The organism is Calothrix sp. FACHB-168 (assembly GCF_963889195.1).
GTDB lineage: Bacteria > Cyanobacteriota > Cyanobacteriia > Cyanobacteriales > Nostocaceae > Aulosira > Aulosira anomala_A.
Window position 1 is genome coordinate 115,343 of record NZ_CAWPNJ010000030.1, and the last position, 57,671, is coordinate 173,013.

General features: G+C 41.7%; 47 protein-coding genes and 1 other RNA gene (2 of these 48 running past the window's edge). 15 read left to right on the top strand and 33 right to left on the bottom strand.

All coding sequences use genetic code 11. The features are described from left to right. Positions 1–610: the start of an ATP-binding sensor histidine kinase gene (locus AACW45_RS18645; protein WP_190628361.1), read on the bottom strand. It extends 4,787 nt beyond the left edge of the window; only the first 610 of its 5,397 coding nucleotides appear in the window; it begins with the start codon at positions 608–610; the stop codon falls past the left edge of the window. Between the two features lie 469 nt (positions 611–1,079). On the opposite strand from AACW45_RS18645, the gene AACW45_RS18650 reads away from it, so the two are divergent. Continuing rightward, the gene (locus AACW45_RS18650; protein WP_190628363.1) at positions 1,080–2,627 is read left to right on the top strand and encodes a hydantoinase B/oxoprolinase family protein; all 1,548 of its coding nucleotides are present in this window, start codon (positions 1,080–1,082) and stop codon (positions 2,625–2,627) included. A gap of 415 nt (positions 2,628–3,042) precedes the next feature. Here AACW45_RS18650 and AACW45_RS18655 read toward each other — a convergent pair whose 3' ends face one another. Continuing rightward, the gene (locus AACW45_RS18655) at positions 3,043–3,600 is read right to left on the bottom strand and encodes a transposase (RefSeq protein ID WP_190628366.1); all 558 of its coding nucleotides are present in this window, start codon (positions 3,598–3,600) and stop codon (positions 3,043–3,045) included. 525 nt (positions 3,601–4,125) lie between these two features. Between AACW45_RS18655 and AACW45_RS18660 the strand changes: the two genes are divergently transcribed. Next, positions 4,126–5,208: a M4 family metallopeptidase gene (locus tag AACW45_RS18660; protein ID WP_190628368.1), complete on the top strand. Its 1,083-nt coding sequence runs from the start codon at positions 4,126–4,128 to the stop codon at positions 5,206–5,208. Between the two features lie 297 nt (positions 5,209–5,505). After that, on the top strand, positions 5,506–5,808 hold the full coding sequence (locus AACW45_RS18665; protein ID WP_190628370.1) for a protealysin inhibitor emfourin: 303 nt from the start codon (positions 5,506–5,508) through the stop codon (positions 5,806–5,808). A gap of 5 nt (positions 5,809–5,813) precedes the next feature. On the opposite strand, the gene AACW45_RS18670 is transcribed toward AACW45_RS18665, so the two are convergent. From AACW45_RS18670 to AACW45_RS18685, 4 genes are all read right to left on the bottom strand, one after another. Further along, positions 5,814–6,218 carry a response regulator gene (locus AACW45_RS18670; RefSeq protein ID WP_190628372.1) on the bottom strand — a complete coding sequence of 135 codons (405 nt, stop codon included), beginning with the start codon at positions 6,216–6,218 and terminating at the stop codon, positions 5,814–5,816. Between the two features lie 308 nt (positions 6,219–6,526). Beyond that, positions 6,527–10,147 carry a PAS domain S-box protein gene (locus AACW45_RS18675; RefSeq protein WP_190628374.1) on the bottom strand — a complete coding sequence of 1,207 codons (3,621 nt, stop codon included), beginning with the start codon at positions 10,145–10,147 and terminating at the stop codon, positions 6,527–6,529. Between the two features lie 430 nt (positions 10,148–10,577). Further along, positions 10,578–11,048, bottom strand: a complete 471-nt coding sequence (locus tag AACW45_RS18680; RefSeq protein ID WP_190628376.1) for a DUF1499 domain-containing protein — start codon at positions 11,046–11,048, stop codon at positions 10,578–10,580. Between the two features lie 111 nt (positions 11,049–11,159). After that, complete coding sequence (locus AACW45_RS18685; RefSeq protein ID WP_190628378.1) at positions 11,160–11,900, bottom strand: dienelactone hydrolase family protein; 741 nt, start codon at positions 11,898–11,900, stop codon at positions 11,160–11,162. 195 nt (positions 11,901–12,095) lie between these two features. Between AACW45_RS18685 and AACW45_RS18690 the strand changes: the two genes are divergently transcribed. Continuing rightward, on the top strand, positions 12,096–12,446 hold the full coding sequence (locus AACW45_RS18690; protein ID WP_190628379.1) for an ArsR/SmtB family transcription factor: 351 nt from the start codon (positions 12,096–12,098) through the stop codon (positions 12,444–12,446). On the opposite strand, the gene AACW45_RS18695 is transcribed toward AACW45_RS18690, so the two are convergent. Together AACW45_RS18695 and AACW45_RS18700 are read right to left on the bottom strand one after the other, a co-directional pair. Continuing rightward, positions 12,434–13,867: an AGE family epimerase/isomerase gene (locus AACW45_RS18695; RefSeq protein ID WP_190628381.1), complete on the bottom strand. Its 1,434-nt coding sequence runs from the start codon at positions 13,865–13,867 to the stop codon at positions 12,434–12,436. The genes AACW45_RS18690 and AACW45_RS18695 overlap by 13 nt on opposite strands. A 159-nt stretch (positions 13,868–14,026) precedes the next feature. Further along, a complete protein-coding gene (locus tag AACW45_RS18700; protein WP_190628383.1) occupies positions 14,027–19,303 on the bottom strand; it encodes an nSTAND1 domain-containing NTPase in 5,277 nt (1,758 codons plus the stop codon). Between the two features lie 197 nt (positions 19,304–19,500). Here AACW45_RS18700 and AACW45_RS18705 point away from each other — a divergent pair, with 197 nt between their 5' ends. Beyond that, a complete protein-coding gene (locus AACW45_RS18705) occupies positions 19,501–20,502 on the top strand; it encodes a 2-hydroxyacid dehydrogenase (RefSeq protein ID WP_190628744.1) in 1,002 nt (333 codons plus the stop codon). Positions 20,503–20,547: 45 nt separating this feature from the next. Here AACW45_RS18705 and AACW45_RS18710 read toward each other — a convergent pair whose 3' ends face one another. After that, positions 20,548–20,811: a Txe/YoeB family addiction module toxin gene (locus tag AACW45_RS18710; RefSeq protein WP_190628385.1), complete on the bottom strand. Its 264-nt coding sequence runs from the start codon at positions 20,809–20,811 to the stop codon at positions 20,548–20,550. Beyond that, positions 20,808–21,053, bottom strand: a complete 246-nt coding sequence (locus AACW45_RS18715; protein WP_242045511.1) for a type II toxin-antitoxin system Phd/YefM family antitoxin — start codon at positions 21,051–21,053, stop codon at positions 20,808–20,810. The genes AACW45_RS18710 and AACW45_RS18715 overlap by 4 nt, the downstream gene beginning before the upstream one ends. 298 nt (positions 21,054–21,351) lie before the next feature. Here AACW45_RS18715 and AACW45_RS18720 point away from each other — a divergent pair, with 298 nt between their 5' ends. Beyond that, positions 21,352–21,744 (top strand): hypothetical protein, encoded by a 393-nt coding sequence (locus AACW45_RS18720; RefSeq protein ID WP_190628386.1) that lies wholly within the window; start codon positions 21,352–21,354, stop codon positions 21,742–21,744. A gap of 60 nt (positions 21,745–21,804) precedes the next feature. Here AACW45_RS18720 and AACW45_RS18725 read toward each other — a convergent pair whose 3' ends face one another. Next, positions 21,805–23,625: a tetratricopeptide repeat protein gene (locus AACW45_RS18725; RefSeq protein WP_190628387.1), complete on the bottom strand. Its 1,821-nt coding sequence runs from the start codon at positions 23,623–23,625 to the stop codon at positions 21,805–21,807. A gap of 309 nt (positions 23,626–23,934) precedes the next feature. Between AACW45_RS18725 and AACW45_RS18730 the strand changes: the two genes are divergently transcribed. Continuing rightward, positions 23,935–24,159 carry a hypothetical protein gene (locus tag AACW45_RS18730; RefSeq protein ID WP_242045512.1) on the top strand — a complete coding sequence of 75 codons (225 nt, stop codon included), beginning with the start codon at positions 23,935–23,937 and terminating at the stop codon, positions 24,157–24,159. A 429-nt stretch (positions 24,160–24,588) separates the two neighbouring features. On the opposite strand, the gene AACW45_RS18735 is transcribed toward AACW45_RS18730, so the two are convergent. Further along, on the bottom strand, positions 24,589–25,593 hold the full coding sequence (locus tag AACW45_RS18735; protein ID WP_190628389.1) for a glycerophosphodiester phosphodiesterase: 1,005 nt from the start codon (positions 25,591–25,593) through the stop codon (positions 24,589–24,591). 131 nt (positions 25,594–25,724) lie between these two features. Between AACW45_RS18735 and ligA the strand changes: the two genes are divergently transcribed. The 3 genes from ligA (at position 25,725) to AACW45_RS18750 (ending at position 29,012) form a co-directional block, all read left to right on the top strand. Then, a complete protein-coding gene (ligA, locus tag AACW45_RS18740; protein ID WP_190628391.1) occupies positions 25,725–27,758 on the top strand; it encodes an NAD-dependent DNA ligase LigA in 2,034 nt (677 codons plus the stop codon). Between the two features lie 197 nt (positions 27,759–27,955). After that, positions 27,956–28,444: a hypothetical protein gene (locus AACW45_RS18745; protein WP_190628393.1), complete on the top strand. Its 489-nt coding sequence runs from the start codon at positions 27,956–27,958 to the stop codon at positions 28,442–28,444. A 187-nt stretch (positions 28,445–28,631) separates the two neighbouring features. Further along, positions 28,632–29,012, top strand: a complete 381-nt coding sequence (locus AACW45_RS18750) for a DUF423 domain-containing protein (RefSeq protein ID WP_190628395.1) — start codon at positions 28,632–28,634, stop codon at positions 29,010–29,012. Between the two features lie 313 nt (positions 29,013–29,325). Here AACW45_RS18750 and AACW45_RS18755 read toward each other — a convergent pair whose 3' ends face one another. Together AACW45_RS18755 and AACW45_RS18760 are read right to left on the bottom strand one after the other, a co-directional pair. Beyond that, positions 29,326–29,730 (bottom strand): ExbD/TolR family protein, encoded by a 405-nt coding sequence (locus tag AACW45_RS18755; RefSeq protein ID WP_190628397.1) that lies wholly within the window; start codon positions 29,728–29,730, stop codon positions 29,326–29,328. Continuing rightward, positions 29,714–30,370 (bottom strand): MotA/TolQ/ExbB proton channel family protein, encoded by a 657-nt coding sequence (locus AACW45_RS18760; RefSeq protein WP_190628399.1) that lies wholly within the window; start codon positions 30,368–30,370, stop codon positions 29,714–29,716. Before AACW45_RS18760 ends, AACW45_RS18755 begins: the two co-directional genes overlap by 17 nt. Before the next feature lie 306 nt (positions 30,371–30,676). Here AACW45_RS18760 and AACW45_RS18765 point away from each other — a divergent pair, with 306 nt between their 5' ends. Further along, positions 30,677–32,428, top strand: a complete 1,752-nt coding sequence (locus AACW45_RS18765; RefSeq protein WP_190628401.1) for an energy transducer TonB — start codon at positions 30,677–30,679, stop codon at positions 32,426–32,428. Positions 32,429–32,593: 165 nt separating this feature from the next. Here AACW45_RS18765 and AACW45_RS18770 read toward each other — a convergent pair whose 3' ends face one another. The 3 genes from AACW45_RS18770 to AACW45_RS18780 form a co-directional block, all read right to left on the bottom strand. Further along, entirely contained in the window at positions 32,594–33,532 is a 939-nt protein-coding gene (locus AACW45_RS18770; protein WP_190539053.1) for a phosphoribulokinase, read from the bottom strand. Positions 33,533–34,017: 485 nt separating this feature from the next. Next, a complete protein-coding gene (locus AACW45_RS18775) occupies positions 34,018–36,018 on the bottom strand; it encodes an alpha-amylase family glycosyl hydrolase (RefSeq protein ID WP_190628403.1) in 2,001 nt (666 codons plus the stop codon). 467 nt (positions 36,019–36,485) lie between these two features. Further along, positions 36,486–36,923, bottom strand: a complete 438-nt coding sequence (locus AACW45_RS18780; protein ID WP_190628405.1) for a CoA-binding protein — start codon at positions 36,921–36,923, stop codon at positions 36,486–36,488. A 47-nt stretch (positions 36,924–36,970) separates the two neighbouring features. Between AACW45_RS18780 and AACW45_RS18785 the strand changes: the two genes are divergently transcribed. From AACW45_RS18785 to AACW45_RS18795, 3 genes are all read left to right on the top strand, one after another. Continuing rightward, positions 36,971–37,183, top strand: a complete 213-nt coding sequence (locus tag AACW45_RS18785) for a hypothetical protein (protein WP_190628407.1) — start codon at positions 36,971–36,973, stop codon at positions 37,181–37,183. Between the two features lie 168 nt (positions 37,184–37,351). Continuing rightward, a complete protein-coding gene (locus tag AACW45_RS18790; protein ID WP_190628410.1) occupies positions 37,352–38,014 on the top strand; it encodes a class I SAM-dependent methyltransferase in 663 nt (220 codons plus the stop codon). Between the two features lie 709 nt (positions 38,015–38,723). Then, complete coding sequence (locus AACW45_RS18795; RefSeq protein ID WP_313933723.1) at positions 38,724–39,281, top strand: cobalamin biosynthesis protein; 558 nt, start codon at positions 38,724–38,726, stop codon at positions 39,279–39,281. Positions 39,282–39,302: 21 nt separating this feature from the next. On the opposite strand, the gene AACW45_RS18800 is transcribed toward AACW45_RS18795, so the two are convergent. From AACW45_RS18800 to ssrS, 5 genes are all read right to left on the bottom strand, one after another. Continuing rightward, positions 39,303–39,656, bottom strand: a complete 354-nt coding sequence (locus AACW45_RS18800; RefSeq protein ID WP_190628412.1) for a phage holin family protein — start codon at positions 39,654–39,656, stop codon at positions 39,303–39,305. 265 nt (positions 39,657–39,921) lie between these two features. Further along, positions 39,922–40,818, bottom strand: a complete 897-nt coding sequence (locus AACW45_RS18805) for a peptidoglycan-binding domain-containing protein (RefSeq protein ID WP_190628751.1) — start codon at positions 40,816–40,818, stop codon at positions 39,922–39,924. An 87-nt stretch (positions 40,819–40,905) separates the two neighbouring features. After that, positions 40,906–42,189: a M16 family metallopeptidase gene (locus AACW45_RS18810; RefSeq protein ID WP_190628414.1), complete on the bottom strand. Its 1,284-nt coding sequence runs from the start codon at positions 42,187–42,189 to the stop codon at positions 40,906–40,908. Between the two features lie 513 nt (positions 42,190–42,702). Continuing rightward, a complete protein-coding gene (locus AACW45_RS18815; protein WP_190628753.1) occupies positions 42,703–43,944 on the bottom strand; it encodes a M16 family metallopeptidase in 1,242 nt (413 codons plus the stop codon). Between the two features lie 398 nt (positions 43,945–44,342). After that, positions 44,343–44,524: non-coding RNA, 6S RNA (gene ssrS, locus AACW45_RS18820), on the bottom strand. Positions 44,525–44,668: 144 nt separating this feature from the next. Between ssrS and AACW45_RS18825 the strand changes: the two genes are divergently transcribed. Next, on the top strand, positions 44,669–45,880 hold the full coding sequence (locus AACW45_RS18825; protein ID WP_190628416.1) for an RNA-guided endonuclease InsQ/TnpB family protein: 1,212 nt from the start codon (positions 44,669–44,671) through the stop codon (positions 45,878–45,880). 11 nt (positions 45,881–45,891) lie between these two features. Here the strand turns inward: AACW45_RS18825 and AACW45_RS18830 are convergent, their stop codons facing one another. The 11 genes from AACW45_RS18830 to AACW45_RS18880 all read right to left on the bottom strand — a co-directional run. Continuing rightward, positions 45,892–47,052, bottom strand: coding sequence for a 5-(carboxyamino)imidazole ribonucleotide synthase (locus AACW45_RS18830; RefSeq protein ID WP_190628418.1), 1,161 nt, complete (start codon positions 47,050–47,052; stop codon positions 45,892–45,894). Beyond that, the gene (locus AACW45_RS18835) at positions 47,049–47,537 is read right to left on the bottom strand and encodes a pentapeptide repeat-containing protein (protein WP_190628421.1); all 489 of its coding nucleotides are present in this window, start codon (positions 47,535–47,537) and stop codon (positions 47,049–47,051) included. Before AACW45_RS18835 ends, AACW45_RS18830 begins: the two co-directional genes overlap by 4 nt. A gap of 610 nt (positions 47,538–48,147) precedes the next feature. Further along, entirely contained in the window at positions 48,148–48,687 is a 540-nt protein-coding gene (locus tag AACW45_RS18840; RefSeq protein ID WP_190538931.1) for a DUF3172 domain-containing protein, read from the bottom strand. Between the two features lie 283 nt (positions 48,688–48,970). Next, positions 48,971–49,984 carry a cytochrome d ubiquinol oxidase subunit II gene (gene cydB / locus AACW45_RS18845; RefSeq protein WP_190628423.1) on the bottom strand — a complete coding sequence of 338 codons (1,014 nt, stop codon included), beginning with the start codon at positions 49,982–49,984 and terminating at the stop codon, positions 48,971–48,973. 8 nt (positions 49,985–49,992) lie between these two features. Beyond that, positions 49,993–51,435: a cytochrome ubiquinol oxidase subunit I gene (locus AACW45_RS18850; protein WP_190628425.1), complete on the bottom strand. Its 1,443-nt coding sequence runs from the start codon at positions 51,433–51,435 to the stop codon at positions 49,993–49,995. 174 nt (positions 51,436–51,609) lie between these two features. Next, entirely contained in the window at positions 51,610–53,160 is a 1,551-nt protein-coding gene (locus AACW45_RS18855; protein WP_190628427.1) for a GMC oxidoreductase, read from the bottom strand. Positions 53,161–53,230: 70 nt separating this feature from the next. Beyond that, entirely contained in the window at positions 53,231–53,851 is a 621-nt protein-coding gene (locus tag AACW45_RS18860; protein WP_190628429.1) for a cytochrome c oxidase subunit 3, read from the bottom strand. A gap of 110 nt (positions 53,852–53,961) precedes the next feature. Beyond that, complete coding sequence (gene ctaD / locus AACW45_RS18865; protein ID WP_190628432.1) at positions 53,962–55,641, bottom strand: cytochrome c oxidase subunit I; 1,680 nt, start codon at positions 55,639–55,641, stop codon at positions 53,962–53,964. A gap of 40 nt (positions 55,642–55,681) precedes the next feature. Next, positions 55,682–56,578: a cytochrome c oxidase subunit II gene (locus AACW45_RS18870; RefSeq protein ID WP_190628434.1), complete on the bottom strand. Its 897-nt coding sequence runs from the start codon at positions 56,576–56,578 to the stop codon at positions 55,682–55,684. Continuing rightward, positions 56,575–57,180 (bottom strand): DUF2231 domain-containing protein, encoded by a 606-nt coding sequence (locus AACW45_RS18875; RefSeq protein ID WP_190628435.1) that lies wholly within the window; start codon positions 57,178–57,180, stop codon positions 56,575–56,577. The genes AACW45_RS18870 and AACW45_RS18875 overlap by 4 nt, the downstream gene beginning before the upstream one ends. Beyond that, positions 57,177–57,671: the 3' portion of a DUF2231 domain-containing protein gene (locus tag AACW45_RS18880; protein WP_190628437.1), read on the bottom strand. 6 nt of this gene lie beyond the right edge of the window; only the last 495 of its 501 coding nucleotides appear in the window; the start codon falls outside the window, past its right edge — the gene reads right to left on this strand; its stop codon occupies positions 57,177–57,179. The genes AACW45_RS18875 and AACW45_RS18880 overlap by 4 nt, the downstream gene beginning before the upstream one ends.

A 57,671-nucleotide genomic window follows, 5' to 3' on the forward strand; every position in this document is an offset into this window, starting at 1 on the left:
AAAAGTCTGTACGGTAGTCAACGCCGCGATTCATCCGCCCGGTTTGCTCTGGTGCAATATAGCCTAATGTGCCTTCCAATACATTGGGGTGTTTGATTTCTTCGTTTTCTTTCGGTAATAGGGAAGCGATACTAAAATCAATGAGTTTGACTTGTTGCGATTCTGGATGAATTAGGATATTAGCGGGTTTAATGTCCTTATGAATTACCCGATGCTGATAAAGCTCATGAAGAATATCGGCTAGTTGCAGCGCGATCGCTAGTATATCTAATAGTGTTAACTGATGGCTGTGGCTATATGTTGATAGCGCCACACCACCAAAATCTTCCATTACTAGGGCATAGCTATTGCGATATGCTATCAGGCGATCGGGACGAATCACACCAGAAATATGCAAATTTTTGGCAATAGTATATTGATTACGAAAACGTAACAATTCGCTGAAACTAGGATAATCTTGTTGCAATAATTTGATGACAACCTGACGCTGGCTTAATTCTTCCACTGCTTGATAAACAATCGTCCGAGAACCCACATATAATTGCTCAACTATTTCATAGCCAGGAATTTCGGGGAATAGATTCGCGTAGCTGCTTGCCGCCAGTGTCATAGTATCAACTAAAAGTATGTAGGAAATTTATCTCATCGTTATAATTCCCCCAAAATTTAGAAATTCAACTATTACATCGTAATATGTATTAAAAATTCAGATTTTTTTAAATATGCTTAAAGATGTTATGTAATCTCCCCCTAATCACTGGTGATATCAGTCGTTTGTGCGGCAATCCGAAAATTCTTTCTCCCCCTGCTTACCAAAGAGGTTGTATATTTTTTAGTTCTAAACTGCGATCGCGGCAATGGGGATTGTTTGCAAAATTCTCCCTAACCAAGCACCCCCAATACTCGCTACCCCAAAACCAACTAAGATAAATACTGAGGCACTGCTAAACCAATTGTACCTAACAATAACAAAAAAGCTGTAGGGGCACGGCACCAGTAAAATTATTGTATGTACCAAAAGATTGTCGGTGTTCCCTACAACAGATGTGGTTCTCTGATTTCAATAACTAGGAACTAAAATGCAACCCATATCTCAACCCGATCCAGTACGTTTAGAAATATTTAAAAACCTATATCAATTTATCGCGGAACAAATGGGAATTGTGCTGCAAAATACAGCAGCATCAGTGAATATCAAAGAACGCTTAGATTTTTCCTGCGCTATCTTTGATGAATCGGGATTATTAGTAGCTAATGCTCCTCACATACCTGTACATTTAGGCTCAATGAGTGAAAGCGTCCGCAGTTTAATTAATGATAAAAGTAATAATATTAAACCGGGAAACGTCTATTTATCAAATAATCCCTATAACGGCGGAACTCACCTACCTGATGTCACAGCAATTACTCCAGTTTTTGATGCAGCAGCAAAGCAAATTATTTTCTACGTCGCTTCGCGTGGACATCAAGCAGATATTGGCGGAATTACTCCCGGTTCGATGCCTCCCCATAGTACCACAGTAGAAGAAGAAGGTATTTTATTTGATAATTTTTTATTAGTTGAAGAAGGTAATTTTCGCGAAACCGCAGTCAGAGAAATTTTAGCCAATCATCCCTATCCAGCGCGTAATCCCGACCAAAATATTGCTGATTTTCAAGCTCAAATTGCCGCTAACGAACGGGGAGTACAAGAACTCCGCAAGATGGTTGAGCAATATAAATTAGAAACCGTACAAGCTTACATGAAATTTGTCCAAAATAATGCAGAAGAGGCAGTAAGAATGGCAATTTCTGTCCTCAAAGATGGGGAATTTATCTATGAAATGGATAGCGGCGCTAAAATTCAAGTTAAAGTCACAATTAACCAAGCAAATCGCAGTGCAATTATTGATTTCACTGGCACATCTGCCCAATTAAACAGTAACTTTAATGCACCCAAAGCGGTTACTCAAGCCGCAGTTTTATATGTTTTTCGGACTTTAGTTGATGATAGTATTCCCCTAAATGCTGGGTGTTTAAAACCTTTAGAAATTATTGTGCCTGAAGGTTGTATGCTCAATCCTACCTACCCAGCAGCAGTAGTAGCGGGTAATGTAGAGACATCCCAGACTATTGTTGATGCTTTATATGGTGCCTTAAGTGCGATCGCAGCTTCCCAAGGAACCATGAATAATTTTACCTTTGGCAATCAACGCTATCAATATTATGAAACCATCTGCGGTGGTTCTGGTGCAGGCGTTAACTTTCATGGTACTGACGCAGTTCACACCCATATGACAAACTCTCGCCTAACTGACCCAGAAGTTTTAGAAACCCGCTATCCTGTATTAGTAGAAAGCTTTAGTCTGCGTCCTGATAGCGGTGGTAAAGGAAAGTATTCCGGTGGTAATGGCGTGATTCGTCGCATCAAGTTTTTAGAACCGATGACAGCGAATATTCTTTCTAATCATCGCCGTATTTCTCCCTTTGGCTTAGATGGTGGGGAACCGGGAAAAATTGGACGCAACTGGATACAGCGTCAAGATGGAACGCAACAGGAGTTAGATAGCACCGCTACTGTTGAGATGGAAGCTGGTGATGTTTTTGTGATAGAAACCCCTGGGGGAGGGGGTTTTGGTTATAGCTAAAAACAGCAACTTTTATAAGTTTGAGTCGATGATTCATAAGTTTGACTTGATTTTTTAGCTAAAAGTATAAGTCTTTATTAGTTTGAGTCAATCATTTATAAGTTTGACTTGATTTTTTAGCTAAAAGTATAAGTCTTTATAAGTTTGAGTCGATTATTTATAAGTTTGACTCGATTTTTTAGCTAAAAGTAGCACCCTTTATAAGTTTGTTTGCAGTAGAAACCCTAAGTAGGGGCACGGCATCCACAGATTTTCGGTAAATCCGATATTTTATCTGTGCCGTGCCCCTACGACCTATTGCATATTAATAATGATCGGGGGCACGGCATCGACAGACTTTCGGTAAATCCGATATTTTATCTGTGCCGTGCCCCTACAGGGAAAATTATTTGCTAATTTTATAGATAATGTGCGTTCAAAAATATACATCTAAATCTAGTTGTTCTTGTGGGTGATGCAAAGGGTTTTCTTCGTCCTCTGCCCATGCAAAAGGATTATTGAGAATATATTGGCGTACATTATCCAATCCATCTTGCCGGATAATGCTTTCGTAATAATTGCGTTGCCAAATAGGAGGATATGGCGTTTTTCGCATTAGGTTTATTCGTTTGGTAACAGCTGATTTAAAAGCACGAATAATTGTAGGAATAGAACCAGGAACAGGTTTACCAAATTGTTCTGCTGTTGGTTGCCGTGCCCCGGCATCGGTGATGATGAGAATACCATGCACATGATTTGGCATAACGACAAAAGCATCTAATTCGATGTGAGAAAACCGACGCGGAAGCGCCTGCCAAAAGGTATAAACAATTATCCCCAATTGATTATGTTGCATTTCCCCATTCATGACATCACCAAACCAACATTGCTTTTTATAGGTACAAATCGTTGTGAAATAAGCTCCGATTTGGGTATAGTCATATTTTGGTAAACGAATAGAACGGCGATGATGTTTTTTGGGGTTGTATGCCATCCCAATTATCTTAAGTAATAATCATGAATAACCAGTATATTATATTGCTAAACTAGATGCATTGTAGGGGCACGGCATCGGCAGTCTTTCGTTCCCACCGAAATTTTATCGGTGCCGTGCCCCTACGGTAAAATTACAATGTTTTGCGATCGCATTTTAGTCATTAGTCCCCCTTGTCCCCCTTGTCCCCCTACCTTCTGCCCTTTAAGTAACAAATAAGTAATAAATTACACATTTTCTGATAACAAGACTTATTATATAAAGCCGTTGGGTTGTCAAGGAGGTGGTGCATGATAAGATTCAAGATTTTGGCGGAAATTTGCGGAATCTGATTTTTTCTTGTGTTTTTATGTCATGTCCTAACATTAAAATATCTGGCGATGCTACCCGTCCCTTCTCAACAGAACTATCCTAAAAAATAAAGTAGAAAGTTTTCGGAATTAAAAAAATAGGGACAAGCAACTGACATTAATTTTTTTGTTCCTTTGTCTGCCATCAGTTAGTAAAAGAAGGAGAATATCTCGGATGGCTCGAAATAAGAAGAAATCAACTGGTTTTAACTGTAAACATCCAGGCTACTCTAGATGCCCTATATGTTGTATTATTCCCCCGCATATGCTGGAAAATGTTGCCGTAAATGGTAACCCAGAACAGCGTAGTTGGGCTTTTCAAACATTAAATGTTTCTGCACAATTGCGCGGTAGAAGAAATATAGTAGGTGCTGTTTCCTTTGCGCCATCCCCAGGTGTTAAGCGTCGCACTATTTATGATGCTCAATTTTCAGAAAATTTACCAGGTAAATTAGTACGGGGTGAAGGTGATCCACCAAGCACTGATGAAGCTGTAAATGAAGCTTATGACTATGCTGGTGCAACCTATGATATGTTTTATGAGATATTCGATCGCAATTCTATTGATGACAAAGGGCTGCGTTTAGATTCTACAGTCCATTACGGCATTAAATATGATAATGCTTTTTGGAATGGCGACCAAATGGTTTATGGTGATGGTGATGGTGAATTATTCCAACGCTTCACTAAATCGATAGATGTGATTGCCCATGAATTAACTCATGGTGTGACTCAATATGAAGCTGGTTTACAGTATTACGCTGAATCAGGGGCGCTGAATGAGTCGTTTTCTGATGTATTTGGTGCTTTAGTTAAGCAAAAAAGTAAAAATCAAACAGCAGAAGCCGCCGACTGGATTATTGGCGAAGGACTTTTAGCACCAGCAGTCAAAGGGGTGGGTATTCGTTCCCTGAAAGCACCAGGAACCGCATACGACGATCCAGTTTTGGGTAAAGATCCCCAACCAGCATATATGAAAGATAAATATACTGGTACGGAAGATAACGCCGGAGTACATATTAATTCGGGTATTCCTAACCATGCTTTTTATCTAGCGGCTGTGGAGATTGGCGGCTATGCTTGGGAAAAAGCTGGGAAAATTTGGTATATTACTTTGCGCGATCGCCTGCGTGCTAATGCTAATTTTAAAACAGCCGCCAACACTACAATTAAAGTAGCTGGCGAACTGTACGGTAATAATAGTCAGGAACAAAAAGCTGTACAGAATGCTTGGCAAAAGGTAGGTGTAATCAAATAGTCAATGGTTAGAAATTAGGACTTACGCGCTGAACACAAAAACCTTCACAAGGGTTGTCAAAAGTCAAAAGTCAATGGTCAAAATTCAGATTTTTGGACTATGGACTATTGACCATTGACAAAAAGCATGAAAAATATCTGACACTGCGTAAGTCTTAGAAATGCTGAAGTTTTCATCACTCATCATTTAGCATTCAGCATTTATACTAAGTTGTCCTTTGTTGTTACACTGGAAGATGACAGTTAAAATCTTCCAGTTTTTTTATTTTCCCCTAGATAGGACAACGGAGAGGAAACAATGCGGATCTCCTTTGAACGCACAGGTGGCTTTGCGGGAATTAGCAAGAAAACAACCGTTGATACAGCGACTCTCCCAGCCAACGAAGCCCAAGAACTACCTAGACTGGTAGAAGCGGCGGGTTTGTTTAATTTACCAGAAAAAATTACTTCACCTAATCCCCAGAGCGATCGCTTTCAATATAAATTGACAGTAGAAGACCAAGGTAAGCAGCATACAGTCACAGTGAGCGAAGCTGCATTACCAGGAACCTTAAGACCTTTAATTGAGTGGCTTAATCAAATAGCTAGGCGTCCTGGGTGAACCACCTACACCGCCCGATTAAAGTATGAGGTAATTTGTTGCATCACTTCTACTAACTCAGCAAAAGATCCTGGTCTAACAATATAGGAACTGGCTCCTAAGGCAGTTGCTTGGTTAATATCTTCAATTTCTCCAGAACTGCTGAACATAATCACAGGTAGTTGCGAAAATTCTGGTTGTTGTTTAATCCAGGCAAGTAATTCTATCCCATTCATGCGCGGCATTTTAATATCTGTCAAAATTAACTGAGGTAAAGGAGATTTTTTCAGATAGTTTACGGCTTTTTCTCCATCTTCAACTGCTTGAATTTGAATATTGAGTTTCAGCTTACTCATTGCCCGTTTAATTAATAATATATTTCCTGGCTCATCTTCTACTAGCAGCAGCAAATTCTGCTGAGTATTACTCATAGTTGTTGACTGTTGATTGCTCAATGATTTTGTTCTGGAGTGGCGATAATTTTACGCCTGTAACACAATACTAGATTTAACAGTCACACACTTCTGTCTAAAGTTTGGTCATTGCTCAGAGATGCGATAACCCTTGTCTGTACAATTGTCATTTGTCATTTGTAATTTGGGTATACAGCGAATTGCAAGTTGGTGAGGTACAGATAATCGTTGATTGTAGGGGCATTGGCACTGCCATGCCCCGAAGCGCGTATCTCATTTACCTGAAATATGCTGTAAATTACGAATTACGAATTACGAATTACGAATTATCCCTGTCGTAGTTCTACCCAAAAACGGCTACCTTTTCCTAGCTCGGACTCAACGCCGACGCGCCCGCCTAGTCGTTCAATACCCTTTTGGACGATCGCAAGTCCTACTCCCGTACCTGAATAGGTATCTGAGCTATGTAGCCGTTCAAATACGCCAAAAATTCGTTCTTGAAATTCGGGTTCAATGCCAATACCGTTGTCTGCAATCCAGAGGCGAACCCAATCTTGGCGGTTTTCTGCCCAAACTTCTATTTGTGGTTTTACACCTAGCGCTACATATTTTAATGAATTTGTCAATAAATTAATTAGGACTTGAGTTAAGATGGTACGCTGGGCAATTACCAGGAGTAAAGGCTGGGCTACGGTAATTTCGGCTTGTTTGGCTTGGCGTTCAGGTTCTAATTGCTGGAGAATTTCTGAGACGAGAGTTGTTAAATCAACGATTTGCAACTGAATTTCTGTTTGGCTGAGGCGACTGTAGGCGAGTAAGTCTTGAATTAATCGATCCATGCGTTGAGCAGAATCGGCAATGTGGCGAGCATATTCATGTCCGAGTTCGTCTAAACCATCGCCATTATCTTCTACTAAGGCTTCAATTAAACCGCGAATGGCGCGTAGGGGCGATCGCAAATCGTGAGATACGCTATAAGCAAAGCGTTTTAATTCTTGGTTGACTTCTGCTAGTTGGGCGGTGCGTTGTTCTACTCGTTGTTCTAAGGTTTCATTGAGTTGCTTGACTGCTAATTCTGCGGCTTTGCGAGCGCTAATATCTTGAATGACACTAATAAAGTAGTCGGGAATTCCCCCAGGTTGTCTGACTAAGGAGGCTGTTAAGTAAATCCAAACCAAAGAACCGTCTTTACGAAGATAACGTTTCTCCATTGAGTAGGTTTGAATTTCTCCCGCTAATAACTTTTGTGCATAAGCTAAATCATTTTCTAAATCTTCAGGATATGTAATTTCCTGAAAGGTTTTCTGGAGCAATTCTGTATGGGAATACCCGACAATATCGCAGAGTTTTTGGTTGACTCGCAGCCACCTACCATCCAATGCTACATGGGCAATTCCCACTGCGGCTTGATTAAAGGTAGCGCGAAATCTTTCTTCGGCTCTTTGCAGTTCGCTAACATCCCAAAATGCGCCAATTACGCCCCGCACGTTACCTGCATCATCGAATAATGGCACGGAGCGACTATCGAGAAACTTGACTTCACCATCATTAAAGACAAATTCAAAGTTAGCTTCTACACTTTCCCCGGTTCTGGCTGCTTTCTGCATGGGTAATTCTGGGGGAGGAATATCTACACCATTTTTTTGAATTTTGAAATCAAAGGGATATTCCCCAGAAGCAGGTGTAGCTGTCATGATTCCCCCTGGCTGTCTGCGCATCATGGTATAGGCGGCGCGGTTGTTTGTCATCACATGACATTCGCTATCGTGTGCAATCCAAACGGCGACGGGAATCGCTTCTAAAAATATTTCTAATTCTTCGGCTCTGGCTCTGGCGCGAGCTTCACTTTCACGCAGAGCAACTTCAGCTTGATACCGCTCGGTAATATCTAATACATTGACAATGCGATAAAGTATATTACCCCACTCATCTTTAACAACCGTGATATCAATAAATACTGGAAATACTGAGCCATCTTTGCGAAGATGTTTTGATTCATAAGTCAGGTGTCCCCTTTCGTTCACCTGTTGGATAAACATCTGCGCCTGTACATGAGATTCAGGGGGAAACAATTCTAAAATCGGTTTTCCGATTAATTCTGACACTGTATAACCATGCATTCGCGCAAAAGCCGGATTAACTAATTCAATTACAGTTTCTCTACTAATTGCTAAGGCATGTTCGGCAAATTGAAAGATATCTTGATATTTTTGTAAATCGGCTTCGGCTTGTTTGCGCTCGGTAATATCAATAGCCATTGTCATTACCATCTTACGGCGATCGCGCAATTTTCCCAGAGGAGCAGAATAAAAGTCCCACAGGCGTTTTTCTCGGGTATTAGTTATTACATAATGTTCTCCTTGGGGAGTGCGTTCTGTTAATTGATATAATCGGGCGATCGCATTCTGCATTTGTGATTGACGCAAGCCATAAGCTTTTTTTGTCCAATCGCCAATGGTGGGAATTTCTTCGGGACGATACCCGGTAATTTCTGTCCATGCATGATTAATTTGTAACACTTGCCCATCTTCAGCATGGAGAATAATCGGCAAAGGTGCGTCTAAAATCGCCCGCCGGAAACGTTCTTCACTTTCCTGTAAAGCTGCTTCCGCTTGCTTGCGATTGGTAATATCAGAGCGAATGGCAATATATTGATATGGCTTACCGCGATCGTCTACAAACGGTACAATAGTTGTCGCTACCCAGTAAAAACTACCATCCTTGGCGCGGTTTTTAATTTCCCCTTGCCAAACTTCTCCTTGGGAAATTGTTCTCCACATTTGGGTAAAAAAGCTTTTGGGATGATAGCCAGAATTAATAATTCGATGGCTTTGTCCAATTAATTCTGCTGGAGAAAATTGGGAAAGTTGGCAAAATTTATTGTTAACGTAGCTAATAATGCCTTTATCATCAGTAATTGCCACTATAGAAGATGCATCCAAAGCCAATTTAATATCTGCTAATTCCCGCAAAGATTTTCGTAAAGCCGCATTACTTTGGGATAATTCAGCCGTGCGTTCTTCTATTCGCTGTTCTAGTTGAGCATAGCTATCTCTCAAAGCTGACTTGGCTAATTGACGCTTGAGATCCAGCTGCGCTAATCTTTGGGCGCAGTACCAAGTTAAGCCTAAAAAAGCCACGACATTTCCCGTTACGTGAACAGAAAGCCCAAAAGCCGCATCAAACCAGCCAATTCTTTCTCCTAGCAACTGCAACCATCCCAGAATAAAGGGAATCGCCACCGCCGCCGGTATCAGCACCCTAGCGGTAATTCCCCCGGCGGTATTGCTGATAAATAAACTCATCCATCCTTGCTCAGGTGCGGCAAATAATATACCCAATGAGAGCATTAAAAAGGCGATCGCTGTATGTAGAGCAGTAAAAGTATAAAATGCTAATCCAAATATCAGTTCAGCACCGTAAGTGTAACCAATAACTACTTGTAAGGTAATTAACGCGGTAACCAGTGCTAATATTTGCACCAGTTGATAAGGAATAATTCTCCCCAGCAACAGCCACAAAGCTATACCCATCAAGGTAAAATTGAATGCTGTCACCGCAGCCATTCTTCCAGGATAAGAAGTAGCGATCGCTGTTGATTTCTCTGTAAATAGCAGTTGATCTATCCCCAGGTTCCAGCCAAATGCATACTGACTAAGATTTAGCAGTCCTAGTAAGGTAACAAATAAAGCACAACCTTGAGCTAATCGTCGTTTACCTGAATTTGTTGATGGTAAAAAATATAACCCAAGTCCGGCAAACACAAAGCCCAGTGCGGCATTAGCTTTCATCGTTACCCACTGAGGTAATATACTTTTGATAGCAGCAATATTAAACACCCAACCTAGCAGCACAACACAGCCTATTAACACAACGCCAAGGCTGCAAACCTGGGAAGTCTTTTTGAGCGCAGTTAACAAATAGCGATCGCCCTGAGCAATATCCATAGTAGCTTCCAACTCCTATAAAATAGGGGCGCTGAGACTAGTGCTTTTTCATTAATTATGCTCGCTTGCTAGTCGCCCACCTTGGAATTAATTCCAAGGCTAATAGCCCAAGTCTACTGAAGTAGACTCAAGATTTTGAGGATATTTAGGCAACTCCAAAAATAAATTATCCCAAATTGTAGGGGCGGGGTGACCCATTGGTGTCAACTTAACGTGAAACCCTTATCCTAACTGGCTCCCATGCTCTGCGTGGGAGCGATGATCCTAAGGCTCTGCCTCAATTTATTCAGAAGACGAGGCGGAGCCTCCCAATACGCATTTCCAGCCAGAGGCTGGAAACGAGATAGATACATCGTGATGTATGTTAATAGTCAACAGTCAACAGTCAACATTCGCGATGATTTTACAGGGAAGTTCCGGGGAGAATCATCTAAATCTTTAAATCTTGCAAAGCCAGACGAATTTGCTCTATCCGCCTGCGATTAACGCCGAGATCCGACTCTCCCACCCGCGAAGCCGATCGCACGTGAATTACAGATTCATCCGTGGGAAAATAAAACTCGACATCATCAACAAATTTGAAGATGCGGCTTTTAGATAGAGCATGAATGTAATTCTCTGTTTGTTCTACAACTTCGGTACGGGGAACTACGGTGAGTACTTTAAGTAAAGTCTCTTTAGCAACATTGCGATCTACATGGTAATCAATCGGTTTAATAGTGTGTTTAGCATCAGCATCTTGACTGACAACACAGTTATCTGAAGCCGGACAGGAACTAAGATAACCATTATTTAATCCCAAGCTAGCAGCAAAAGCGGAATTAGTAGTCAAAGTTAAAAATATTGCTAAAGTGATACTCAGCAAAAGTTTGGGAACAAATGCTCTTAGTAGACCGGACATGATAAATTTACTCCTCAAGGGTGGAATAGCACTCAATTATTCTCGGTTATTTTGGTTGTTTTCTGTGAGTTGCTATTACCCTGAGAAAATGTCAAATTCGGTGAATTTTTCTCATTTGGCAAACATATTTCCTAAAAACGCGATAATTTCCGCCCAAGCTGAGGTAGCAGCTACCGCATCGTAGCGATAACCATCGTCGCGCATAAATGTATGTTCTGCTTCGTAATTCAGAACTTTGTGCGGGATTTTGGCATTTTCTAGGGTTGTAATTATGGTATGTCTATCTGGTTCGGGGATGTGCGGATCGAGAGTCCCAAACACCAAAAGCATTTCGCCGTTAATTTCATTAAAACGATTAATTGTATCGGCTACGCCCTGACCTAATTTACCACTGGGAATGCCTGTAGGATAGCAGCAGACAGCAGCTTTAATTTCGCTTTGAAATGCAGCGCGAAAAGCTAAATGTCCGCCAATACAAAAGCCAAGGGTACCAATTTTACCAGGAGCAACGGCACTATCGGTTTTGAGCCATTCAATTACTGCGCGACAATCAGCATCATAATCCGCGATCGCAGTTCGTCTTGCATCATCATTTCCCCGCATCCTTCCTAAATCATCGGGTTCAATCACCGTACCAATTAACTCTAGGCGATGAAAAATTTCTGGTGCTGCTACTACATAGCCAAATCCTGCTAAGTAGTTCGCCAAACGAATGATGGGACTACCTAGTTGATAAATATCACTGTAAAATACAATACCTGGATACTGTCCTGCTGGTTTAGGCGCTGCTACATAGACACGCATTAAACTGTCATTGACTCTTAATTCGATATTGCGCTTAGTAATTTGCACTTTTTTATCTCCGCGTCCTGTTTGCTGTGATTTCTTCTGTTTTCCCAGAACCAAAGACTAATAGTGGAACAATTTGAGCGCGATTTTCAGGTAAATGAATTACATTCCCCAATGATGCCACGCCTCTGTTGCAGAAAATAGATTATACTACCATATAGTAATATAATAAATGTATATATAACTTAGCGAATCTTGATGTTAGAAAATTCACCTGCTGCTCTAGGGCAAATTGCGGATTATTTTAAAGTGTTATCGGAAATTAGCAGATTGCAAGTGTTATGTTCTTTGCGGTCTGGTAGCAAAAATGTTACAGAAATCATGAAAATTACGGGACTGGGACAAGCGAATGTTTCTAAGCATTTACAAATTCTCACCAAAGCAGGGATGATTAAGCGTCAACCCCAAGGGGTGAGTGTGTTTTATGAAATTACCGATTCGTTAATTTTTGAGATATGTGAATTGGTTTGTGCGCGTCTTTCGATTCGTTTGGAAGAACAGTCACAGCAGTTGAAACAGTTAGATGCTTTAAGAATTCATAATTCGTAATTCGTGAAAGTGACTTTATAAATTTGATTAGGGAGTGATTCTAGCTTTTTGATTGTGCTTGTATAAAAATAAGGACGGATGTTTTGAGGCTGAGGAAGCTGATTAAACTGATAATAAAGCACAATTGGGTGATGGTGAATTTGCTGTGTAGTTATGTAGCCTACTAAAGCATGTTCAAAAGAATGATAAGCATTCTTCCAAGGACGCATTTTGGGTAAATCATCAGGTTTAGGTTGATTAGTAGTTGCATCTAGTCCTTTCCATACTTCTGCATATTTGCTATCTACAAAATATTTGAACCAATAATTGTATGTTCGGGAAATATAGCTAGCAACAGCAGGTTTTTTTACTGCTAGAGATGCAGCAAACTGATCTAATTCAGCATAAATCCACCACTGTTTATCATGATTGATTTCGCCTCCTTTATTTATTTGAGACGCCCATGAACCGGATTGTTGCAAATATGCTCTTTCCAGGACGAGTAAGCCATTTTCTTCAGCAAATTTTTCTAGTTGAGAATCGCCAACTATTAAGCCAATCATCTGCAACATCCACATTGATTTAATAGTATGTCCAAAATCACAATCTGTTGTCTCTAGAGACTTATTTTCGGCTCTGAGAAAAAATAAATTATCTTTTGCAGAATAGAAATGAGATAGCATCATCTGTGATAACATTACCATATCCTGCTTCCATTGACTCTGTTCTGGTTCTGGTAATAAAGGTGTGAGCAAAACCATATAACTGTTGAGTTGGTCTAGCACAGCTAAAAGATGTTTGTCTGTAACAGTGCTATTGTTGCCATTTTTTAAAACCCACTGAAATGTACCTAACTGGGAATTATTGTAATTATTAAAAATGTAATTTTTGACGGCTAAAATATCTGATAATACTTCAGGATCGCGAGTTAAATAATAATAAAAACTGAGTCCTAGTAAACCATAAGCTTGTTCTTGGGGATTGCGATATTCTACTGCTGGTTCCCAGGTGTTTTTTTCATCATCCCGGTAGCTATATACTCCCCCATTTTTTCTATCAAATGCTTGTGCGCGTAGATAATTCACTCCAGCTTGCGCATATTCTAAATATTTGGGTTCACCAGTGAGGTGAAAAGCAACTCCATAGGCGTAAGTCTGGCGAGAAAGTGCTACAACATAAGTTCGAGGTAGCATCAGTCTATTAAAATTTCGGAAGGTTTTGATTTCCGGACAAGGATTTTTTCTGTCTAACAAAGCGCCATTATTACAGCGAATTGATGGAAAATTCCCAATGGGGTAACCTAAAGCTGATTCCATTGTCCAAAAGGGTAATAAATCTTGGTTTAAATGTGCTAACCACCTTTTAGCTGTTGGGAGGAAAGATATATTTTGTTTAGGGGAGATAAACGGTTTTGCAACTGCTTTATTAACAAGGTTATGCAAAAAAATGCTAGATAGGCTAGATATTAGAGCCAATTTGCAAAATTTTCGTCTATTTGGTTGCATAATACTTTTTGTAACCTGATTGATGACATAAGATGAGATGTACTTAGTCAGGATACTTTGTGCGAAAAAATACGGCAATCAAGTCTTGATTAAGAGTTAATTATCGCAGATATGGCGATCGCTCTCGTTGACATTGGGGTTGTTTTTTAGGTAATTTTTGATACGCAAGCAACCGCTTTGGCGTAAGTCGGCTAAATTCAAATTCCACAGCTTTAACCCGCTATCTTCACCTGCGCTAATTAGGGTATTACCATCGGGGCTAAAGCTGATGCTATTAATTTTACCAGGGTGACCGATTAGAGTTTTGAGTAAACTAAAATCGCGGATATTCCACAGCTTAATCGTACCATCAACGCTACCAGAGGCGATTATTTGACTATGGGGGAGAAAACTCAAGCTGGTGACACCACTGGAATGTCCGGTGAGGGTGTGGATTAAAGTTCCGTTGGCGACGTTCCACAGTTTGATGCTATTGTCTAAACTAGCAGCAGCGAGGATGGTGTTATCGGGACTGAATTTCACAGATGCGATCGCTAGTCCGTTTCCCTGTAAAGTTGTGACAAGGCTACCGTCAATGCGCCAAAGTTTTACCGTATTATCGTAACTACCAGAAGCTAGCAGTTTACCATCATTACTAAAACTGACGCTGCTAACTGCGTCTGTATGTCCTGTTAATTTGTGAAGTAATTTTTTATCTGCAATTTGCCATATTTTAATAGTTTTATCGGCGCTACCAGCAGCTAAAATTTTACCATTTGGGCTAAAACTAATGCTGGTTACTCGCTCAGAATTTCCTGTGAAGGTATGAATTAGAGAATTATTAGCTATATTCCATAATTTAATTGTTTTATCGTCACTGGCAGCAGCGATAATTTTATTATCTGGGCTAAAATCTACGGCGTAAATTGGCTGTTTGTTTCCAGATATAGATTTAATCAACTTTTCGTTTCGCTGCCATATTTTAATTATGCCATCCCAGCCAGCCGCCGCAAACATTTGGTTATCATGGCTAAAATTGGCACTGTAAAACTTACCTTTCTCTAAAGTATTTGCTAGATTATTTACTTCCCAAATTCTGACAGTTTTATCAGCGCTAGCAGAAGCAATCATTTTACCATCTGGGCTGAAACTCAGACTATTAATTACACCACCATGTCCTTTGAAAGTTTGGCTGAGGATATATTCAATTTGGGATGGATTCTGATTCTGCCAAATTTTAATAACTGCGTCATCATCAGCAGTAGCTAGCATTTTACCATCTGGGCTAAAGCTGATACTATTGATTTGATTTGTGTGTCCTTCAATGGTTTGTAAAATTTTGCCTTGACGATTCCATAAATTGATAGTTTTATCGCCACTTACAGAAGCGATAATTTTTCCATCTGGGCTAAATTTTACAGAGGTAATGCGTTCTTTATGTCCTGACAGCGTTTGCAGCAGTTTCCCATCAGTGAAGCGCCACAGCTTGACTAAATTATCTTCGCCACCAGAAACAATAATTTGACTGTCTGGACTAAAGCTAACAGTATTTACCCAACCGTTATGAGCATTCCAAGTATTGATTATAGTTCCATCAATTCGCCATAACTTTATCGTTTTATCTCGACTGGCAGATACAAGCGTTTTACCATCGTAACTAAAATCAAGGCTGTTGATAATATCAGCGTATCCTGTGAAAGCTTTGATAATTTTCCCATCTATATTATAGAGTTTGATAGATTTATCTGTGCTGGCAGCAATTAATTTATCGTCGGGACTAAAAACTAAAGATGTAACTCTTTGATTATCGGTAATCGTCTTGAGAATTTTACCATCTACACGCCAAAGTTTAATTGTCCCATCATCGCTAGCAGAGGCGATTATTTTACCATCATGACTGAAACTTACGGCGTTAACTTGTTGGCTGTGTCCTTGCAAACGGTTGATTTCTTGAGATTGGCTGACAGCTTGCTCAAGCGTCGCAATGGTTGTTAATTGAATATCTTTATTTGCTGTAGATACTTGTTTAACTTCTCTCCCAGATTTTACACCAGCAATTAAAGCTTCTAATTGCTGATTGGATAATAGTAAAGCTTCCGAGGAAGCGTTTAAAGCAGAAATTTCTCGTAACTGCGCCGCTTGTTTTTGGAAATAAGCGAAAACCCCAAAACCACTAGCAGCAATACCCAACACACTAATCACAATAATTGCTTGTTGCGCTTGACGCAGACGCTTTTTTTGCGCAAATTGCTGGCGTTTTCTTTCGGCTAAACAAGCTGCAATAAAACTTTGCACATCTTCAGATAATTCATCGGTATATTTAATATAAATTTCTTCCGCCTCAGCTAACCGGATACCTTGCAACAAAAAATCAGTTTGCTCCTGATTATGTTTCCATAAAGCTGCAGCTTGTTCAATTTGACGCTGCGATCGCAATCTACTACGATTCTCCTCTAACCACCAGCGCAAAGTTGACCAATGACGAATCAAAATTTCATGAGCTACTTCTATTGTGACAGCTGACGCTGGTAGAGCAGCAATTACAGCTGCGCCTTTATCTCCCTTATCTCCTCCCACCACCTCATCATCCACATTCACCACGACTAACTTCGCCGCAGTTAATACTTGCAGAGTTCTTTCCACCAAAGCAACGGGGTATTTTTGCACCACTAACTCTGATTTCCATACTCTACGTCTGGTATCTTCTGTACCTTCCCCTAATTGAGTGAGGGAGAGGAAAATCCATCTAGCACAATCTTGCGCTGGAGAATCTAAACTTTCGTAAACAGCTTGAGCCTTTCTTTCTAACGCACCTTTAATTCCACCTACCTGTTGCTGATAAGCTGCGAGAGTCAGTTTTCCATCTTGGCGAAATTCCCACAACTGTTCTAAGACAAATTCTAACAGGGGTAAATCGCCAGCCGAGTGGTTTAACTCCTGTAACAGAACTTCCACTAGTTCCGACTCAACTTTTAAGCTGACTTGTTCTGCTGGATTAATAATGACACGACGATAATCGCGATCGCTCAAATTCGGCGGAACCAATATACTAGATTCTTGTAATAAACTCGCCAGCGCTGGAACTTCCAAACAAGCAGCGATAAAATCAGCGCGTAAAGTAATAACTAATTTAAATTTATCAGCAGCATATTCCATTGCACCCAGCAGCAACTCTAAAAATCGCTGTCTATCTTCACCAGGTGCAAGGGTAAACAACTCCTCAAACTGATCTACCACCAAAACTACCACAGACTCAGGACGACTGCGCAACCAATAAACAAAGCCTTCCACCCCCTGATAAAGCATTCCCTCCAGCACCAGCTGGGGTGATGAAGACAAACCCCCTTCCCTTGTCCCCTTGTCACCTTCCCCCAACCGCCTCGCCAACTCTGCCAAAGGACGCGCACCGGGACGCATACTTTTAATTAACCAAGAATCACTTCCAGGTAATTGCTTCCCCGGACGTAATTGGGCAATTAATCCTGCTTGCACGACGGAAGATTTACCACTACCAGAAGCACCGACTACAGCTAAGAAAGATTTATGAGCAATTTGACTAATTAAATGCTGAGTTAAAGATTCTCGTCCGAAAAAATATTGTGCATCTTCTGCCGCAAAAGCTTTTAATCCTCGGTAAGGACAAATTCTCAAATCTAAAGCCGATTTTTTCTGACTGCGCGCACCAGTTATTGCGGGGATAATTTCAATTACGCCTTGAGTTCCTGATAACCAAAAATGCAAAGGTAAAAATGAATTGCGTTGTGTTTGTGCTGCTAATTGCACTTGTAATTGAGTAATCCAACCTGCTACAGATAAACCAGCTTGTTGATTAGCAGCTTTTAAAGTTGCAATTAATGTTTGAGCGAAGAATTCAGGATTATCTTTTGGGGAAGTACCCGCAATAATACATTGTCCTTTCTCCGATTCTAGGCGCAAATCCTCTACCCATTCTTGCAGAGAGGATACATTAGTTGCGACTACAGGAAAATCTAAAATTATAATCTGTTGGTTTATTTGCGAACGGCGTAATTGTTGTTTTAACCAAGAACGACTCAGCCAAATATCATCTGCTATTAATAATGCAGCTTCTCCTGCTGGGGTTTCTTCTAATCTTCCCCGTAAATACAATAATATAGTTGCCGCTTCTGGTAGAGAATGCTGGGAATCATGCAAATAAACTTCTGAATTTAGCTGTGAGGTTTCCAGCGCATCCAAGACAGGTTGAGGAAACGCATCATTATTATAATTAGCAAATACAGGCTTTTCTCCTTCTCCCTTTGTCTTGCCATCATTTTCTACTTGGCGATAATAGACACCTAAAGCTTGTTGAATTGCATGACGAATATCTTTACCAGTTGTTTCTCCTGAACGAAGCAAATATTCCAATTCAAAATCGCCAGTGTCAACTAATATCTTACTAAAATCCCGCGACCCTTGAGAACCAATAAACCCTTCAATTACTAATGCTAATCTTACAGAATTCGATTCAGCGATCGCGGGAATTTTACCTAATATTAATTCTCCCACTCCTTCGACAATCCGCTTAGGCGTTTGTAAAGGATATTCGCGCTTTAGTTCCTTGTCTCCCTTGCCGCGTTTTTGCTGATTAATTAAGCGTAATTGTTGATTGGTTTTATCTATATATTGTAAAGTCTGGTGATAAACATAGCGATATAGCCCATCCGCAAAAATTACGCCTTGAGCATCGGCGGCATCACCATATAAACCCCGCGTTAAAAAATAAGTAAATACGCCATGTCCTAATTCGGGAAATTCCCAAGATAGTTGATTCACATCACAGGAAAGTAAGGCGTAGAAACCCTTACTTTTACCCGCATTGCGTTGCAAAACCTCTACTAATTGCGGCGTGGGATTTAATAAAGTTTCTCCAACTCCCCGCAGTGTCATTCCTCCACTATGACAAGCATCTAGCCAAACTAATTGATTTTGTGCGCCGCTTTTACTTAACTGTGCCAAAAGTTCTTTAACAGGTAAACCAGTCTGTTCTAAATTATCTTTACGGGTATCTGCCAAACACAAAAATGCTTCTTGAGTATTTGGTTGTAATATCCCATGACCCGAAAAATAAAATAAAACTGTGTCAATTGCTTGCACATTAGCCGCAATTTCCTGTAAACTTGTTTTCAGTGTGGATAATAGTGGCAATTTTTGGGCAAAGTCGTGATAAATCTTTACCTCTTTTTGGGGAAATTGCTCCTTGGTTGCAACTGCTAAAGCTTCAGCAAGTACCTGACAATCAACTGCGGAGTAACGTAGAGAAGGAAGTTCCGCATCTTGATATTGATTCACACCCACCAGTAATAACCACAATTTCGGGACAATTGTTTTCTGCGCTTGAATCGAGCTACTGGTTGTTACTCCGCGTGGGCACATAGGTTATGGGGCATGGGGCATGGGGCATGGGGCATTGGTCAAGAGTCAAGAGTCAATGGTCAATGGTCAAAAGTCAACGGTCAACAGTCAACAGTCAACGGTCAACTTCAAGAATGTTCTTTACTTATATGATTTTATATAGGTGGATTGCGATCGCTTTATGCAGAATTTTGAAAAATAGCTATACATTAACTAATATGTCTTTTCAAGTCTTTATTACACGCCGCTTACCTGCTAGTTTAGAACAACTACAGGCGATGTCTGCGACGGGCTACGCCTACGCAAATGTGGAAGTCTGGCCGGAACGTCAACCACCACCTTACGATGTTCTCTTAGCTAAAGCCAAGGCGGTTGATGGATTATTATGTCTGTTAACCGACAAAATTGACGGTGAATTAATCGCCGCTTCTTCTCTCAAAGTTATTAGTCAAATGGCGGTGGGTTACGATAATATCGATATTGCCGCAGCTACAGCCAAAAAAATTCCTATTGGTCATACGCCTGGTATTTTAACCAATGCTACTGCAGATTTAACCTGGGCGCTAATCATGGGCGCAGCTAGGCGAGTGGTGGAAGCAGATAAGTTTACTCGCGCGGGTTTGTGGAAGACTTGGGAACCAGATTTATTATTAGGCCCGGATGTAGCAGGCGCTACTTTAGGGATTATCGGATTAGGGCGCATTGGACAAGCTGTTGCTCGTCGTGCCCAAGGTTTTGAAATGAAAATTTTGTATACAAATAGACAAAGATGCGCGCCAGATGTCGAGAAATTACTGAATGCAGAATTTGTCAGTTTGGAAAGGTTACTGCAAGAATCTGATTTTATGACGATTCATACACCGGGTGCAGAAGATACCTATCATTTATTGAGCGATCGCGAATTTGCATTAATGAAACCTTCAGCTATCTTAATTAATACCGCTAGAGGTACGATTATCGATGAGAATGCATTGTATCGCGCACTGTCGCAAAAACAAATAGCCGCAGCCGCTTTGGATGTGACAGAAATCGAACCCCTACCAATGGATAGTCTGTTGTTGAGTTTAGATAACTTAATAATTACACCGCATATTGGCAGTGCTAGTCAGCAAACAAGAAAAAAAATGGCAGAAATGGCGATCGCAAATTTGATTGCTGGGTTAAAAGGCGATCGTCTTCCTCATTGTGTGAATCCAGAAGTGTACGATAATAAAGGCTAAAGCCCTGATTTTGAAAACTCAGGTTATCTAATCCATCTGATGCATTTACTCATAATGCGTCCACATCCGAATAATCTTGACTACTTGCTCAGATTCAATGATTTCATATACTAACCTATGCTGTATATTTATCCTGCGAGAATAAGCACCTGCTAAGTCGCCAACTAACTTTTCATAGGGTGGAGGATTTTGCAAAGGATTTTGTTCGAGTATCGCTAGTAATTCCTGAGTTTTTTCTTTTAAATTACTAGCAGCTAATTTCTTTGCATCTTTTTGTGCTTGCTTGGTGTAAACTAATTGCCAACTCACCAATCTAATTCCTTATCGCATTCTGCAAGCGGAGTTGCTAGTCCTTCCTTAATAGATTCTCCCATTCCGGGAACCGATAATAAGTAAAGAGTTTCTTGAATTGCAGACCAATCTTTTTCCGCTAATAGAATTACATTACCGCGATCGCCTTGAATAATTACAGGTTCACCCTGTTGTACTACTCGATCAATTAGCGCTTGCAAATTATTTTGAGCTTCGTTGATGGGAAGTGAAGACATCATTAGTTATGACTTAAAATAACTCTACTTTAGTTTATCGAAAAACAGTGGTGCTGACGACAAGTAATTAGCCTAGGAACATCAAGCCTGTCATCACCAACGTCGTGATTTTTGTTATGTATGTAGCAATTTCGACATCATAACCAGGTGCGATCGCTTCCAGCATCAACTACTTACGTTGATTTACGTAATATTCCCCATATTTGATTGCTAACCAGACAATATTCTGGGAATTATGCTGAACCAAAATAAAGATTGATTAAGGCAAGCTAGCTGTAGAACTTTATACAGGATTGGATCTATGGCACGTCAAAAATTAACATCACGAATTCTGGAAAAAGCGAAAGCGCGCGCTATGGGATTACAAGCTATCGATCCAAATATAAGTTTTGGCGATGCTTGCGATTTACAAAAGATGATGGAGCTAATTGAGACATTAAGCCAGAAATTAGATGCTCATAATCAAGCTTTGGAAGTAGTTGATACCAGCACAACTGAACTTAATGTGATGGAAAAATCTTTAAATCAGCTGTCTCAGAGAATACTGTTAGGTGTGGCTTGTAGATATGGTAACGACAGTTCCCAATATAAAATAGCAGGTGGGGTGCGGAAAAGCGATCGCATTCGTAAAGCTAGAGCTACTAGAATCAAAAAAGCAAAGGCAAAATCAGCGTTGCTGAATAATCAAGTGTGAATATATCACAAGGGTGGTTAGATCCCCAAGTTCTTGAAGGGGGATCTAGCACTCATCTTCTCACTCTAATTCGGCAATTAAGTTAAGTATTTCGCGGTAGTATTGTAAATTTCCATCTTTATGGAATAAATCAGCAGATTCTTGGAAGTCGGCTATCGCTTTTTCATAATCCCCTAAATTACGGTAAACATCAGCACGTACTAAATAAGCTTCTGTCCAATGGGGTTGCAATTGTAAGGCTTGATTTAAATCTTTCAGTGCAGTTTCTAAATCGCCTAACCATGAATGACTACGTCCACGATTAAACCAATCTTCAGCAAAACTAGGCTCAATGGCGATCGCTTGATTATAATCTACAATTGCCCCTTCATAATCTTCTAAAGCATAACGCGCATTACCGCGATCGCTATAAAATGCAGCCGAACGAGGATTTAATTTTAAGGCTTGGGTATAATCGTCAATCGCCCCTTCATAATCTTCCAGCGCATAACGCAAAGAACCGCGATTATAATAAGCTTCCACTAATTCGGGATTTAATACAATAGCTTGGTCATAATCTGCGATCGCTCCTTGTTCATCCCCAATTTGGCGGCGGACGTTACCCCGGTTACAATAAGCTTGGGAAAAGTCTGGAGCAATTTCGATGGCTTGGGTATTATCGTTAATTGCGCCTTGGTAATCTTGCAAAGCTTCCCGAACTATCCCCCGCCCATAGTAAGCTGTAGCTAAGTTGGCATTAAACATCAAAGCCCAATCATAATCTTTGATTGCCCCTTGATAATCGCCTAAACTACGTCTCGCCGCAGCGCGATCGCAATATCCCTCAGCCATGAGAGGATTAAGTTGCAAGAGTTTTGTACTATCTTTAATTGCTTCTTGATATTCTCCTAATTGACGACGCACATTAGCCCTTAAGCCGTATACTAAATCTAAGGTGGGATTCTCTTGCAATGCGTGGTTATAGTCGCTGATGGCTCCTTGATAATCACCTAAAGCACTGCGCACTAGTCCCCGTTCATAGTATGCTTGGACATCATCAGGATTGAGTTCGATGGCGCGATTAAAATCCGCGATCGCTTGCTGATAATCTTCCAGGTGAGCGTACACTAAACCGCGATTATAATAAGCACCAGCAAAATTAGGATTAATTTCTAAAGCGCGATTGTAATCTTTAATTGCTCTTTGACAATCTGTGAGAGCATAACGGGCATTGCCGCGATTGTGGTAAGCTTCGGCTAAATTGCCATCGATTTGCAATGCTTGGTTATGATCGTTGATTGCTTGCAAATACTCACCCAGGATATGATAAACATTACCGCGATTGGTGTAAGCGGCGGCGAAGTGAGAATTTAACTGTAAAGCTTGGTTAAAATCTGCGATCGCTCCTTGATTATCGCCGCGATCGCAACGTGCAACACCGCGATTATGGAAAGCATTGGCAATATCAACATTAATATAAGTAGATAACACAGGATTAATTTCTACAGCTTGATGAAAATTTTCTAAGGCTGTATCGTAGTCTGCCAAGGCAAAATAAGCCTTACCCAAACTGTGATAAGATTCAGCAAGATTGGCGTTGATTTTTAACGCTTGCTGATGATCGGCGATCGCGCCTTCGTAATCTTGTAATAGAAAACGTACATTTCCCCGATTGCAGTAAGCTTCCGCAAAATCAGGATGAATTTCCACAGCTCGATTAAAATCGGCGATCGCACTGTGATAATCTTGAAGTTCGCTGCTAACGAGCATCCCCCGATTATAGTAAGCTTCCGCAAACTGAGGTTTCAGTTCTATAGCTTGATTGTAATCCGCGATCGCTCCTTGATAGTCCCCTTGAAAGTTTTTGTTTAAACCCTGAGTCAAAAAATCTTCAGCATTCATAAAATTTATATAGATAGTCAATTTCACAGTCAGCCAGAACAATAGGAAGTTACACCTTAAGTTACATAAAGCATGTCTCTTCTTGTCTAGAATGCAAGATGTGAATAAAGGCTTATTATAGACGACATAAATTCGCCTACCAAGGTTGTACTTGTAGCATTTTCAACGCGATTTGGGATGAGGGGTTATACCCTTTGATAGATGAATTGAATAGTAGTTTCCGCGCTGAATCCAGCCAGAACTCACCATAATATTTCAGTTGAAAATATCTATTTCAATGTAATTAATTATACTTTTTATAGAGAATATATGAAAAACAGCAAAACCAGGCGAAATTTCTTGCTAACGACTGTTGCTATGGCTAGCGGTATTGTCGGCGCTGATACCTTAACAAATAATACTTCTGGAACAGCATTAGCAACAATGCCAGAACGAATTTTAGGACGCACAGGCGTAAAAGTCCCGATTTTGGGGTTAAAGATAATTTATGATATTGCAATCATAAATGAATTTATAAATACTTACAGTAAATGAGGTATGCGCTTCGGGGCATGGCAGTGCCAGTGCCCCTACAATCAAAGATAATCTGTACCTCACCAACTGGCAATCTGCTGTGTCTTCCTTGTCCCTTTTGTTTGCATCTCAAATAAGATTGCTATATCAATTTTAGGGAGCATCCCAAATGTGCAAAAACGCCCTCACCCTATAAGGGTGGGGCTAGAAATACGAAGCCTGCCTACCCTTCGGGAACGTCTTCGACGAACGCAGGCTAAAAGTTTGATAGCCTGCGAAGGCAGGCTTTGTTGGTATAGCAATACCCTTCTAGGGTATTGCGTCAAAATTGGGATGCTCCCCAATTTTAATTTATTCGTAGGGTGTGTTATGCCGCAGGCTAACGCACCTTCAATTATTAATAATACGGTGCGTTGCGCTACGCGACAACACACCCTACTTTTTTAATTATTATTGTATATTGCTATTTTGTAATTTTACCAAATTTGCAGTATCGGGAAAATCACTAAATACACCATCAACGCCTAAGCTAAAAAATAGCTCATACTCTTTTTGCGGATTATCTTGAAAATCGAGAGGTAAAAATAAATTTTCATTGCGGAATGTCCAAGCATGGACTAGTAAAGACGCTGCATGAGCATCACTAACTAACGATGTCGGAGACAGTAATTTTTTATTATTATCTATAGGAATGAGCAAATTTTTATGAATTCCTATCGCTTGTGCATATTCAGCAATTTCTTGTAAACCTGATTCTGTAACTAAATCTGCATAACTTCTAATATCACCATTAACGATAAAATCATAAGGTTTACCAGTATTATTCAACAATTGCACCAAAGGTAAATCAGTTTTATTCGCTAAATATTTAAGGTTGCTAACTTCAAAAGATTGAATAAAAATCGGTGCATTTGCGCCTTGATAACCATTAGCTTGTAAAATTGCTAGTAAAGGTTCTTCTAAAGCTAATCCGATAGATTGAAAATAAGTCGGATGTTTAGTTTCTGGATAAATACCAATAGTCCGCCCAATTTCTATACTTTTAGTTTTAGCTAAATCGATAATTTCTTGGAATGTAGGAATTGCCAACAATCCATCATAAATTGTATTTTGCGATCGCACTTGGGGAATACGCTCTTTTGCCCGCAGAGTTTTCAGTTCTGCTAAGGTAAAATCTTCTGTAAACCAGCCTGTTTTACTTTCCCCATCAATAATTTTAGTAGTTTGACGTTCAGCAAATTCTGGATGCTGCGCTATATCCGTAGTTTCCGAAATTTCATTTTCGTGACGCGCAACTAATACACCATCTTGAGTTGCCACTAAATCGGGTTCAATATAATCAGCCCCTAAATCTATTGCCAGTTCATAAGCCGCTAATGTATGTTCTGGACGGTAACCGCTAGCACCTCTATGTGCAATAATAATGGGGGTTGTAAATTGCGCAATTGTCTTCATTGCCCTGATTTTAGATAAATTATTCTTGGAATGACATTCTCTATTTTCCGGAATACTCAAAACCTCAAAGTCAGTCGCTATACTAGCAAAACATCGTTAAATTTATTTGCTAAGTATTTTGTAAACAGGCAATGATACAGAGTCAGCCAGAAACCAAGCGCGTAGCAGAACTACGTCAATTATTACAGCAAGCTAGCTATGCTTATTATGTCCTAGATGCGCCGATTATGGAGGATGCAGTCTATGACCAGTTATATCGAGAATTGCAACAATTAGAAACCCAGTATCCAGAACTAATAACACCGGATAGTCCGACTCAGCGTGTGGGTGAAAGACCTGCAACGCAGTTTACATCTGTGCGGCATAATATTCCCTTATATAGTCTGGAAAATGCCTTTAATTTAGACGAGTTGCAAACATGGGATCAGCGTTGGCAAAGACAAGTACCGAAAACTGATGCAGTAGACTATGTTGCAGAATTGAAAATTGATGGTTCGGCGATCGCTCTTACTTATCAAAATGGCATACTAACTAGAGGTGCTACTAGGGGTGATGGGGTAACAGGTGAAGATATTACCCAAAATGTGCGCACAATTCGTTCCATTCCCTTACGCTTAAATTTCGACGGCTTAGAACCTTTAGAAAAGGTAGAAGTCAGGGGTGAGGCTTTTCTACCCTTAGAAGTATTTAAACAAATTAACGAAGAAAGACAAAAAACCTCGGAGCAATTATTCGCTAATCCCCGCAATGCTGCGGCTGGTACCCTGAGACAATTAGATTCGCGCATTGTCGCCCGCAGACGCTTAGATTTCTTCGCTTATACCCTACACATTCCCGGTAGAGATGATGCCAGTATTGCTAATACTCAATGGCAAGCTTTGGAATTGTTGCAAAAAATGGGTTTTCGCGTCAATCCCAACCATAAATTATGTCCTTCCCTGGCGGATGTGGGCGATTACTACAAATATTGGGATACGGAAAGGCTAAATTTAGCTTACATGACCGATGGAGTCGTCGTCAAACTCAATTCCTTTAAACTGCAAGAACAACTAGGATTTACCCAAAAATTCCCCCGGTGGGCGGTAGCGTTGAAATATCCCGCCGAAGAAGCACCTACTCGCGTGGAAAATATTGCTGTAAATGTGGGGAGAACCGGCGCGTTAACACCCTTGGCAGAAATGCGTCCAGTACAATTAGCAGGTACGACAGTATCTAGAGCTACTTTACATAATAGCGATCGCATTACCCAATTAGATATCCGCATTGGCGATACAGTCATTGTTCGCAAAGCCGGCGAGATTATTCCAGAGGTAGTGCGAGTACTGAAAGAACTGCGTCCTGATAATACACAACCGTTTATTATGCCTAGTAATTGTCCAGTTTGCGGACAACCGGTGGTGCGAGAATTAGGTGAGGCTGTTACTAGGTGTGTTAACGCTTCCTGTGCGGCGATTCTCAAAGGCGCAATCGAACATTGGGTAAGCCGCGATGCTTTAGATATTAAAGGAATGGGGGAAAAACTAGTACATCAACTCGTCGATAAAGGTTTAGTGCATTCCGTCGCTGATTTATACAATATCACCGAAGCCCAGTTATGTAGTTTAGAACGAATGGGACAAAAATCGGCACAGAAATTAATTGATGCGATCGCGCAATCAAAAAATCAACCTTGGTCGCGAGTATTGTATGGTTTAGGTATCCGTCATGTTGGCAGCGTCAACGCCCAATTATTAACAGAAAAGTTTAACTCGGTAGACAAATTAGCTCAAGCTAAACAGTCAGATATTGCGCTTATTTACGGAATTGGTGACGAAATTGCCGAATCTGTACATCAATGGTTTAAAATTGCAGCCAATCAAACATTAATTTCTCGCTTACAAACAGCAGGGTTACAGTTAGAAACTACTCAAGAAACTACAATAACTGAAGGTAAGCAAACATTAGCGGGTAAAACCTTTGTTGTCACAGGAACATTACCCACATTAAAGCGTGATGAAGCTAAAAGTTTAATTCAAAAAGCCGGCGGTAAGGTAACAGATTCAGTCAGTAAAAAAACAGATTACTTACTTGTAGGTGAAGATGCGGGTTCCAAATTAGCCAAAGCCGAATCCTTGGGAATTCCTCAATTAACAGAAGTACAGTTTTTGGCGATGTTAGAAGAGTAGTCATTTGTCATTTGTCATTTGTCATTTGTCATCATTTAATAACTATAGGCTTTGGACTATTGACTATTGACTGTTGACTGTTGACTATTGACTATTGACTATTGACTATTGACTATTGACTATTGACTCTTAACCATTGGAAGCTTGGCAAAACTAAAGTTAAAATTGCAAGCAAAGTTAAAATCTGAGAGAGATTTATGAAAACTGCTGAAAAATTAGCTGCTGGTTGGCTACTCACACTCGGATTCATGTTTTTAACTCTATCAGTCTCAGCAGGAATTGAGAAACATAACTTATTGAAGCCAATCCCCGGCGCTAATGAAGAAAGAGGTGCAAGAGAATTCTTTAATAAAGATGCTCTTTATCTCCTGGATAATACGGCTAGGCAAGGTTTAATTTTTGGCGTTCCTACTTTAATTTTAGGGGGATGGCTGAGTTTAGGATTATATTATCAAAGCAAACAAGAGAAAAAAGCAATAAATCAACAAATGAGCGATCGCCTACAAGGGATTTTTTATCAAATGTTACAAGAAAACAAAGGGCGCATGACCCTTGTTGGCTTTGCAGTTAAATCAGAATTACCCGCGATCGCCGCTAGAGAATATTTAGACGAAAAAGCTAAAGAATTCAATGCTAATTTTCAAGTCAGCGAAGATGGGACTGTATCATATCATTTTGAGCTTTAAATGTTTCAGGGGCTAGGGACTAGGGGCTAGGGACTAGGGGCTAGGGAATAGAAATTGTTATGCTTGGTTGTGGGTTTTTCCCCTTGTCTTCCTTGTCTCCCTTGTCTTCCTTGTCTCCCTTATCCCCCTTCCCTTCTCTCTCTGCTTTCATCCCTACATCTTCTCCACCAATCTACGCCTAAGTATAATGACGCAGATTTTTTTAAGTATAGCTGCTCTGTTTGGCGGTTTATCTGTTGCGGCTGGAGCCTTTGGCGCTCATGCTTTACGAGACAAAATCAGCGAGCGATCGCTAGAAATTTTTGACACGGGCGCAAAGTATCAAATGTACCACGCTATCGCATTATTATTAGTAGGAATTCTACTAAGTCGCACCGAGTCGCCACCTTCTACCCTCATAGCCAGTGGTTGGCTATTCATTCTCGGTATTGCCATATTTTCAGGCAGCTTATACGCTTTAAGTTTAACTGGTATCAAATCTTTAGGCGCAATTGCACCCTTGGGAGGCGCAGCTTTTATCGCTGGTTGGGGTGCTTTAGCCTTCGCCGCTTGGAATTTAAAACTTTAACTGTTGATTCTTGTACAGACGCGATTAATCGCGTCTCTAACAAGATGGGATTAATCGCGTCTCCAAATAAAAATACCCCCTTATAGGGGGTTTTTGCTGAGGTTCATGTTTTTGACAAAACACAAAAGGATAACTTAGGTTCGGTATAACGAAAGAGGATAAGTAAGGTTCGGTATAGAGTTTCTGTATATGCGCCCATATTAACAGCTAAATCAGTAAATGCAAGGGGCGATCGCGGATTCTTCAAAATTACTTCATCAAAACTCAGCAAAGCTTACGAAAACGCTAAAAATCCCCCCGCAAAAGGTAACATTTAAGGCTTTTGAGTGGCGATCGCTAATCTTGCGCCCTTAACCTGGCGTACTCGATCCATAATCGTCACAATCTCCCCATGTTCCACTTTGCGATCGGCGTTAATTACCACAATCGTGTCTGGGGTGGAACCAACCATACCCCGTAGCTGTTCAGTTAACGCATCAACTGTTGTCGGCTTTTTATTCAAGCTAATATTACCGTTAGCTTCCACTGTCACAGTAATTTTGGTTGGTACTTGCGACTGTTGCGAAGTCGAAGCTTGGGGTAAGTTGACTGGTAATCCTTCTTGGCGCGTCAGAAACAGGGTGGACATGATGAAAAACGTCAAAATCGCAAAAATTACGTCAATCATCGGCACAATATTTATCTGTGCTGGAACATCCGCTTCATCTTGTAGACGCATATAGTCTTTCTCCTCCTCGTTCGTAACGACGGCGATACAATAGTTCTAATTGCCCACCATATTCCTGAATCAAGCCAGTTTGACGTTGCGCTAATCCGCGAAAAGAATTAGCAAAGAACAGGGTGAAAATTGCCACAACTAGCCCAGAAGCTGTAGACACTAGTGCTTCACTAATCCCTGATGTCACACCTGCGGTTTTTGTCCCGCCAACATCACCCAGATTGAGAGACGCAAAGGACACAATCAAACCTAGCACCGTTCCTAATAAGCCAAATAATGGTGAAAGTCCGATAATTGTGTCAAAAATTGTGTTGAATCGCTTAATAATCGGTAATTCTGCTTGCGCTTCACTTTCCAACGCCAAGCGAAATTCTTCTGGTGTGGGTTCTTCCAATTCCAAAGCAGCTAGGAAAATTCGGGGAATCGGTAAATTTACATTTTGACGAGATTTTTCAATTGCACCCACCACATTATCCATGCGATAGAGATTGAGAATCTCTCGCACCACCTTACCTTGGCGGGTATTGATTCGATACCAAAACCGCACGCGCTCAACAATCAAAGCTAGCGCCACAATAGAAAACGCCAGCAGAGGCCACATTACCACGCCACCTGCGACAAATAACTCTTTAATCCCCATACATCCTTTGGTCTAATTTCAATGAATATGCTGATACCGTAAGTTTTCAGGCAAATTGAGATAAACTCTCAACTGAGAATTATAGAATACTGCGAATACTTCTCAACTTGATGTGAAAGTATCATGACAGAAAACGTATCGATTATTCAAGTAGCATTCATCCAATCGTTCTAGCTTGATGCTTGACAAGATGTCATAGTTGACAAACTAACGCAAAAGTAATATTCAGGATATTTACAGATATTAATTGACTTTTGCCCCAGGACAATTTAACCTTTGTTAGTGAGAATATCTGGCAACATACTTATGAGCTTCTCCGGCACTACTTTCGAGCAGCGAGAGAAAGAAACAAAGGCGCTTAAAGGTTTTTTGGTTCTGAGTCTAATTGGTTCCCTTGGCTTCCATGTAGCGGTACTCGCTTCTGGGGTTGGTAATTATTTCTCTAGAGTTTCCCCCCAGGAAGAGGAACCAATTGAGTTTACAGTTCTCGACAATCCGGAAGAGAAAAAGGTAGAGGTAGAACCAAAGCCGGAGGAGTCTCCTAAAAAGCTGGAAGTTGAAGAAAAAACTGAGGTTCTAACCAGTTCCCCAACTAATCCGCCAACTGAAACTATCGTCAAACCCGAAAACCCAATACAGCCGATTCCCCTCCCAGCCAAGGTGGAATTACCACCCCCTAAGCAACCCATTGTCTCTGAACCACCTGTTCAAAAGTTGGTGGAAAACTTGAAGAAACCTATCGAGCAAGTTAAACCTCAAGTTCAGCCAGAAAAACTCGCAGATAAGCCTGTTGCGGTACCTCAAACAAATTCCAGTAATTCTAGTAATTCCAGTAATTCCAGCAGTAATTTACGCGATACCCTACGAGGAATTAGAAATTCTCAAAGCAGTCAATCAGTTGCTACAAGTAATATCAGCAATTCTGCAACGCCAGGAAATGGTACGCCAGGCGGCGGTGGCGGTGGCGGTGGCGGTGGAACATCCGTATTAACTGGTAATGGTTCTGGTAGTATTGGCGGTTCTGGTACGGGTACTGGTACTGGTAACGGTTCCGGTGTTGGTAGCGGTAACGGTTCCGGTGTTGGTAGCGGTAGCGGTTCCGGTATTGGTAGCGGTAATGGTTCCGGTGTTGGTAGCGGTACTGGTTCCGGTGTCGGTAGTGGTAGCGGCTCTGGGATTGGTAGCGGTAGCGGTTCCGGTGTCGGTAATGGCGGATTACCTGTAGCTACTGCACCCACAACCCCAAAATTACCTAGTAATGGCGATGGAGAAGGTAATTCTCGGCGTGGCGGCGATGGTCGTGCTGCTTGTCAAGAATGTAATGTTAGATACTCAGATAGAGCCAGACGGCGGAAGGCAGAAGGCAGAGTCAATGTAGCTGTTGATACAGATAGTAATGGTAATGTTACTAATGTGAGGTTACTTGGTTCCAGTGGCGATAGAGAATTAGATGAGGAACACCTACGCCAAGCTAGGAATTGGAAACTCAAGCCTTCTGAAAGCGGTAGACAAGGCGTTCAGATAGCTACAGAGTATGCGATTCAAGGTTCGCGTCGCCATAGCCAAGTAAGGAAGCAGCAACAGGAACGTCAAGAACGTGAAAGACAAAGGGAAATAGCAGCTTCTAGCAATAACACCAATAATAACAACTCTGCTACAGAAACACCAAGACGCAGACGGCGTTTAGAAGCGGCGACTTCTGGTAGTAACGATGTTCCTGTCAGATCAACAAGACAAAGGGAGCAAAGTGCTACTAACAGTACAGAATCCAGAATTAGCCGGAGATTACGGCGCACAAATACCGCAGAATCTACTCCAACCAGGGTACAAAATTCTGAGAATTCTTTGAGTAATCGTCTGCGACGGCGATCGCGAGAAGTGACAGCAGATGTGAGAACATCAGGAGAAACAACGCAAAATTTATTGCGAAGACGACGACGGACTGTGAAACCATCTGCACCAGCGTCGGATAGTGGTAGCCGTTTGCGTAATGCTTTGCGTCGTAGCCGTGAATCTACTCCTGCTGCTGCACCAACTCCGAGTACAACTACACCGTAGGCGTTGATGTTGGCTGACGAAAACATTGGAGTTAATTAGTAATTCGTAATTCGTAATTACATCCCCGTCGCTTGGGGCTTGTGGCGGGAAACGGTATGTTATTTCCCATGCCCCATGCCCAATTCCCAATGCCCAAAAACTCCATCCCCTTGTGGGTGGAGTTTTTCATAAGTGTATTTGCGTTGCCTTGAGCATGTGATAAGTAATAATCAACTGCGTTAGCGCTAAGGGATAGCTTTGCAATGTTTCCCCGGTGGTACCGGCAACTTTACCCAGTTCGGGGTTACTTTCGCGATCGCATATGCTCTTAAGATGTGGCATATCAGAGCAAATGATATGCTCTAGTTTATTCACTTGTTCTAAAGTCGCGTGACCGTCAACTTCTAACACATCCACAGGTTTACCCATATCCCGATCTAATCCCAGGCGAATCGCTGAATCAGAACTACCGTTAGTTGATTGAATAATCGAGGTAAAATCAGGATGGGGAATTGTCGGACGCAGTACCAGCCTGACATTTAAATGTCCGTTAGTTTCATCTTGTTCCCCTTCCGGTGGATAAAAACTAATCACAATATCAGACCATTGACGTTGAGGACGAATATATTGCTCTGAGTCTGGTTCGCGCTTTTCTAATTCTGCTAATACTTGTTCGGGGGTGTAGCCGCGTTTTTGCGTGTCGCGTTTCACTTTCCACTGGGCGCGTAAATCTTCGGGGGGTGCAAGGTAAACTTTGACATCATAAGCATCACGGGCAGCCCTGGTGGAATAACCAAGTAATCCCTCAATAATCACGAATTTACTCGGTTTTATATAATGCGGTGGCTCAAATGTCCCAGTTTTGTGGCTGTATACTGGTTTGAGAATGGATTGTCCTGTACGCAGCAGTGATAAATGCTGCTGCATAATATCTAAATAGTTGCAATCTGGATGAAGGGCGGTAATTCCAATTTCTGCACGTTGTACGCGATCGTAGCGATGATAATCATCGGTACAAATAATCGTGACATTCTCGGGCCCAAGTACTTGAGCAATCCCTCTAGTTAATGTTGTTTTTCCTGCCGCACTGTCACCAACAATACCAAGAATAATTGGACGGCTCATCATACCCCCCCATAAAGAGTTAAGTAAATCTGTTCATGATTAACAATATTCTCAATTTTAAAAGGGAAATTGACAATTAACTGAAATCAGTGCTTTTATGCAACATCTCTACACAATATTATTTCTTAGTTAATTTATGGCAAAATATACAACTCTTGGTAAATGTATCAGTGGCATATTTGATTTTGGAAATCAGTTTCGGCTGCACAATACTCACCATATCCAGGTTTTGATAGACATTGACCATCGGACAGATACGGAAGTTTTAGCAACAATTAAAATGGATTCTTACTGGTTTGTTGAATTCGATAATACGCTATTTTTTTATCAAATTAGTTAATTGCAGAGACTAAAAATTTTGTTTTGTTGTGATTTTCTCACATAGCTTTTTTAGCAAAATAAGCGGCACATCAATATATTCTAGAGGGCATGGCACTGCCATGCCCCTACCGCATTCTTTTTTTAAATTGGTATCACAAAGGTGATTACACTAATGTATACACCTTAGCTTCCCAAGGAAAGATACCTTCTCTACCTACCCATTCTTGAGGGACGATGCGCTCTTGGGTAATTTCTTTCCACTGTTTACCTGGGGGAGTAGCAGGCCAATTGGGAACTCGGTATTCAGCACCCCAAGGGGTACCATAATCAGAGAAATTGGCGACGACAACAACTAAATTATCAGCTTTATTGCCACGCTGCCAAACTAAGACACGTTTACCATCGTTGAAATCTGTATGAATGAATTGCGTATCATTCACTGCTAAAGCATCAGAGTTTTTGCGGAAGTGAACTAACCGCGCCACATATTGAAAAATACGTTGTCGCCAATCATCTTTAACGCGACTGTAGTTTACAGGATCGATTTGTTTATGGCTACCATGTTCATCAGCGATGACTAAATCATGTTGATCTGCAAATTCATCACCAGCCAGAATCATGGGAATCCCCACAGCAGTGAGTAAGCAGACAAAGGCTAGTTTAATGCGCGGTTCAGTGCGATCGATACCGTTATTTACCAAATAGTTAAAGAACCGTTCGTTACCATAACCGCCGACATCATGGGATGTCAGGTAGTTTACTGCTTGAGAACCATCGCTAAAGCCTAAGTTGCGACAATCAATTAATTTGCGCACACTCCATTCAAAACTTGGTTCATCCCAGGCGTTTTTACCTAAAATAACTTGGCGGATGATTTGTTTAAACTTCTCATTCCACAATCCATCTAAACGGTTTTGATGCACTAAAGCTAAAGGTACGCTTAATTCTTCGCCAATGACTACAAAGCGATCGCTTGTCCCTCCCCTTTTATCCCATAAAGTGCGGGCAAAATCTTTAAATTCTTGCAAAAAGTCGTAATTAGCAACATTATTCACGCTATCTAAGCGCAACCCATCAACTCGATAGTATTCTATCCAATGAGCAATATGAGCTTTCAAATATTCTCGTGTGGGAACCAACCAAGATTTTTTACCAGTGATGGGGTGATAACCTTCTACCCAATAATTGTATTTAAATAAATCTCCGCCAAAGCCATCTCGATTACCTTGTTCGGGATCGCCGCTACCCCATTTGATGTAAAAATCGAGAAAATTCACGTTATGGTAAGGATTATTCCGCGAAAATGCCATCACAATGTCGATAAAGAAGCGTAAACCTTGCTGATGGCAAACTTTAATTAAATTAGCTAGATCGGTAGAAGCTGTCGGTGCTGATTGTTCGTCTGGTCGTCCTAGATCGTAATCTGCGGCAAAATAATTTGCAGTACCGTAGCCCCAATTCTCTACATCATCACTATCTTCTGGAGGAAGAAGTTCTAAAGCATTCACTCCCAGTTCTACAAGATGGGCGCGATTGTTTAAAGTCCTCAATGCGCGGAAGTTAGGCGCTGTTACTCCGGGAATCAATAGGGCGAGAATGTCGCGAAATGTGCCATTCCCAGCTTCAATTTTGCCATTGGGGTTAATTTTCGTCCAACGGGTAGGTAATTCATAGATTACCAAGCGATTATTAGTTGGTAGTTTATCTAAAGCTGCATCGCCTTCCCAATTTACAGTTTCACCATCGGGATCGCAAGGAATCAACTGTCCATTTTGATATAGCACCACGCTAGCGGGATCAAAGCTAGCAACTCCCCCTGGTTCCGATGGTGTGGGTGCATTTTTGCGCCGATCTATAGTTGTAGCTGTGGGATCGGTGCAGTAGAGAATTTGGTTAGCATTGGCGATATCGTAAGGATCTGTGTTGCGGACTTTAAACCAATAAAAGTAAACTTGTCCTTCAGTTAATCCGCAATCTTGGGCTGCAATTTCCCATAATTCGGGAAATTCGGGTGATTGTTGCAGCTTAAATTCGCCGAATTTATTGGTTTGGTTGGGATCTTGGGGATTTTCTGTGCCAATGTAGAGAGTCGGCGCTGTGGCAAAATAGTTGGGACGCCATAAGACAAAGTGAGTCTGTTTACGGCTCAATAAATCAATAACCATGATAAAAACCTCTAATTGATCAAAGTCTGCTCAAGGATGAAATGTTAAATAGGAGTACAGAAGTGGCAAAATATTCATCCTTCCACTTTTTTTGGTCAGTTATGTATTGGTTACAACAGGGTTGATTGCTATTCCAGATAGGTGCAGAAATTTTTCGGGATGAGGATGAAATTAAGGAAATTCCAAGTAAATAAATATTCAATTGCAGGGGGAAAAGGAGGACAAGGAAGAAAGAATTACTAGTGCTGCATGGCGTAAATAACCATACCATTTTATAAATTCATTTTGATAATCTAGAGTAGTGCGAGCATCTTGCTCGCGTTTGTCAGCGAGCAAGATGCTCGCACTACAATTGTATGCTCATTTCCGCCGACCTGTACTAGTACAGCACAGAGGAAATAAGAATACCATCTAAAATAGGTAAAAAGCTTACGAAATAAGCATTTTTACTTTTTACTTTTTACTTTTTACTTTTGCCTTATTGTACTAGCTATTCCCAACTGCAGATACTCAATTTTAATACAAGCATCCATGATGACGTTTAAGCCAGCATCTAATGCTTGCTGTTCTGCAACGCGATCCCAGATACCTAATTGCGCCCAGATGGTTTTGGCATTAATTGCGATCGCATCTTCGATAATCTCGCTTAAATACTCAGCCCGGCGAAAAATGTTAACAATATCTACAGTAGCAGGAATTTCTCTGAGTGATGGATAGCAAGGTTTTCCATCAATTTCTGTTACAAGGGGGTTGACAGGATACACTATGTAACCTGCTTGCTGCAAAAACTGGGCGATTTGATAGCTAACGCGATTGGGTTTATCGGAATGTCCGACAACTGCGATCGCTTTGGCTTGGGTTAATACCTCGCGTAAAGCATTGCGATCGTTTTTCAGGTTTGGCATATATGATATAGAAGAAAGTCGAGCCTTGGCAAAACGATAAACTAAAAATGACTTTAACGGAACTACTTCCCGCGATTCAACAACTGTCGGCACAAGAAAAGCTGAAGTTAATCCGTATCCTAGCTGAAGAACTAGATACTCAAGACAATATTTCTCCTCTAGAACCATATAAAACTTACTATTTGCCAACTCCTTATGATAATTTTGGTGTTGCAGAAGTTTTGATGGCAACAATGCCACAAGTAGAGCAAGCTAATTAAGCATTAATTCTTATTCTTTGTGAGGCTGCATCCCAACGCCCGCAGGCTGTAAGCCTGGGGCTAACACAACAAAGCCTGCTTAAGCAGGCTAACTATATACATTATTAATTAAAAATTGGGATGAAGATGCTTTGCTACATTTAAATCAACTAAGGATGATAGCTGTAATTGACAAACCAAACACTAGGACTGGAACCAAATCTTTATAATTATTTACTGTCTGTTTCTTTGCGAGAACCAGAAATATTAGCGCAATTACGTCAAGAAACAGCCACACATCCAATGGCAATGATGCAAATTGCACCGGAACAAGGACAGTTTATGGCTTTGTTGGTGCAATTAATTGGTGCTAAAAAAACTTTAGAGTTAGGTGTATTTACAGGTTATAGCACGCTGATAGTGGCGTTGGCATTACCTAGCAATGGTAAAGTTGTAGCTTGTGATGTCAGTGAAGAGTTTACCGCGATCGCTCGTCGTTATTGGCAGCAAGCAGGGGTAGCCGATAAAATTGACCTACATATTGCCCCAGCTTTAGAAACTTTAGATAATTTACTCGCCGCAGGTGAAGCGGAAACCTTTGATTTTGCGTTTATTGATGCAGATAAGAGCAACTATGATGCTTATTATGAGCGATCGCTGCAATTAATTCGTCCGGGTGGACTGATTGCGATCGATAATGTCCTTTGGTCGGGTAGAGTTGCCGATGAGCAAGTAAAAGATAATAGAACTCGCAAAATCCGCGCCTTTAATGAAAAGCTACATCAAGACCAACGGATTACCCTGAGTTTAGTCCCAATTGCCGATGGTTTGACATTAGCGCGGAAGAATTAAACTACTAAGGTTTATACCCTGCTAAGTTGAAAATTTACTGCTGAATTAATTGTATAATTTTGGTATCTAAATAATTGCCAAAATATCTGTATTGACAGCAGATTGCAAGTTAGCGAGGTACAGATAATCGTTGATTGTAGGGGCACTGGCACTGCCATGCCCCAAAGCGCGTACTATATTAATGATTATGAGAGCCTTTGCAAATTATATTTAATTACACCGACCTACTTACCATCAGGGAGCAAGATACTCGCACTACCCATGAAAAACTATGGTTTTCAAAATAGATGTGGTTTATGTTTTTTTAAATATATTTAAAAACCGGAAATAAAATAAATGTAAACTTCACATCTTAAATAAAAAATTAAGCAATAATTAAGATAGTCAAAATCTGCAGCAACGAAGAAAAAAGAAAATTGAAACACCAAGATAGAGAAGGTAAAATGCTTGCGCCTCAAGCATTGTCATGAATTCAAACTGAATCAAGATAATTTACCTTTTACCTGTTCTCTGCCTCGGCGTTTCCTACTGTGCTAGATGTACTCAATATATAGTTTTTATTTTTTGGCAAAAGTATTCTAAAGATCAGTTTTTATGTATAATAATAAACTTCAAAGTATACAAGTCATACAAATAGGTTAATTCACGCTGATTCCTGCAATTATAGAAAAAATAAAAATTGTAAATTTAAATTAGAGAAAAGCTAATAGTGAATGTAAAAAGCTTGTGGGTAGGAATTGGTTGTCAGCGAGGGACATCAACACAGTTGCTTGAAAAGGCGATCGCACAAGTATTTCGAGAAAATCAACTCAATCAAAATGCGATCGCGGGAATTGCTACTATCGACAATAAAGCTAAAGAACCAGCTTTACTTGAATTTTGTCAATTACATAATTTAGCCTTCAAAACCTTTCCCGCCGAAGTTTTGCGTCTTGTTTGTGTCCCCAATCCGGCAAAACTTATCGAGCAAACCGTGGGAACTCCCAGCGTAGCTGAAGCTGCGGCGATGCTTGCTGCTGCTGATATTAACTGGCTAACTCAGATAATAGATGAAATTCTCCCACTCAACCCAAATGCATCTCACCTTACTCCGACTTTGACGCCTGTAAGAGTAAGGTGCTTAGTTCCTAAACAAATTTTTCGCTTACCAGACGAACCAGGAGCCGTTACAATAGCCGTTGCTCAAGAATTAACGAAGATAGCAAGTGTTATAGATCCAAATTCAGAAACCCAGGCAAAATCTGGATTTCTTAATTTTGAATTTTGAATTTTGAATTTTGAATTCGTATTATTCCACCACCCGCAGAAAATAGTTAATCACGCTAGAGACAATCGCTAACACAATCGATCCCAACAAAGCCGGGAAGAAGCCCTTGATTTCAAAACCCGAACCTGGAGTTAGCGCACTTGCTAACCAAAGAGCCAAGGCATTGATCACAAATGTAAATAAACCAAAGCTGAGTAAAGTAAGTGGAAAAGCAAAAAATCGTAAAATTGGGCGAATAAAGGCATTAACTAGCCCAATTACAATAGCAGCAACTAGCGCCGCCACAAAAGTTTCGATTACGAATCCAGAAACAATTCTTGAGGTGATCAATAAAGCCACCGCAGTACCCAACCAAGTTAATAAAAAGTGTTTCATGAATGATTTGTCAATGGTCAATGGTCAATAGTAAATGGGCATGGGGCATTGGGCATGGGGCATTAGGCATTGAGTTATATAGGGGACTTACAAAAAATAAATTACCCATATTCCGTAGTGCGAGCATCTTGCTCGCTTTTTAACACCCGCGAGCGAGACGCTCGCACTACAAATTTATTGGGATATTTAAAAAATTGGATGTCCCTAGTTACCCCCTCTGCCTCCTCTGCTTCCTCTGCTCCCTGCTCCCTGCCTATCTATGAGTCTAGCGCTGACGCTGCGATCGCTCTAGCAGTACGTACCAAGTACCGCCACCTGCGACACCATCGGCTTCTAAGCCATAGCGACTTTGGGCGGCTTTAACTGCGGCTTCGGTTGTAGGGCCAAAGTCTCCATCAACATCACCGCTTAAGAAACCTAGCCTTTTTAAAATTTCTTGCAATCTGCCAACTTCTGAGCCACGATTGCCTAAACGTAAAATTGGCAATCCTTCTGGGGTGTATTGAATACCAGGAGTACGTTCAAAACGCGGAATTTGTGGAGTACGCGGTTGTGTAGGGCGAGTATTTGCAGGGCGGGTAGTTGCTGGACGGGTGGTACTTCTGGGTTGTGGCTTGGGTTTGGTAGTTTGTCTCGGTTGGGCTGGTTTTGGCTCTGGTTGCGGGGTAGTTGCTCGCCTGATGTTACCTGCTTGGGCGGGTGCAACTGCTGTTGGTTTTGCAGGGGTTGGCTTTGGTGCAGGGCTGGGTGCTGTGGCGACTGCTTGTCCTGGAAACAATTTTTGCCAAGTCGCAGTATCAACAATCCCATCTGGATTTAAGCCGGCTGCTTGCTTAAAGCGAGAAACGGCACTAGCGGTATTAGCAGTATAATTGCCATCCACGGGGCCTGTATAAAAACCCAAGAGTTTTAGCGCTGCTTGCAGTTCAGATACACGTTCGCCTTGACTGCCAATACCTAAAGTCGGGCGGTTGAGGTTGACATTAGGATTTGCTTGGGCAATTTTCTGGGGTGCTGCATTTGTTACCACTGTAGAGGCAGCAATCAACACCGGCACAGAAGCAAGCACAAGTAGCCAGTTCAACTTGTAGGTACTGGAAGCAGGAGAAAATTTAATTGCATTTAAGTAGCTCAAGATACTGAATGATAAGCCGCCTTTCATGGTATGTGCCACCGTAATCTTCTGATGCTAATAGTACGGCCGCTTGAGCGAAGAGGAAAGCTAGTGCATTTATTTTGTCACGACAAATTAAGTAATTGCACTATTAATTGCGGCTTCTGGGCCGACTAAAGATAAGTAGGGTTGCTGTAAATATCGGCGTGCAACTGCGATCGCATCTCCTACTTCTACAGCAGCAATTAACTCTTGGAATGTTTGGTCAAATTCAATTCCTAATCCCAAGGTTTCATACCATCCATAGATTTGCGCAATTTGTCCGTTAGTTTGTTTACCAAGGGCGTACTGTCCTAATATTTTGTTTTTCGCTGCTTGCAGTGCGTTGGCAGATATTTCTGTTGTTGAAAGTAAGTCAACTTCTTTACATAATCCTTGCAAGGCAATTGTTGTATTTTCTGGTGCTGTACCCATATACACGACAAACGCGCCAGCATATAGCCTGGTGGGAAACAGTGCGGAAACTTCATAAGCCAAGCCTTGCTTTTCCCGCAATTCCACAAATAAGCGGCTAGAAAGCCCATTACCTAAATAAGTAGCCAATAATTTCAACGCCGCATAATCAGCAGAATTGACAGCTGGCCCCAAATACCCAAGCATGACAATAGATTGTTGTGTTTGTAGGGGCTGAAGCTTTTGCTGGGGTTGAACGGGAATTTCTGGTACATTTAAGGTGTGTGGTTTGCTATTTGGCGATCGCCAATCACCAAATACTTGGGTAATTAATTTCACCGCTTCTTCTGGTTTAATTCTTCCCGCAATACTAATGACTACATTATCGGGACGAAAATGAGTTTGGTGATAATCGACTAAATCCTCACGAGTCAAGCTGCTCATCGTGGTTTCATCACCTAATACAGACATGGCATAGGGATGATTTTGATACATTGCTTGGCGCAATTGATCGTAAGCAATGGTAAACGGCTGCTCTTTTTGCGAGCGAATATCTTGGAGTGCTAAACGCCGTTCTAATTCTACTTGAGTTTCCGGGAATGTAGGCGATCGCAAAATCAACCCTGCTAATTCCAATATCTCCGGAAAATCTGCTGTTACCGTCTTCAGCGACAGCAAAAAATAATCATTAGCAGTATCAGTACTTAAACTCGCCCCGACAGATTCCACCCTTTCGGCAATTTCTAAGCTAGAAAGTCCAGCGCAGCCTTTTGTCATCACAGCAGATAATAAATGTGCTAATCCGGCTTGTTCCCGGCTTTCGGCACAACTACCAGCACGAATAAAAATCCGGGCTGCAATAATATCAGCAGCCTGATTTTCTGCCATCAAAACCACAATACCATTGCTTAATACAGTCCGGTGGATCGGGGAATTAGAGATAGATTTGTTCACAGTTGGAGTCATTAACAATTCAAAATTCAAAATTCAAAATTCAAAATTTATCGAAAAACTGGGTCTAAAACCCCGTCCTTGTAGGACGGCTTTTGGTAAAATCAGGGATGTGGAAGGGTAATTAACCACATGAAAAACCCTATTGCTACCTAACACGTAGACGCTGCACCTTGACAACTGAATCTAGAGGGTTCTACTTCTTTGTTCTAGTATCACCTGGAAGTAGGTAAAAGATTCACAGGTACTAGACGAACAGCATTTAACTTCAAACAAAAAATTGCAAGCTTTGCAAGTACGGTAGGGCATACCGGAACTTAACGCTTGGGGAGAGAACCACCTATGGCTTAGATACCGCAAGGGGTCTAAGTTAAGTGGACTCGTAGAACCAAGAATCTCCGCACTTTTAGGGCGGAGAGTGTCAAATATCATCATCCCTCACATAAAAGCACCAAATTGATGTTTACTATTAATTGCCCAGTAAATTTTAATTACGAATTACGAATTACGAATTACGAATTAATATAACTAGCGGGGTTTCAGAACAGTAATAGCGTAATTTTCTGGTTTTAGATACTTTTTCGCTAATTGTTGCAGTTCTTCGCCATCAAAAGATAGAACTTGTTGCGGATAGGTAACGGCTAATTCTGCCTTAGCAATTGTATTGTAATAGCCATACAGCCCAGTCAATTGATTTGGCGTTTCTGTAGAAAAAGCATACTCATTACATAGTAGCCTGCGGGTGCGTGCCAGTTCCTGCTCGGTAATTGGGGTATTTTGTAATTCTTCTAAATGATTGCGAATCAAGTACTCTACCTTTTCTAGGTGTTCTGGTTCTACCCAAGCTGTGATGGTAAATAAACTCGAATCCTGTTGTAAAGAAAAATTACTGCAAATTCCTTGGACTAATTGTCGTTCTTCCCGCAAATCCCGCACCAAACGCGAAGTTCTGCCTTCTGCAAGTAACACAGATAACATATCTAACCCATAAGCAGTACGGAGTTCTTCTACTCCTGGAGCGAGCCAAGCCATGAGTAAGCGCCCTTGTTCCAATCTGGGTAAATGCAGTTCTCGACGGTGAATTCCTTGGATAACTGGCTCTTGGCTAGGTTGCGATATGGGACAATCTAAGCGATCGGCAAAATTTCCAAAAGAACTATTAACTAAATCTAAGGCGGAATCTCGATCAATTCCGCCCACGATTACCACAGTCATATTTTCTGGTTGATAATGAGCGCGGTGAAAACAGCGCATAGCTTCTGGGGAATGAAGCATCAGTTCTTGCTCTGTACCCAGCACCGAACGCCCATAAGGATGATTTTTATAAATACTCTGAATTAAAGATTGAAAGCCTAACCAATCGGGATCGTCATGGTAAGAGCGGATTTCCTCTAAGACTACATCCCGTTCGCGGCTAAATTCATCTTCAGGAATCGCTGCATTCAGCAACATTTCCCCTAAATGAGGCAAAGTATCTTTCAGGTAAGCAGCAGCCGTTGTCAGGGAATAATGAGCATAATCGTAACTTGTCGCCGCATTACTCACGCCACCTTGATTTTCGATGTTATAATCAAAGACCCCAGGTGGTAAGTTTGTTGTTCCTTTAAAGATCATGTGTTCTAAAAAGTGAGCCATCCCAAACCAAGGTTCAGGCTCGCGGGTAGCTCCAGCACGCACCCACACATCCGCCACAACTACAGGGGTAGTTGGAATCTCTTGATGAATCAACGTTAAACCATTGTCTAGATTGACAACCGAGGCTGGAAACACGGTATGAGTGAGTTGTTGTTGTGACAATTTCTGTAGCTTTAACCACAATTTAACGCAATTTTGCAATCTTAACTCTGAAAGGGGCCTAATTCAGAATCAATTTATACAGAATTGGGAAATGGGCATTGGGCATTGGGCATTGGGCATTGGGGAGTTAAAATTTAGCGGGATGTGAATTGAAATCGTCTCTGATCATCTAAGAGGCTGTAAATTTTCCTGAAAATTAGGAAATCACACAAGTTTCAGAACTTAATTTACATAAAAAATAAATTTAAAACTATTTCCTTTTACCTATTTAGCTGTTTCCTCTGCTCCATGCCCCATGCCCCATGCCCCATGCCCCATAATAAATTAAAGCTCCCAAGGTTAAAATTTTACTTTGGGAGCTAAAAATTTTTAAGTTCACCGCGACGCCGTTTTACCTAAGTTTATGACCTGGTAAAACCAGGTGGGTATCTTTTGCCTCGTTTAAAGTTTCCGGGTACTTGCCCGGTCTACTGCCACGAGAACTGTCGATGCCCTTTTCTTTAAAGACATAGATCAAAAAACTTGATGGCAGTCACCAACGTCGTAGTGCAACTCACTCATTATAGCCTTCAAAACTTGTTGTGTGTTTCCTATAAAAATTTTCTCGTAAATTTACCAAGAAACTGGGTCTAAAGCCCCGTCCTGGAAGGACGGCTTTAATTGTGATATAATATTTGCGTAAAGGTTTTCCACGCAAATGATTGTTTTAGAATTTAAAGCCAAGGGGAAAACAACTCAATACACTGCTATTGATGAGGCGATTAGAACTGCTCAATTTGTCCGCAACAAAGCTATTCGTTTTTGGATGGATAACCGAGGTGTAGGACAAAAGGACTTGTATCGTCTGAGCAAGGTACTCAGAAGTGAGTTCCCCTTTGTTAAAACTTTAAATTCTAGTGCTTGCCAAGCCTCTATTGAACGGGCTTATAGTTCGATTGCTCGTTTCTACGACAACTGTAAAAAATCTGTTGCGGGTCAAAAGGGATATCCAAAGTTTAAGAAAAATTCTCGCTCAGTGGAGTATAAAACATCTGGATGGTCACTTTCCGAGACGAGAAAACAAATAACCTTCACCGACAAAAAAGGTATTGGCAAGCTCAAACTTAAAGGAACGTGGGATTTAAACTTCTACCAATTAGAACAGATAAAACGAGTTAGGTTAGTACGTCGTGCAGACGGGTATTATGTTCAATTTTTGATTAGTGCAGAGAACTTTAGACAAGCACAACCAACTGGTAAAACCATTGGTTTAGATGTTGGGCTAAAAGAGTTCTATACCGACAGCAATGGACATAGTGAACCTAACCCAAGGTTTTATCGCACAGGAGAAAAACGCCTCAAGTTTCGACAAAGGCGCGTTCAAAGTAAAACAAAAGGCTCATCCAATCGCAAAAAAGCGATTAATAGATTAGGGCGAGTACACCTCAAAATAAGTAGGCAACGTGAAGAACACGCCAAGAGACTGGCGCGTTGCGTAATCCAATCTCACGATTTGGTAGCCTACGAAGATTTGAGGATTAAGAATTTAGTTAAAAATCATTGTCTCGCCAAATCTATTAATGATGCTGGTTGGTATCAATTCAGGAAATGGTTAGAGTATTTTGGGGTGAAGTTTGGCAGGGTAACTGTTGCGGTTAATCCTGCCTACACATCTCAAGAATGCTCTAATTGTGGCGCAATCGTCAAAAAATCTTTATCCACAAGAACTCATATTTGTGAATGTGGCTTTGTGATGGATAGGGATTGGAACGCTGCCATCAATATTCTGAGATTAGCCTTGAGTACCGTAGGGCATACGGGAACTTGGGTCATAGACCCGAACGCTTCAGGAGATTCGACCTCTACTCATGCAGGAGAAATTCTGTACGAGCAAGTTGGGTCAAAGATTGAAGAATCTTCGCCCTTATAGGGCGGAGAGTGTCAACTGGGATACCAGATAGACTCTATGGTACGAGCGATCGCATTTGCCTCATCTCGGTTATGACTATCAACTAAAACCGTTACGTGTCCTAGTTTTCGCCCCGGACGCGATTCTGTTTTCCCGTACCAGTGAATGTAAGCTTGGGGGATAGCGGCGATTTGTTGGCGTTGGCTTTGGTAGTCGCTGTGAGAGGTTTCGTAACCTAGCAGGTTTACCATCACAGCGCCTTGAGTTTGCAGTGTGGTATTGCCTAAAGGTAAACCACAAACAGCCCTGAGAAGTTGCTCAAATTGCGAGGTTTCACAAGCGTCTAGAGAAAAATGCCCGGAATTGTGGGTGCGGGGAGCAATTTCGTTTACCAAGACTCTTCCATCTGGGGTGAGAAATAGTTCAATACCAAATACACCCACGACTTCGAGATTATTTAATAACGTGCGGGCGATCGCTTCTATTTCATCTGCTAAATTAGCTGTAATCTCTGCTGGTGCGATTACCCGGCGACATACCTGTTGTTCTTGTTGGGTTTCCACAACTGGATATGTCACCACCTCGCCATCTACAGAACGGGCGGCGATAATTGCCAATTCTCGCTCAAAGGGGATAAATTCTTCTATTAAATAAAGTTGGTTCTTGCTAGCTAGCTTTTGCTGTAAACTCTCCCAATCCTTAATAATAAACGTACCTTGACCGTCATAACCGTGACGACGAGATTTGAGAACTATGGGGTTATTCTGGGGAAAGCCTAAATGCGCAATTTTCCCTTGTAATTCTGTCGGTTGCTGAATTAAAGACTCATCCACAGCAAAAAACTGGGGAACAGGTACGCCCAATTCTTGTAAATAGCAACGCTGGTGATATTTATCTAATAGGGGAGCTAAAGCCGCTAATCTGGGACGAAAACACACACCTTGGTTTTCTAAGACAGATAAAGCTTCGAGATTGACAAATTCATTTTCAAAAGTGATGACATCACATTTTTGGGCTAACACCTGTGTAGCCTTCGCGTCATCCACCACAGCAAAAACTGTTTCTTGGGCAATATTGACGGCGGGATCTTGTTGACTGGGAGTTTGTACGATTAATTCTATCCCTAACTTTTTTGCACCATCCGCCATCATCCAGGCAAGTTGCCCGCCACCAATTATACCAACACGCTTCATTTACACCCTAGAGAATAACGAGTTTCGACACCAGTGTGAGAATTAACACCACTGGCTTTTTTGCAGAGTTCTTTAACCTGTGCCCCGTCTAAAACTGCATCAGTGAAATCTGCATTGCTGATGTTCGCATCAGTAAATATAGTACGTAATAAAAGACTTTCTTTTAAAACGGCATCGCTCAGATCAGCTCCAGATAAGTTTACCTGATCCATTAATGCATTTGTTAAATCTGCCCCGTGCAAATTTGATTTTGTCATAGTCGAAGCACTCAAAACGGCTCCGCGCAAATCTGCACCTGTAAAATTAGTCAATTCTAAATTGGCATTAGAAAACTCTGCTGCTTGCAAACTTTGTCCCGAAAAATCCCGTCTGGTTAATTGTGCATTGCTAAAAGACAGGGGATGAGTCCAGTCTGCGAGTGCGGGGGAAGCTGTGAATAATACAAAAATCCCCAAAATTAATGCCAACCCTTGCCGCCAAAACATATTTATTTAGCTCAATGTAGTGTCTATGTCACTGCTTTTTAGCTTATCCCATTTTATTGAAGAAGGCAGAAGGGAGGGGGCAGGAGGCAGAAGGTATTTTTCTTGGGGATTTTCAAACAAGTTCTTATACCAATTCGCTATGATGATGCACTTAATATTTATTTAATGAACCGCCTTCTCTTCGAGAGGCTTCCGCCAACGCGTAGCGTCTCGCAGAGAAGACGCCAAGTACGCCAAGAGAAAAGAATCAAAGTCCCCCTTTTTAAGGGGGATTTAGGGGGATCTAAAATATTTTGCTACCAACGACAGGACTTTTAAAACATCCTCTTAGGGAACTACAAAAAATGAATCAATTCAAAATTCAAAACTTGTACTGAGCTTGTCGAAGTATTCGCGCATTAAAGATAGCCACCAACGCTTGCGCGAATTGTGGGAGTATGTCACGGTTTCTACCGTTCGGCTGACGCTCTAGGCGTTGCCTACCTTGGAAAACAATGATTCTTTTGCCCACCATTCCACTCGGTTTTGAACCTAGCTTTTTCCGATAAATACGCAGCCTGCAAAAGCAGGCTTTGTTCGTCAATTTGTATGGTAAATGAACAAATTTCAACTAAAATCTATCCGTTTCTTGTGTTGGCGCAACTGCTCCTGGCTGAGACATAAAGAAGTTTTGCGCAGCTTCATTTTGATAAATACATCTAATATCAGGTTTATCAGTATCTAAGTTACCTGTGAAACCAAAAGTATTCAAACGATTCTTACATTCTCTTACTTGATCGGATGTTACTAGCTTACGTTGTTCTAAAAGTGCCCAGTTATTTTGACGGAGAACGCATCCAGGACGCATACTAGGTTGAGCAACGTAGACATTAAATGGGTTAAGAGTTACAAACAGTCTTGCATCCATCACCATTGCGCTGGCTCCGTATTGTACGCAAATTTCAGGGTTTGGTGCTTTGGTATCAATAAATTCACGGGAAGCCACATTAGATGGAGATAAAGTGGTTGTTGAGCTAAAAGCGATACCAATTCCAATTCCCAACACAAACACACCCCCCAAAATTGCTATGGTGGTGAAGTTAAATATTGAAGATTGGAATGAAGATGATCGAGAACTATTAGCCGATCTACTAGTGGTTGTACGTCTCATTGTCGCTGGGTTACCTTCACGCCTCAGATAGCAGAGAGTTGTTTATAGTCATCTCCCTCTTTAAGTATGCCGATTATTGGCGAAAATTGCCTGCACCTTCTCAAGTAAATTATTTCTTAGGTGGCTATATCATACTCAATGCAATCGTTGAATTAAGCGATCGCCAACTCGCGACGCATTGGCAATAATAGTTAAAGCCGGAATTACCTAGAATTATACGGAAAGAAACTACCATCTTCGACTTTGGACAAAAATCAACAATTATTTCTCAAATTGGTATTCCCTATTCTCCATAATGTGTACCTGCCACTTTCCCGCGAAACACAATGTAATTATAGATGTTGTAGAACAACATAATGGGAATCAGAAATCCAATGAAGATAATCATGAACACTAACGCGCTAGGTGCTGCGGCTGCTTGATAAATGGTAATACCTGGGGGGATGATATAGGGAAAAACAACTAATCCTAAGCCCACAAAGGTAAGTAAAAAAAGCAGCACTGTCCAAACCAGGGGACTAGTTTCTGCTTTGCGGTTCAGACTTTGAATCAATAACCCAATCAGCAGCACACCTAGCACGGGAATGAGTGAAAATAGATACACTTCTGGCTGATGAAATAACTTTGCCCTGGCATTTTCATACACAACAGGGGTGGCGATGGTAATTAAAATTGCACCTATCAGGGTTGTCCAAGCAGCGAGTTTTGCTGTGCGGTAATGGGATGTTTGCAGTTCTCCCTCAGTTTTTAAGATGAGATAGGTGGAGCCAATTAATACATAACCTTGGATCAATGTCAAGGAAACTAAGAGCGATCGCCAATCGAGCCAATCCCACATACTACCGATAAAGTGACCCGATTCATCCACCTTAATGCCTTCTAAAATGCTCCCCAAGGCAAATCCTTGAAACAGCGCCGCCATGAAACTCCCAACGCCAAAGGCGACATTCCAAAATACTTTGTTTGTCGAATGCTCTCGAAACTCAAAGGCCACAGCCCGAAAAATCAAGCCAAATATCATCCCAAAAATGGGAATGTAGAGCGCATTCAAAATGGTGCCATAAGCCAGAGGAAAAGCCCCAAATAATGCACCCCCCATCAACACCAACCAAGTTTCATTGGCATCCCAAATATTACCCAAACTCGTCATTAAAATGTCCCGTCGCTCCTCATTAGAACTGGTTAGGGACAGGATACCTACGCCTAGATCAAACCCGTCTAACATGACGTAGAGAAACAAAAACAGAGCCAAGATGACAAACCATACCTGGGCTAAAAAGTGTTCTAAATTCTCCATAAAATTACCTATTGCTGTGCTTCCACAGGACGTTGATCTCGAACAAATTCAGCCGGAGTAGTTTCTACGCCTGGTTTGGTGTCAATACCTGGAACCGGCAGATCTAGGTTGGGGCCTTGACGAATGATCCGACTACCAAAGAATAAAGCACAAATAAACAGGGCTGTATAAATTCCGGCAAAAATTAGCAAGGATGTTAAAACCTCAGTCGGCGGTAAGTGGGAAACGCCCTCGGCTGTGCGAATTTTGCCGTACACTACCCAAGGTTGTCGCCCGACACAGCGCACAATCCAGCCTGATTCTACAGCAATGTAGCCTAGTGGAGCCGCTAAAATCCAGATTCGCAGTAGCCATTTTTGCTGGGCGATCGCTTCTGGTGAGAGTTTACCTCGCAACCATTGAATCACACTGATACCCATCAAGCCAGCCAAGAAAAAGCCGATACCGCTCATGATGCGGAAGGCGTAATAAATCAAACCCACCATCCGGGGGCGATCTTCAGGTTTCCACTCTTTCAATCCCAGAACGGGTTTAGACAGATTTTTTTTGAATTCCAAAATGTAGCCTAAGCCGTTGGGAATTGAGATTTCCCAGTCATTTTGCTCAGTCTTGTTATTGGGTAATGCAACTACACTCCAGGGCGCAGGTTCTCCGGCTGGAGAGGTTTCCCACTTAGCTTCCATTGCGGCGAGTTTGGTAGGCTGATAGTCGGCTACCTGTTCAGCGCTGAGGTGTCCAACATAGATTTGTAATGGGGTGACAGCGATCGCTGTTGCTAAGACAATTTTTAGCGATCGCGCAAAGAAAGCCTGATGACGGTTGTTGAGAATATACCAGGCGCTAATTCCCCCAATCACAAACAGAGAAGTTTCCAGCGTCCCTAAAAACATATGGGAGACGCTGTTGACCATGAAGGGATTTAAAATTGCTTGAAAGTAATCATCAACAACAAACTTCCCGTTCACCATATCCCCGCCTGCTGGGGTCTGCAACCAAGAGTTTGCTGCTAAAATCCAGAAGGTAGATAAGTTTGCACCAAAGGCAACCATAATGGTGGCAAAATAGTGAATCACTGGGTTTACCCGTTCCCAGCCAAACAGCATAATCCCTAAAAATCCGGCTTCTAGCATGAATGCCATCGCACCCTCAAAGCCTAAAATGCTGCCAAAAAAGTCGCCTACCGCTTCAGAAAACGGGGCCCAGTTCGTACCAAATTGAAACTCCATTGGTAAGCCAGATGCTACACCAATACCGAAATTCAACACATATAGCTTGGCCCAGAAACGAGCATGGTGATAGTAATCAGGATTGCGTGTTTTTAGCCACATTCCTTCAACAATAACTAGATAAATTCCCATCCCAGTGGTGAGAACAGGCCATAGCATGTGAAAGATCGCCGTTAGTGCAAACTGCATCCGCGATAGAGCAACGGTATCCGATAGAAAATCCATCAACTAACCTCTGAATTTGTTTCAATCTTGACTTGCATACTATCTTGGGGTAATAGTTGCATGGTAACGGAAGATTTCTACCTTTTCATAATAGACTTCTTGCAAAAGTCCTTCTTTGCGTCTACCGAAAGCGGTTCCGCTTTAGCGGTATGGGTTTAGACAAACAAAAGTCCGTTAATGCAAGCGTGCAATCAAGCGATCGCCAACTCGCAACGCATTAGCAATAATAGTTAAAGCCGGACTCACTCCGGAGTTAGAAGGGAAGAAACTACCATCAACAACATAGAGATTATTCACATCATGAGTGCGACAATCAAGGTCAAGCACAGATGTGGTTGCATCTTCCCCAAACCGACAAGTACCGCACTGATTCGCCACCACTTGAATCGGGCTATCACTACGGGGATAAATCCCGCGACGAAACACCGGGTTTTCCGAAGTGCGATCTACAGCTTTGAGGATATTCGTCCAGCGATAAATCAGGCGATCGTGTGCCTCGATATTATTAGGCGTATAATCCAAATACAATTTATCACCCACTACCCGCACCCGATTTTTCGGATCAGGTAAATCTTCTGTTTGTAACCACCAACCAATAGAATGATTGGCTAACTGTCGCAACCCAAACCCAGGTACTAACCTCGACATTAGTGATAACAAAGGTGATGCTTCGGCGGGGATCATCTCTTGTAAAATACTACCTGTATTTTGAATATGACCCATTGGGAAAGGAAACTCTGATTCTCCCCAATAAAAATCATTCACAGCAATTGTTTTCTGAAAAACCGTTGGGTTTGGTGTGGGGCTAAGTTGTACCATCGCCGTCATCAGGTGTTTCATAAAATTACGTCCCACCAAATCAGAACTATTCGCAAGTCCTTTGGGGTGTTTGTCATTTGCAGAACGCAACAGCAACGCCGCCGAATTTACCGCACCACAAGCCAGCACCACAATATCAGCAAAAAATAGATAAGATTGTCCATCAATTTCCGCCTCCACAGCTTTTACTTCCACACCAGATGGATTAGTGTGTAAACGCACAACCTTAGCTGAGGTTTTTAAGGTGACGTTAGAATGTGACAAAGCTGGATTAATTCCCACAGTATGAGCATCAGCTTTCGCATCGATTTTACAAGGGAAACCATCACAAGTATGACATCGGATACAATCACTCTTGAGTGCTAAAGGTAAATATGTTGGATGTAAACCTTGTTGAGAAATAGCATCAGCAATTGTTTGCATCCGCGCTTCGTGGCTAACTTCAGGATAGGGATAAGTTTCGCTGCGGGGTGGTTCTGTGGGGTCATCCCCTGATTTACCGTGGACATGGTAGAGTTTTTCCGCTTCGGTGTAGTAGGGTTCAAAATCTTGGTATTTCAAAGCCCACTCAATTGAAACCCCATCTTGATGTTTAACTTCTTGAAAATCTCTTTCCCGCATCCGCAATAGTGCTGCACCATATACTTTTGTATTCCCACCAACCCAATAGTTAATTTGGGGGCGAAATGGTTCGCCGGTGCTGTCGTACCATTGTTCTTGAGTGTGATAACGTTCTTTTTTGAAGACTTCAACAGCACTCCAATTTTCTTCTTCTTTAGGGAGAAAATTGCTGCGTTCTAGAATTAAGATTTTCTTGCCAGTTGGGGCGAGTTTATATGCTAATGTACCGCCACCTGCACCGGTGCCAACGATGATAATGTCGTAGTGTTGATCGTCGATAATCATAAGGGTTTTCTGTGAGAAGGAAAGGAAAAAGCAGGGGGGCAGGGGAGAGGAGGATTTTCAGATAAAATATTTATTGCCAGATATAAATGAGGAGAAATAAAATAATCCAAATTACATCAACAAAGTGCCAAAATAGGGAAGTAGCATCTACACCAAAATGACCTCGATCGTAATTACCGGGGATGAGCGATCGCACTAACATAATTAACTGCAACACCACACCAGTTAAAACGTGTAACCCATGAAATCCTGTTAGTAGATAAAACATTCCCCCGAATACGCCAGATGTGACACTAAAATGCAGGCTACTCCATTCAACTGCTTGACCATATAAAAAGTAGCTACCCATCGCCATTGTTGTTAACCAAAGTAGGCGAAATCCCCACATATTATGGCGTTTTAGAGCAAGTTCCGCGAAATAAATCACAAAACTACTAGAAACCAAAATCACCGTATTAATCGCCGGTTCCCTAATTTCTAGCCCCTCAACACCAGGCGGTAGCCAATCAGGAGTCGTGGTTTTATAAACAATATATCCCGCAAAAAAACTCAAAAAAATGATACTTTCCGAAAGCAAAAATACGATAAAGCCAAACATACTATTGGCGGCTTCATCATGAGTATGTTCAACAGCTATTGTATGTACAGGCTGCTGTAACTTTTCTGGACTAATAGAACTATTTGTAGTCATAACTCCCTCCTTCTCTCTGCGCCTCTGCGCTACGCCAGTTGCTACAACGCGGGGAACCCGCGCAACGCACTGGCTCCTCTGCGTGAGCTTTTCATCCAATAAATCAGCAGCTAATTCAAATCCTTAACTAACTCTTGCTTTTCCAGATTCGCCGTCAACGGTTCAGACTTCCCATACCCATAAGGTTCCGAAATCACCACAGGAATCTCCTCAAAATTCTCCACAGGGGGAGGAGAAGCAACCAGCCATTCCAACCCAATAGCCCGCCAAGGATTATCCGGTGCTTTCTCACCCTGTACCCAAGAACCAATCATGTTCAAAATAAAGGGCAATGTAGACATCCCCAACAAAAAGCCGCCGATACTAGCAATCACATTCCAAAAAGCATACTCTGGGTCGTAGGAAGATACCCGCCGCAACATCCCTTGTAAGCCTAATGGGTGCATCGGTAAAAAATTCAGGTTAGTCCCGATGAATGATAACCAAAAATGCAGCTTACCCAAGCCTTCGTAATACATCCGCCCAGTCATCTTGGGAAACCAATGATAAAAGGCTGCAAACATCCCCATTGTCACAGTTCCATAGAGGACATAATGAAAGTGACCGACGACGAAATATGTATTATTGACGTGAATATCAATCGGTACTGAAGACAGCATAATGCCTGTGATCCCAGCAAACACAAACATAATCAATCCACCCAAAGCAAACAGCATCGCTGTATCCAGACGCAGTTTACCTCCCCAAATTGTCGCCACCCAAGCAAACACCTTAATCCCTGTGGGGACGGAAACGAACATTGTGGAAATCATGAACACTATCCGCATCCAGGCTGGTGTACCACTGGCAAACATATGATGTACCCAGACAAAACCACTCACACCAGCAATTAATAGAGAGGAAACGGCGACTACTTTGTAGCCAAACAGAGGTTTACGGCTATAAACTGGGAAGATTTCCGAAAAAATGCCAAAAATAGGTAGTATAATTACGTAGACTGCTGGATGTGAATAAAACCAAAAGAAGTGTTGAAAGAGAACTGCATTACCACCCTTAGCAGGGTCAAAAAAGGCTGTACCAATAGTCAAGTCCAGTAACAGCATAACTGCGCCTGCTGTCAGTGCAGGCAATCCAAACAATTGGATAATTTGGGCGCTGAACACTGCCCAAACATAAGCCGGCATCCGAAAGAAGGTCATTCCTGGGGCGCGCATCTTGACAATTGTTGTCACAAAATTTACACCGCCCATAATCGAGGATACACCCGATATAGCTACAGCTATCAGCCAGAGGAATTGACCGTTAATGAGATTACCTGTAGGATTTTGCAGACTCACTGGGGGATAAGACCACCAACCTGCTTGGGCTGGGCCACCGGGTAAAAAGAAACTAGCCATGAGGATAATTCCAAATACTGGCACCATCCAGAAGGCTATGGCATTCAGGCGGGGAAATGCCATATCTCGCGCCCCAATCATTAGCGGGACAAGGTAGTTTGCTAGACCAACTAATACGGGAAAAGTCCACAGGAACAGCATGATTGTGCCGTGCATGGTGAACATGGCATTGTAAACGGTGCGGTCAACTAAGTCGGCTTCTGGGGTGATAAGTTCGCCGCGAATAATCATGGCGAAGATACCGCCGATGAGGAAGAAGAGAAAGGAGGTAACTATATATTGAATACCGATGACTTTGTGGTCGGTGCTGAAGGTGAAGTAGGTTTTCCAGGTGGTGGGGGGGTGGTGGTGTGTTTCTGCTATTTTGGGTTTTTCGATTTGGGTATTGGTCATAATTTTCACGCAGAGGCGCAGAGGCGCAGAGAAATTGAGTTTAAGAAGGGAAGTTGACTAGGGGGGGTGGTGCGGGTATGACTGTGGGATAGCCACTGGTGAATGCGCCTTTAATTTTTTGGGCGTATTCGTTGGCGGCTTGATTATTCGCGGGGACTGGTTTTTGGGTGGCGGCTGTTTTTAGCCAGTGGTTGTAATCTTCTATGGATTGGACTACTACGTCGGCTTGCATAGCTGCAAAGTAAGTACCGCTAAATTGAGAATCACGCAGTCTATATTTACCGGGGCGAATGGGGGTAAATTCAAAGTCGATGGTTTGTTTGGGTACTATGTCTTGTTTGAGTCGAAAGGCGGGAATGTAAAAGCCGTGGAGAACATCTGCTGATTGCAGTGCTAAACTAATGCGCCGATTAGCTGGTAAATGTAATTCGGTGCTGGTAACATTTTGGTTGGGGTAGCGAAATACCCAAGCCCATTGTTTGGCAAGGACTTCTATTTTTTCAACGGGTTCGGTTGTAGACTCCATTGTTGCTGCATGGGCTGATGCCATTGTATGTATGTGCATGGCTTCCATTGGCCCTTGAATTGCCATTTCTGCATAGATGTTGTAGCTGTAGGTAGCAATCCACAGCACCAGCACAATAGGAATTGTTGTCCAAACGACTTCTAAGGTGATATTGCCTTCAATTGGGGGGCCATCGCTGGTGTCATATTTACCTGCGCGATGGAAAATTATGGAATAGGTGACGGTTCCAGTAACGCCCAGGAAAATGAAGGTTCCTAAAGATACTAAAAAGCTAAATAGTTCATCTATAAGTTTGGATTCGGCGGCGGCTTGGGGGGGAAACCAGGAATAGGCTTGTTCTCCCATCCAGAGGCTGGCAGCTGTGAGGGCGACGCAAGAGCCAATTAAAATTAAGATATTCCGAATTTTCATTTCAATACCGCATTAATATCTTTACCCAATTTCAGTAATTGATCTGCCGTATTATGTACGCCAAACTCTGCCGCCAGTTGCGCTCCTAATGTGCCGTGAACGAACATAATAAACATGATGAAAAATCCAGCCGCTAGATAACTCCACTGCACTTGTTGACTGCTATCTTTTCGCCATACATAACGCTGAAATGCTCTCCATACGGTCATGCCAATAATTAGTGCTAAGAGGAGGACACCACCGACACCATGCCACAGCATTGTCTCCATCGCTGGTAATCCCCAAGCACTTTTTAAATTTGTTGGTGCTTGTGCCAACATGATTTCGTAAAAGCCTGCGGCCACGGTAAAAAAGGTGATAATTGCTGAAGCCAGCATATTGTACCAACCCACATCAAAGAAGCCGGTACGAGTCGCAGGTATTGCTAAAAATTTAAAGACTGGTTTTTCTAGAGGGAATAATACACCCACAACATCAAAAGCAATGGCGATGATAAATAAACCCAAGGTGAGATGGACTAAGTTGGGGTGAATGGGAATGGTGTAAGGTAGTCCGTTTGCGCCTAGTTGCCCTTGCAATTGTTCAATTAGTTGGGTATTCATCGCAAAATACCTGCCTTCACAGCTTCTACAACTGGTACTGTGTGTAGTCCATACACCCACACCAATTCATCTCCCAAATACACTTGGAAGAACACTAAACAAGTTAACAGTAGTCCTACTCCCAGATAGGGAACTGGTACTTTTTCTGGGTCACGTAACCGAATGACGTAACGCCACCCTGTAATCGCGGCAATAATTCCTGAAAGCGACCAGCCAATGAGGGTATGTAAATTTAGGACTGGTTCAACTGCGTTGTAAGGTTCGGCTAAACCCGCTTCAATCTGACCAAAGATGATAGCAATAAAAATGGCGATCGTGGCGAAAAACATATTCCACCAACTCACCTCAAAAAGACGGGAGTTACGGCTAAAATAACCCACTACATCACAAAATACGGCAAACAAGACCATTGCAATCACGAAGTGGACAACTATCGGATGGATTGTATCTGGATAAGGTAAATTGTGGTCGTTCAAAGGTGGGAGATATTC

Excerpts from the sequence above, each read along its gene's own strand:
- AACW45_RS18730 (WP_242045512.1), top strand. The coding sequence starts at position 23,935 with ATGAAAAACAGCAAAACCAGGCGAAATTTCTTGCTAACGACTGTTGCT.
- AACW45_RS18715 (WP_242045511.1), bottom strand. The coding sequence starts at position 21,053 with ATGATGTCTTCACTTCCCATCAACGAAGCTCAAAATAATTTGCAAGCG.
- AACW45_RS18770 (WP_190539053.1), bottom strand. The coding sequence starts at position 33,532 with ATGAGCCGTCCAATTATTCTTGGTATTGTTGGTGACAGTGCGGCAGGA.
- AACW45_RS18670 (WP_190628372.1), bottom strand. The coding sequence starts at position 6,218 with ATGAGTAATACTCAGCAGAATTTGCTGCTGCTAGTAGAAGATGAGCCA.
- AACW45_RS18760 (WP_190628399.1), bottom strand. The coding sequence starts at position 30,370 with ATGGGGATTAAAGAGTTATTTGTCGCAGGTGGCGTGGTAATGTGGCCT.
- AACW45_RS18810 (WP_190628414.1), bottom strand. The coding sequence starts at position 42,189 with ATGACTCCAACTGTGAACAAATCTATCTCTAATTCCCCGATCCACCGG.
- AACW45_RS18825 (WP_190628416.1), top strand. The coding sequence starts at position 44,669 with ATGATTGTTTTAGAATTTAAAGCCAAGGGGAAAACAACTCAATACACT.
- AACW45_RS18735 (WP_190628389.1), bottom strand. The coding sequence starts at position 25,593 with ATGAAGACAATTGCGCAATTTACAACCCCCATTATTATTGCACATAGA.
- AACW45_RS18780 (WP_190628405.1), bottom strand. The coding sequence starts at position 36,923 with ATGCCAAACCTGAAAAACGATCGCAATGCTTTACGCGAGGTATTAACC.
- AACW45_RS18745 (WP_190628393.1), top strand. The coding sequence starts at position 27,956 with ATGAAAACTGCTGAAAAATTAGCTGCTGGTTGGCTACTCACACTCGGA.
- AACW45_RS18860 (WP_190628429.1), bottom strand. The coding sequence starts at position 53,851 with ATGACTACAAATAGTTCTATTAGTCCAGAAAAGTTACAGCAGCCTGTA.
- AACW45_RS18750 (WP_190628395.1), top strand. The coding sequence starts at position 28,632 with ATGACGCAGATTTTTTTAAGTATAGCTGCTCTGTTTGGCGGTTTATCT.
- AACW45_RS18705 (WP_190628744.1), top strand. The coding sequence starts at position 19,501 with ATGTCTTTTCAAGTCTTTATTACACGCCGCTTACCTGCTAGTTTAGAA.
- AACW45_RS18650 (WP_190628363.1), top strand. The coding sequence starts at position 1,080 with ATGCAACCCATATCTCAACCCGATCCAGTACGTTTAGAAATATTTAAA.
- AACW45_RS18690 (WP_190628379.1), top strand. The coding sequence starts at position 12,096 with ATGTTAGAAAATTCACCTGCTGCTCTAGGGCAAATTGCGGATTATTTT.
- AACW45_RS18725 (WP_190628387.1), bottom strand. The coding sequence starts at position 23,625 with ATGAATGCTGAAGATTTTTTGACTCAGGGTTTAAACAAAAACTTTCAA.
- AACW45_RS18835 (WP_190628421.1), bottom strand. The coding sequence starts at position 47,537 with ATGTTTTGGCGGCAAGGGTTGGCATTAATTTTGGGGATTTTTGTATTA.
- AACW45_RS18675 (WP_190628374.1), bottom strand. The coding sequence starts at position 10,147 with ATGGATATTGCTCAGGGCGATCGCTATTTGTTAACTGCGCTCAAAAAG.
- ligA (WP_190628391.1), top strand. The coding sequence starts at position 25,725 with ATGATACAGAGTCAGCCAGAAACCAAGCGCGTAGCAGAACTACGTCAA.
- AACW45_RS18765 (WP_190628401.1), top strand. The coding sequence starts at position 30,677 with ATGAGCTTCTCCGGCACTACTTTCGAGCAGCGAGAGAAAGAAACAAAG.
- ctaD (WP_190628432.1), bottom strand. The coding sequence starts at position 55,641 with ATGACCAATACCCAAATCGAAAAACCCAAAATAGCAGAAACACACCAC.
- AACW45_RS18850 (WP_190628425.1), bottom strand. The coding sequence starts at position 51,435 with ATGGATTTTCTATCGGATACCGTTGCTCTATCGCGGATGCAGTTTGCA.
- AACW45_RS18665 (WP_190628370.1), top strand. The coding sequence starts at position 5,506 with ATGCGGATCTCCTTTGAACGCACAGGTGGCTTTGCGGGAATTAGCAAG.
- AACW45_RS18785 (WP_190628407.1), top strand. The coding sequence starts at position 36,971 with ATGACTTTAACGGAACTACTTCCCGCGATTCAACAACTGTCGGCACAA.
- AACW45_RS18680 (WP_190628376.1), bottom strand. The coding sequence starts at position 11,048 with ATGTCCGGTCTACTAAGAGCATTTGTTCCCAAACTTTTGCTGAGTATC.
- AACW45_RS18855 (WP_190628427.1), bottom strand. The coding sequence starts at position 53,160 with ATGATTATCGACGATCAACACTACGACATTATCATCGTTGGCACCGGT.
- AACW45_RS18655 (WP_190628366.1), bottom strand. The coding sequence starts at position 3,600 with ATGGCATACAACCCCAAAAAACATCATCGCCGTTCTATTCGTTTACCA.
- AACW45_RS18805 (WP_190628751.1), bottom strand. The coding sequence starts at position 40,818 with ATGAAAGGCGGCTTATCATTCAGTATCTTGAGCTACTTAAATGCAATT.
- AACW45_RS18875 (WP_190628435.1), bottom strand. The coding sequence starts at position 57,180 with ATGAATACCCAACTAATTGAACAATTGCAAGGGCAACTAGGCGCAAAC.
- AACW45_RS18840 (WP_190538931.1), bottom strand. The coding sequence starts at position 48,687 with ATGAGACGTACAACCACTAGTAGATCGGCTAATAGTTCTCGATCATCT.
- AACW45_RS18660 (WP_190628368.1), top strand. The coding sequence starts at position 4,126 with ATGGCTCGAAATAAGAAGAAATCAACTGGTTTTAACTGTAAACATCCA.
- AACW45_RS18775 (WP_190628403.1), bottom strand. The coding sequence starts at position 36,018 with ATGGTTATTGATTTATTGAGCCGTAAACAGACTCACTTTGTCTTATGG.
- AACW45_RS18800 (WP_190628412.1), bottom strand. The coding sequence starts at position 39,656 with ATGAAACACTTTTTATTAACTTGGTTGGGTACTGCGGTGGCTTTATTG.
- AACW45_RS18830 (WP_190628418.1), bottom strand. The coding sequence starts at position 47,052 with ATGAAGCGTGTTGGTATAATTGGTGGCGGGCAACTTGCCTGGATGATG.
- AACW45_RS18870 (WP_190628434.1), bottom strand. The coding sequence starts at position 56,578 with ATGAAAATTCGGAATATCTTAATTTTAATTGGCTCTTGCGTCGCCCTC.
- AACW45_RS18720 (WP_190628386.1), top strand. The coding sequence starts at position 21,352 with ATGGCACGTCAAAAATTAACATCACGAATTCTGGAAAAAGCGAAAGCG.
- cydB (WP_190628423.1), bottom strand. The coding sequence starts at position 49,984 with ATGGAGAATTTAGAACACTTTTTAGCCCAGGTATGGTTTGTCATCTTG.
- AACW45_RS18700 (WP_190628383.1), bottom strand. The coding sequence starts at position 19,303 with ATGTGCCCACGCGGAGTAACAACCAGTAGCTCGATTCAAGCGCAGAAA.
- AACW45_RS18755 (WP_190628397.1), bottom strand. The coding sequence starts at position 29,730 with ATGCGTCTACAAGATGAAGCGGATGTTCCAGCACAGATAAATATTGTG.